At 72.4% G+C, this 46,198-nt stretch carries 5 protein-coding genes and 2 pseudogenes; 1 reads left to right on the top strand and 6 read right to left on the bottom strand.

What is annotated here, in order from left to right; translation table 11 throughout:
* Positions 1–216 (top strand): annotated as a pseudogene (locus ACWC21_RS10630) (3-beta hydroxysteroid dehydrogenase); the annotation flags it as partial.
* Between the two features lie 481 nt (positions 217–697).
* Here ACWC21_RS10630 and ACWC21_RS10625 read toward each other — a convergent pair.
* The 6 genes and pseudogenes from ACWC21_RS10625 to ACWC21_RS10600 form a co-directional block, all read right to left on the bottom strand.
* On the bottom strand, positions 698–40,030 hold the full coding sequence (locus ACWC21_RS10625; RefSeq protein WP_450880205.1) for a WXG100-like domain-containing protein: 39,333 nt from the start codon (positions 40,028–40,030) through the stop codon (positions 698–700).
* A gap of 132 nt (positions 40,031–40,162) precedes the next feature.
* The gene (locus tag ACWC21_RS10620) at positions 40,163–40,516 is read right to left on the bottom strand and encodes a WXG100 family type VII secretion target (protein WP_450880203.1); all 354 of its coding nucleotides are present in this window, start codon (positions 40,514–40,516) and stop codon (positions 40,163–40,165) included.
* Positions 40,509–40,952 (bottom strand): YbaB/EbfC family nucleoid-associated protein, encoded by a 444-nt coding sequence (locus ACWC21_RS10615; protein ID WP_450880201.1) that lies wholly within the window; start codon positions 40,950–40,952, stop codon positions 40,509–40,511. The genes ACWC21_RS10620 and ACWC21_RS10615 overlap by 8 nt, the downstream gene beginning before the upstream one ends.
* 185 nt (positions 40,953–41,137) lie before the next feature.
* Entirely contained in the window at positions 41,138–42,019 is an 882-nt protein-coding gene (locus tag ACWC21_RS10610; RefSeq protein WP_450880199.1) for a type VII secretion system-associated protein, read from the bottom strand.
* Between the two features lie 77 nt (positions 42,020–42,096).
* Entirely contained in the window at positions 42,097–45,801 is a 3,705-nt protein-coding gene (locus ACWC21_RS10605; RefSeq protein ID WP_450880197.1) for a hypothetical protein, read from the bottom strand.
* A 91-nt stretch (positions 45,802–45,892) separates the two neighbouring features.
* Positions 45,893–46,198, bottom strand: a pseudogene (locus tag ACWC21_RS10600) (hypothetical protein); the annotation flags it as partial.

Below are 46,198 nucleotides of genomic sequence, written 5' to 3'. Positions count from 1 at the left end.
GTGGCCGACGAGGGCGACAAGGTCCGCGACATCGCCACGGTCATCGGCCGAAGGCTGGGCCTGCCGGTCGAGTCGGTGCCGGCCGAGACCTTCGGTCCCCTCGGCCAGATCTTCGCGAGCGACCAGCCCTCGTCCAGCGTCCACACCCGGCAGGCGCTCGGCTGGGAGCCCAAGCACCCCGGCCTTCTGGAGGACCTGGAGAACATCCAGCCCTGACCGGCGACCGGGCCGTCCGTGCGGCCCCCCTGCCGCAACGCCGCCGCCCGCCGGGCAGGCCGTCGCTCACGGCGGCCTGCCCGGCGGGCGGCGCCACCAGCGTGGTGAGCGTCAGTGGCGCTGCCAGGGGGGCGTCGCCGTCGTCCTCGAAGGCTCCCGCGAAACCGGCGTTGACGGTCGAGTACAGGATGCTGTGGACCCTGTCGACGCGCCGCTCGGCGACGGACCGGTCCTGTCTGACGCCGGGCCGGCCGGTCTCGGGCCGGCCGGTCTCGGCGCCGATGAGGGTCAGCGCGATGGGGCCGCCCCCGGCCTCGCGGTTCCCGCGGTTCCCGCGGTTCTCGCGGTTCTCGCGGTGGTGCTCGGCGGCGAGCAGGGCCGGTTTCCCTGCGTACCCGTACAGGTTGCGAAGGCTCTGCGCGTTCGGCCTGGTCTCCCCGGCGCCGAAGGTGAGCACCAGCGGATCGAGGCTGTACGCCTCCTACAGCGCGCCGTCGTCCGCCCCGATCACCACCGTGTTCTGCGCGGGCGGGGTGCCCCTCCGGACAGGAGCCGGGACGGCAGACGCGGGACGCGTGGGCGCGGGAGGTGCCGGAGGCGCGGGAGGTGCCGGAGGCGCGGGGACTGCCAGGAGGCCGCCCAGCACGGTCTCCAGGCCGTCCGCCAGCTTGCCGGACCTGTCGACCGGCAGCATTCCGTAGAGGCCGCCGGGGACCGCCACGCGGACGGTTCCGTGCGGGCCCCTGATGACCGCCGTGACGTCGAACCGGTAGATCCGATACTTGCGCTGGCCCTCCTTGTTGCGCTCGTCGGTGCCGCCGATCGCCGCGGTCCGGCCCCTGTTGTCGAGCCAGCTCCTGAGCACCGCCGGCATGCGGTCGAAGACCTGGTGATCGTCCGCCTTGCCGCCCGTCTCGGGGCCCAGCACGAACGTCCAGCCGCTCTCCTCCTCGCTCTCGTGCTTGGGCTCCTCCTCGGCCTGCACATAGGTGCGCTGCTTGATGAGCGTCCCCTCGGGGGAGCCGAGGATCTCGGCGCGGTCGAGGTCGAGACCGACGACCGCGGTCTCGGAGCCGACCGGGAGCTGGTAGCTGTGCCGGAGCAGTTCCACGATGTGCGGCCGCAGCATGGTCGCGCCGGCGTAGTGGCTGTAGCGCAGGCCCGCCCGGGTGGTGAAGTCCAGGCCGTCGATGTACGGCGGCTGCTTCACGTCGAGCGTGGGCACGGTCCGCTGGCGTACCGCGGTCATGCCGGCCCAGCGCTCGATCGACGCGGCGGCGGGCACGGCCCACGGGTGGAGGTTCTCCAGCAGCGCCTTGGGCGGCGCGGTGGGGCGCGCGTACAGCGGCAGTTCGGGCTTTTCCTTTGGCTTCCTGGGCTCCTTCGGCGTGCCCGGAGGCGGCTTCCGCAGCCGGTTGCGCGGCGCCGGCGGCGGCGTCGCCCAGCTGACCTCGGTCTCGCGGTGCTTGGTGAGGTCGACGGGTTCCGGGCGCGCGTCGGTCTCGACCGTGAGGTGCCGGGGCACGAGCAGCCGTACGCTGCCGCCCTTCACCAGCGGGCTGTTCCTCTTCACGCCGTCCCCCGCGTCGTGCCAGGCGAAGACGCGCCGGCTGCGGACCGGCTTCCCGGTGAACAGGCGGACGATGCCGTGCGCGCCGCGCGCCGGGGCGCTGAGGACCTCGGGCAGCTCCGTGGTCGTCCCCATCTCGACCCGGAAGGTGATGCCGTGCTCGAACTCCTCAGAGGTGTCACGGGGGTTGGCGCGGTAGATCCTGACGGTCTTCTCGACCTCGCCGTCCTTCACCTTGCGGGAGGCCCGGTACTCGCCTCCGCCTTCCAGGCCGCCGTGCACCTCGTGGTTCCCGGCGCGGGCGCGGAGGTCGAGGCCGCCGCCGTACTCCGAGCCGGAGCCGGCGGTGTGGGAGTGCTCCTCCTGGTACTCCCCGCGCAGGGTGAGCTTGATGTCGTCGCGGGGACGCTGGCCGTGCGGCGCTGCCAGCTCGGCCGCCGTGACCTTCACCCACAGGTAACGCGTGGAACCGAACGGGGCGGACAGCGGAATCCAGCGTGAGACGCCCTGGTGGGTGAGCGCGTGCCACTCGGTCTGCAGCGCCCCTGAGGAGAAGGCGGAACGCAGTATCCGGGCCACGAGGTTGGGACGGCCGGCGGTGGCCCCGGCCTTCTCGGTGGTGATCACTCCGCGGGCGCGCAGCCGGTCGGTGATCGTCTGGAGGACCTGGTCGGCGCGCAGCACCTCGGGATGTCCGGCGCCCGAGATCAGATCGGGCGACAGGTACGTCCGGGTCGGCGGCTTGCCTGCTGCCTGCCCGGTCCTGCCCGCGGCCTGCCCGGACGCCTCGGCGGACTGCTCCGGCTGCTTCCCGGCCGGCACGGCCTTCTCGGCGGAGAGTTCCGTGCTGCCCGACCCGGCCGCGGCGGGCTCCTCCGGCGGAGGTGTGACCACGATCGCCGGGACCGGCGGCGGCATGATGTCGGAGAGCCGTCGTTCGGGGACGAGCAGGTCCAGGGCGTCGTCCGCGTTGAGGTACCGGGTCTGCTCGCTGAGCGACCCGTTGCGCCAGCGCAGGTACGTCACCTCGAAGACCGGGACGGTGCGCAGCGTGTGCACGTTCCCGCTGTACGTGGCACGGGTGATGTCGATCCGGCCGTTGCTGACGCTCTCCTCGCCGCCCCGGCTCCTGGCGGCCTCCGCGAACGCGAGCGCCGTCACCCGCCCGCCGGGCCCGGAGCCGTGCTCACCCGCCGCGTCCGAGCCGAGCCTGAACTGCGGGCCGAGGGTGCCGGCGAGACCGAGGCTCCATCCGTCGCTGTGCTCCCGTTCGTGGTTCGACACGGCCTGGAGGTAATGCTCGACCTCGACGTCGGGACTGGCTCCGAGGTCGGCGCGGAGGTAGGAGGTCAGCCGCACGCGCAGCGCCTGCTTGTGACGGCCGTCCTTCTCCAGTTCCGTCTCGAGGCCCAGGCTGTGCGTGAGCTCGTCGAAGTGGGAGGCGAGCCGGCCCGGGTGGGCGAGGTCGCGGATCTCTTCGGGCCACGACGCGGGATCGTCGAGCCAGGACTCGGGGAGGCCGTTCTCCTCGGCGTACATGTCCGCGGCCAGTCGGGCCAGTTCGGGCAGCATGTGGAAGGCGGGGTAGATGCCGTGCGTGCCGCTGCCGAAGTCCAGCGGTCCACTGCCCTGGTGCGTGGGCAGGACGGTCGACCGGTCGAAGCCGACGCGGACCGTGCCGTGCGCCTCGGCCTGCTTCAGGGTGACGGGCCGGGTGGGAACGTGCTCGTCGGGGACGGCGATCCGCGCCACGGCCTTCTGGCGACCGCTGAGGTAGGAGGGCTTCTTCGTATCGGGAGTGACCGTCCACCGCACGGTCAGCTCGTAGCGGTGCTCGTCGACCCTCGTGTTCGTCTCGGTGCGCCGGTAGCCCTTGGCGAGGCCGCTGAACTTGTCCTTCTTCCCCTTGGACCGGGTGATCAGCGCGCGGACCAGACCGAGCGAGAGCCGCACCGGCGGGGTCGTGATGTGCAGCGCGCCGAGGTCGAACTCGTGCTCCGGGATCGCGAGTCGGGCGGCGCCGCCGAAGGCGAAGCGGCGCCTGCTCCCCCTGCCGCGCTCACCGGCCTGAGCCGTGCCGGCGACGGCCCGGGCGTTGACCTTCATCGGGTAGTTCTCGCCGGTGGCCTCGGGGTCGTCGGCACCGGCCGGGTCCGCCATCGGGTTGGGGCCCTCGATACGGGCGCCCCACCGGGCCTGGGCCGAGACCTTGTAGCGGTGTCCGCCGACCTCGATGGTGCGGTGGATGCCGAGGAATGCCTGAACCGGGTCGGCCTCGAGGGCGGCGCGGCCGTAGAACATCGCCAGATCGCGGTCGGCCCCGGCCCAGTCGCTGCGCGCCGCCCCACGCTTGCCGACGGCCTTCGCATGGTGCTGCGCGATGGCGTCCCGCAGGTCCTGCTGGAGCGTCTCGGTGCCCGGGAGGGCGATCGGCATGGCGAAGCCCAGCCCGCGCCGCGAGGCCAGCGCGAGCGGCTCACGCGGGTGCGGCTGCGGCAGCTTCTCGCCCCGCTTCGGCAGGGCGAACCGGAACGGCGACCGGGTGGTCGGCGTCTTCTTCCGCCTCGGCGGGGCGGGCTGCGCGAAGACCATGTGCCGCGGCGCGGCGCTGCCGCCGGAGACGGGCCGCAGGTCGGCGGTCCAGCCGGAGCCGACGGTCCGGGCCGCGAAGTGTGCCGCCTCCCGCTTGGGCACGCTGACTTCGGACTCCGTGACGACGTCGACCGGCTGCACCTTGTGGGTGGAGGACTCGACGGTCGCCACGAGCCGCATGCCGGCCCGGTAACGGGACTGGTGGCCGAAGACGTTGAGCACCGTGTGGCTCATGTGGCCGCTCTGGAGGACGTGGCCGGCGGTGCGGTCGCTGATGAACATGGCGTTGGCGGCCGGCGCGAGGCCCTTCGCCTCGAACCCGTGCCCGTGGGAGCCGCCTTCGTGCGCGGAGCCTTCCCCGTCGCCCCCGCCGTGCGTGCCTCCGGCGGTGCTCCCGGGACTCAACGCGTCCACGCCGCCGCTGATGCCCGCGGTGTTGTATCCGGCGCCGAGGCCGGCCACCGACGCTCCAGTACCGGCCGCCGTGGTGGTGGTGCCCGCGCCGATGTCGTCGCGGGTGCCGACGTTCGTGTCGCCGACGTACTGCAGGCTGTCGAACGTGCGGTGCAGGCGCAGGTGGCCGCGGAACGTCCTGCCCAGCGGGCTGCTGACCTCGATGGGGTTCGAGCTGTCCCCGCCGGACCACCACAGATAGCGGTTGCGGGCGGTGGGCTCGGTCAGGAAGCCCTCCTTCCCGTCCATCTTGGCCCCGTCCATGATCTTCTTCACGGACGCCGGGGGCAGCCCGGCGGCGATCATGTTCTGGTGCAGTCCGGCGATGACCGGCGTCAGATCGACCGCGTTGAGCAGTTCCCGGGCCTCGGACGGCGCCTTGCGCGGCTTGCCCGGACGCGGGGCGGCGGGCGCCGCCAGGTCGGGACGGAGCTCGTCCGCGCCGGTGTACGGGGTGGGGATGTCGAGGTGGATGCGCTCGGGCACGGTCACCCGGCGGCTGGGCGGGGTGGCCTCCTCGCCGTTGACGAAGACGCGCATCTCCAGCCCCGACAGGAAACGCCTGAAGTCGTTGATGAAGGGTTTGCGGCCGGAGAGCACGACCCGCTGCCAGGCGTTTTCCCGGCTCTTCGACGACCCGACCACGAACTGCGGTGCCGCCACCGCCGCCGCGGACGCCGCGGCGCCCGCCCCCAGGCTGAGGGCGGTGAACAGGATGGTGTCCGCGCCGTACCGGGTCTCGTGGCCGCTCTTGCCCCCGGTCGCCGTCGACCCGAAGCCGACCGGGTACTCCTTCACGTCCTTCTCCGGCAGGGCCAGCGGCGTCAGGCCACTCGGCACCGGGCGCAGCCACACCAGCCGGCCCGCGACGACGACCATGCGCCCGGCCGCGAGCAGGTCGTCCCACTCCTTCGGCGTGCCGGCCAGCAGCAGGTCGCGGACCGCCCCGCGGATGCCCGCGCGCAGTTCGGCGTCCCGGCCGGTCGCGGGCAGGAGGAGACGCTGACTGACCCGGCCCGCCCACAGGGTGGCGTCCTGCGGTGTGAACTCCACCTCCGCGATCGAGTCCGGGACGACGGTCTGGCCCAGGGCGCCGTGTGCGACGTACCAGGGGAACTCGTCGGCAGGCGGCGGCTGTTCTCCCTCCGGAGGGGTGACGGTGATCTCGGGGACCGCCGGGGCTTGCGGTGGGGATGCCGACTGAACCGCCGCCGGCTCAGGCACCGCAGGAGTGGACACCAACGGCCGCGGCGCTCCGGAGACGCCGATCGCGTTCCGGTACTCCGGCGCGGGGTAGGCCGGCTGCCGTGCCGGCACCCCGGTGACGGGTGTCTGCTCCTGGGGCGAGCGACCCTCGGGCAGCGCGGAGACGAAGCCCGTGGGGCTGCCGTCGGGGCGCTCGTGGGTGTGCAGCCGGGCCGGCTCGTTCCGGGTGGCGGGGGTCACCGACACATCACCCGTGGGCAGGTGCGCCGCGAGGCCGGTGGCCTGCTCGATGCGGCGTGCCACCGCCCGCACTTCCTCCTCCGTCGCGCCGGCCTTGCACGACGTCACCAGGATGTCCGTGGCGTCCGCCGGGAGCCGGTCCCTCATGACGGCCAGCAGACCCTCGGTGGCGAAGTCGACGGTCCGGCCCTTCTCCGCGGCGCCCCGGAAGCCCTCACTGGTGCCGTGCGAGCCCCACACGGCCACCCTCGCGCCGGGTGGCAGGGGAAGCCTGCGCCGCGTTGTCACCAGCCGGCCGTCACCGTCCCGCCGCCATTGGACGTACTCCCGCATGCCGGGCACGTCGCGGTGTGCTTCCCGGCGCGCCGCGGCGTCGCCGCCGGTGAACGACGTCAGTCCCGCGTCCCGCCCGTCGCGGCCCTTGAGCTTCTCCACCTGCACCAGCGAACGCAGCAGATGCCGCTGCGGATCGGCGATGGCCCCGGCGGCCAGCATCCGCTCGGCGGACTCGCGGGTCATCCGGACCGGAACGGGGTGCGCGATCGGTACGTCCACCTCGGCTCGGGGGGCGTGGACCCCCATGGCGTGCGCGACGGTGTCGCGCTTGTGGCCGACCAGTCTCAGGTCGAGGGTGAACTGCACCAGGGCCGACGGCCCTTCGAAGAACAGAACGGCGTCGTTTCCGGCGGTCCGCTGACTGCTGTCGCCGGTCTCACCGCCGGCCGAGCGGTAGGGCGCGGGCTCGTAGTCGTGGTAGTGGTGCTCCCCGAAGTTCATCCAGGCCGGCAGCGGCGCACCCTGTCCGCCGGTGGTGTGGGCACCTCCCTGGGTGCTGGCCTCCCCACCCTGACTCTGCCGCATGGTGCCGCGGGCGCCGCCGGCCACCGCCTCGAACTCCGCCGCCTCACCCGCGCCGAGCACTTCGCCGCCGGTGAGGCGCGCGTGCACGGTGACGTCCAGGTCCTCGGTTCCGAGGAGCCTCTTGACGAACGCCTTCGGCAGCGGAAGCCCGGTGGCGGCCAGCACGGGCAGCGCCGACTCCAGCCACTCCGTCGAGACTCCCTCACGGCTGATGTGCGCACCCGCGGTGCCGGTGGTGCCGAAGTCCGGCGAGGCGCCCAGCTTCCGGGCCAGGTCGACGATGCCTGCCCGCACCAGCGGCGCTCCCTTGAGGCCGTTGGCCTGTGCCTCCCAGGGCAGCCGTGTTCCCGACGCCCGCCACCGCGCCAGCGGGACCGGCGGTGCGGTCCGGTTCCCCGGCGCGGGCAGGGCCCGCGGCGGGCGCAGCCCGGCGAGCGCCCGCAGGTCCGACTCGGGGATCCGGAACCGCAGGTAGCGGTCGTCCTCGGCCGGGGAGCCGTCTTCCGCGGCGGGGGGCGGCGTCAACTCCACCGAGACGATCGGCTCCGCGTCCTCCGGCGGCCCCCCGCGGTACAGTTCCAGCCGCGCGGACACCGGGATGTGGAGCCGGACCATCCCGGCCTTGCCGGGAATCCTGGTCGTCACGCCGGTCACGAGGGCCCGGCGCACCGTGTCGGCGAGGGACCGCCGGCCGGACGCCCCGACGAGGGGTAGTCCGGCCACGGTGCCGGAGTTCTCCGAGAGGGCGCCGACGACGACCAGCGGGATGTCGAGGCCCGGCCCCCGGTCCTCCGCCTCGGTGGACGAGTGGTCGAGCACGGCCGTGGTCGCGTAGCCGATCTGGCGCGCCCGCGTGGGACGGCTGTCGAAGGTGCCGTCCCGCCGGTCCAGCACCAGTTGTGCCCAGTAGGCGTCCCGGCCCTTGCTCTGCCGGAACAGCTCCACACCCGCACCGCCGTCGTCGAGTCCGGCCAGCAGTCCCGCGGCACCGTCGAGCAGTGTCGCGAGGCGCACGGTGTTGCGCCGCCTGTCGTCCAGCAGTCGTGCGGGCAGCAGGTCCTCGGTGGACTTCTCGCCGAGGGTTTCCAGCAGCTTGCCCCTCAGCGCGGGCAGCAGCCGCCCGAAGCCGGGCAGCTTCTCCACCACGCCGAGCCCCAGCGGCAGGCCGGCCGCCAGCACGAGCCCGGCGGCGGGGTCGGCCGGCACGGGCCCGGCGGCGGGCTCGGCCGGCACGAGCCCGGCGGCGAGGTCGGCCGGCACGAGCCCGGCGGCGAGGTCGGCCGGCACGAGCCCGGCGGCGAGGTCGGCCGGCACGGGCCCGGCGGCGGGGTCGGCCGGCACGGGCCCGGCCGGCGTGCTCTGCGCCGCGGTCGCGGCAAGGGCGTCGCTTTCCTTCACCGCCCCGGTCGGCACCGCGGTGGACGGCAGCGGAGCGGCCGTGCGCCCGGCCGTGTCCCCGGTCCTCGCCGCGGCGGTGGCCTCGGGTGCCGACGGAGCGACACCCCGCGCCCGCAGGCGCTCGTCGACCTGCGGGCCGAGGCCCAACTCCCGCGCGTGCTCCTCGGTCACCAGCGCGGCGACCGCCCGGGACAGCAACCGGCCATCGGTACGCAGCTGTCCGGGACCCATGCCCACCTTCGCCTCGGCGGCCACCAGGACCTCCAGGTCGCCCTGGACGAGCACCAGCCGCTCGTCGGCGTCTGTGAAGCCGATCCGGTCGACCGCCCCGAGCGAGGCGAGCGAGTCCTGCGAGGACTTACCGCGGCCGTAGCCGGGGACCAGGCCGCTCAGCACGAACGAGTCGTCGGAGGGGCTTCCGGCTCCGCCGCTCATCAGCGAGAGCATCATCGACCTGCTCGCGCCCCGGACGCCGACCGCCAGGTGTCCTCCGGTGATCCACCGCTCGGTGGGCGGCCCGTCGACCACTTCCACCACCGTGGGATTGAGCACATGGAAGCGGGTGCCGACGGCCCCGGTCAGCGTGCCCAGCCTGCGCTGGTAGCGCAGGTCGTCGACCACCCAGGCGCCGTTCGTCCCACGCGCCAGAGCTACCGGGAGCGAGTCCGGGCTGAAGTCCTCCTCGATCCACAGCGCGGGGTCCAGGGCCGGCACCGCGAACGCCTCGTCGCCGCCCGCGGCTTCGGCCAGCAACTGCTGCGCCAGCTCGCCGATCTCCACGCCGTCGCCCACGATCTCCAGGGCGAGCCACTCCTTCAGTGCCCGCTTGCCGGGAGCGGGGGCCGCCCACGCCGGGTCGTGCATCTGCGCGATACCGCTGAGCTCCGGCACCGGTGTCGCGACGGTCCGGGCGGCGATGTGCGGCAGGTGCCGCTGGGCCATGGAGAACGTGAGGGCGGTCGAGGTCGTCAGCCGTGCCGGAACCGGGTCCATGTGCAGCGGCCGCACGCCGTCCGCCGCGCCCGGGGTCGCGCCGGTACGGGCGATCGTCGTCACCGACGGTGTCTGCCTGCCCGGCCGGCCCGGCAGCAGCCGTCGCCGCCACGTCCTGGGGAGCCGGACGGAGGTGACCTCCACGTCGAAGGCCAGCGAGGTGTCGAACGCGCTCGTGGCGCCCGACCCGGTGGTCAGCCACTGGCCTCCCGTGTTCGCCCCCGCCTGGCCGGCGCGGACGCGGGACATGCCGAGCGCCGCGGCGAAGGTCAGGTACAGGTGCCCGGGGACGGGCTTGACCGACACCGTTCCCACCAGCGAGACACCGTCCTGGCCGCTGCCGCCGCTGTGCACGCTCTGCGCCGACCCGGCGGCCCTGCGGCTGTTGAAGTCCTCGATGTCTCCCCCGTACCGGGGTTCGGTGACCAGGCGGCCCCTGACACGCACCAGGACGTACTCGTTCACGTTCCAGTCCTTGCGGCGCAGCCGCACCGGGATGCCCCGGCCGAGGAAATGACCCTTGCGCGCGCTCAGGCTGGAGGGCGACAACGTGGTGGTCAGGGCCCGGTGGTTACCGCGTTGCCGGGCCAGGTCGAGCACGGAGTCCCAGCGGTCGGCGTGGTTGGCGTCGGCGAAGCCGGGCAGGATTCCGGCCAGCCGGGGGTCGCTCGCGAACAGCTCCTCGATCCGCTGGACCAGCTGGGCGGTGTCCACTTTGGACAGTGCCACGCTCGCGCTCATCGGCCCGAACGGCAGGAAACGCTCGTATCCCGGATCACGCAGGAAGGGCGGGACCGCCGAGAGGTCGCCGGGCACCTTCAGGCCCAGCGACAGCGCCTCGTCGGGACGCAGGCTCAGCCAGGCGGTCACGTCCTTGTACACCGGCCCGTCGCCACGCCCCGCCCGCATGGCGGTGGAGCGTGCGCCCGTGCCCTCCACCCGGATCCGCACCCGGGCCCGGTAGACGATCCGCTTGCCGGTGATCTGCTTGCTGTACGAGGAGGTGGCAGCGGACGCCGAGTAGATCGTCCGGTTCGCCACCGACGACGCTCCCGGCCGCAGGGCCAGTCGTACCCGGGGGCCGCCGGCCATGAGCCCCAGGCCGACGGCCGGACCGAGTCCGAGGTCGCCGCCGACGGCGCGGCTGGTGTCCACCGCCCGCTGCCTGCTGGACTGCCGGCCGGGACGGGACATCATGTCGTCGATGGGGAAGACGGGGGCCATCCTGACGATGTCCGCACGCGCCCGGTAGGCGCCCAGCACGCTGTGGTCGGCGCTGACCAGGTCCTCGGAGTCGGTCCAGCCGTCGAAATAGGCGGCCAGGTCCTCCTGCAGACGGTGCGCGGTGCCGGCGCCGAACGCGGGGGACCTGCCGCGGGCTCCGGGCGCGGTGACCGCGGGGTGCGTCACCGAACGGATGGCGTCGAAGAGTCCGCCACCGCCCTCGTACTGGCCGCCGACGTCGGTCACCGCGAGCACGTCCAGCGACTCCGCGAGCCGCACGGCGCGCGCGAGGTCGGCGGACAGCGGCTCCAGCGGGGCGTTCCAGGGCCGGACGGCGGCCGGGACGAGGTGCTTGACCGGCACCCGGGCGGTCACCGTGCCGCTGCTGTTCATGGTCCGGGGCGCGCCTGCCCCCGCTTTCTGCACCCGCAGCGTCAGGGTCACCTTGCGCGGGACGTCGACAGTGCCGCCCGTGCTGGCCCGTAGGTGCGTGTTCATCACCGTCTCCTCGACCGTGACCTGCCGCGACGTCTGGCCGAACGCCAGGTTCACCGCCGCGGTGCCGCCCGCGAGCAACCCCGGTACCGGTGTGGGCAGGAGGAGGGTGGCGGCCCCCTTCAGTCCCCAGCCGTCCGTCGACTTCTGCGAGCGCGAGGTGGCCGACACGGTGGCGTGCGCACCCGCCACTCCGGAGGTGTCCGCCTGGTCCTCCTCGGTCAGGACGATCAGCGGCCGGTTCTCGTCGTGGGCGCGGGCGAGGGAGACCGTCACGTCGTACCAGCCGTCCCCGCCGCGGACCTGGTACGGGACGCCCTCGCCGAGGTGGGCCTCGGTGCGTGCCTCCAGCTCATCCACGATCGGTTGGGGGTCACCGCCGTCGGTCAGCGACCTCACCCGGTCGGAGACCCACTCCAGCCTGGAGCTGTCCAGGCCGTACAGATGGACCTCCCCAGGGGCGTGCATCCGCTCCAGGTAGGGGGGCAGCCGGTAGTGGCCGGCCGGCCGGGTGACGGGCGCGGTGGTGGCGGTGTCCTGGGGCGTCTCGGTCCGCTGCTGCGGGTGCGTGTCCCGGGCGTCCGCCCGGTCACCGGGCGCCTGGCGGGCCGGGGCGGGACGCGCGACGGCCCGGTCACCGGTCACATCGAGAGCCGGGGAGGGAGGCGGTGTCTGCGTCGGCCCGCTCTCTTCGGCCTGCCTTTCGTGGACGTCGGTGCCGTTGCGGTAACGGGCGTCGGGATAGGCCGCCTCGGCGTCGGGGGCGGCCATCGCCTGACCGATCTGACCGGCCGGGACGGCCGCGGGGGTGGTCGTGGCATCGGCGGGTGGCATCTGGAAGTGCCACCCGGATTCCTGCGCTTCGGGCCGGCCGGCGCCCTGCCTGAGCACGGTGCTTGTCTGCTGGATCGTGTGGTCCCCGACCACATCCGGCGGACCCCCCGTCAGACCGGCTTCCCGTGCCACCGGCGCACCGGCGTAGCGCGTGTACCCGGTCCGGGCGGGCCAGGCGTCGTCTGCGTCCGGCCCGCCGATCCGCAGCCACGAGTCCGCGGGTATCGATGCCGTGAGTCCATCGTCATCGACCGTGCCGTCGCCGTGCCGGAACACCTCGGTGCCGACAAGCTGGGACGACGGCAGCTCGATCTCCCCGGGCAGGTACTCGTCGGTGACGGTGAGGTGAACCGGCTTGCCCAGGGCAGTGGTCACACCGTTGGCCCACTTGAACACGGCCGGAGGGATGTCCGCGCCGGGATACACGACCACGAGCGGTTTCTCCGGCGACCAGCCCAGGTGGGACATGAGCGCGGTGAACTCCGGAGCACGCAGGGGACTGCTGCCTTCGAGGCCGAAGACAGCCGGCACACCCCGGGCACCCGGCACAGCCTTGACGACGAAGGCGTCGTCACGCCCGAAGCGTTCGCGTACGCCCGCGGCGTCCCACTCCTGCACCGATCCGCCGGCCTCCTTGAGGAACGCCACGGCGTCCGGCTGCCGGGCCACGAAGATCCGCCCGAGCGACGCCAGCGGCTCCAGCTGCGGCACATCGTCCGGCACGGGCCAGCCGACGCTTCCATGGGCGCCCGGTTGCGCGCCCCGGCCACCGAACCAGGCCTTGACGGCGAAGGCGGCCAGGGCCTGCTCACGGTCGGCCCTCCGCCAGAAGATCGTGTCCAGCATCGCGCGCACGCGCGCCGTGTTCCTGGGCGTGTCCGGTTCGAACACGACGACGTCACCGGACTGCCGCACCCCGTCTGCGGGGTATCGCACCCGCTGCACCAACTCGGCGTGCGCGTCGATCGGGTCGTAGCTGGGCGGTTGCCAGGCGGGGTCGTCCGCCAGCCGCAGAGCGGCGTGCACCAGCCCGAGCGCGACCTTGACCCCGACCTGGATCTCGGCCTCGTCCAGTTGTCCGTCCTGCAGCCGGAACTCGACGTGGTCCGAGCCGACGCCCACGACGTTCTCGAAGTTGAGTGCGTCATAGTGCTCGGTGGGGAGCCAGTGGTCCGGAACTGCCCCGACGGGGGCGGTTCCCTCGGGCCCGTCAGACGCCTTCGGCGGCAGGGCCTGGGCGTAGGTCAGGCCACGGTGGGCCTGGGCACGCGGGTTCATCGCGAGCCTGCCCAACGCGCTCTGGTGGCCACGGAACAGATCGGTCAACGCGAGACGCTCTCGCGTACCCGTGCCGAACTGGCGCGTACTCACGTGGACATGCGCTCCCGCAGCCGGCGTGATGATCCCACCGTGGTCACGGATGATGCGCGTCGCGGTCGCCAGGTCCTCCCACGTCCGCCGGCTGTCGCGCAGCAACGGAGAGACCAGTTCGGCGCCGATCGATGCGTCGCCCTCCAGGACCCAGCCGTTCCTGGTCTCCTGATAGCCCCCTTCCTGGGTCTGCGCGGTGTGGTGACTCCCGAACTCCCGCTGCGTGGTGAGCCCGGCCGCACGGAGCCTGTCGGTGATCTCCTTGAGCGCCGAGAACCGCTGCCCGCGAGTGAAGTTCTCAGGGAAAGTGAATTCGATCTCGACACCGAACACCAGACCGCCGCGGTCCGGGTCGGCCAGACCGCCGGTGGCGTCCTCCAGCATGTACGGAACGGGCGACTCACCGCGCTCCAGCCGCGCCACCACCTGATCGGTCGCCTCGTCGACCAGCCCGGGACCCGACGCGGGCGCGGCCCCCGTCAGAGACCACCACTCCCGCGCGTGATCCCGCACAACGGATGCCGGAATCCAGACCGTCGAGGCGCCGTCGGCGCCGAGGGCCGGCAGGTGTGCGGGCAGGCGATGGCGCACAACGTCGTACAGCGTCGCGTCGGCTTCCACGAGGGAGGGGTGCCCATGTGGGTGCGGCGCGGCGGCGTTCAGCGAAGGGTCGAGCGGAATACGGATCGCCGGGGCATCGTCCTGCCCGTCCGGTACGAAATACATCCCCTCCCATCCCGCGACCAGCGTGTACGACGCGCTCGCGGCGCGCTGGAAAGCGGCAGTCCCCGTGTCCCTCTCGGCGACCCGGCCGATCCACCCGCTCCCCCCGTGCAGGAGCGCACCCGCCGGATGGACGAAGTGATCGTCGAACCGCACCCACCCCTTCGACGAGAGCGGCGACTTCCAACCGGGGGTCTTGATCCGGCCCCGGTCACTGACCTCGTACCTGAAGGGGACGCTACGGGACGATGACAGACGCACGTACGGGAACCACTGTTCCGGGGTGTCACCCGTACGTGTCGGCACGTCCTGCGCCGGAATCTCGACGAGACCACCGCGACGTAGGTCCGACACAGCCACCGTACGACCGAGCGGCCACCCCATCTCCAACGGGTCCGCACCCGTGTCCGGCGATCCATGTGTTCCGAAGTCCTTCGACTCCAGGGGCCCTGCCGCCGCACTCTGGTCATCGAACTCCGCCAGGCTCGGCGCTGGTTCCTCGCGATGAGCCTGGGGAGACTCCGGTGCGGCACCGGACGACGAGTACGGCCGCGGTTCCTCTGCCTCGGTCTCCGCAGAAGATGCCTTCGGTGCACTGTTCGCGGAGGATGAGACGACAGCCGTCCCGACGTCCGGCTTGGCTTCCGCAGCGGAGGTCACGGCCCGGACCGCGTCGAGCGCGTCCTGCGGCGGGGCCGTGGGCGCCTCGGTCGTCTCCAGCACCTCGTAGGGGTCGCCCTTGACGTCGGTTGCCGGCCGGTCCGACACGGGGACGAGGTCGGTCGGCGCGGCATACCTGACCTGCGGCCGGCTCGGGTCGTGGGCCAGCGGGGTGAGGTCCCTGGCCGAGGAGTTCGCCACCCGCACCACGACACGGCGCCACCCCGGCGCCACCTGCCCCAGCGCCTCCAGGGCCGCCTCCTCGTCGGGCCACACCTCCTGGAACCGGCGGGCCGCCAGCCCTGTCAGGTCCGCCGCGGCAACCTGGTCCGGGACCGGGACGGCGTAGTACCCGGGACGGTTCACGGCAGGCAGCAGCGTCAGAGCCTCTGCCGTCATACCCGCGTGTACGGGGATCTGGCCGCCCAGGAGCTCGACGACATCCGGAGCGAGGTCATGCATCTGCTCGCGGATCTCGGAGTACTCACTGCTCCCGGGCGCAACCCCCGTCGCATCATCCAGCAGTGCCGCCAGGTCCTCGTCCTGCGTCAGCAGTGGCGGAAGCACCGGCGTGCCGTCGGGTTCCATCGCCCGGTCGATCATTTCGCCGACCAGCCGCTTCAGTTGCTCGGTCCGCTTGTCCGGACGCAGGTCCTCCAGGCCGGAGCCCAGCAGCGGACGGTGGGAGTCCTCGCTGAACAGGTACAAGGCGTGGACATGCGCCTCGTCCAGACGGTCCAGCGGAAGACCCTGACCGGCACCGCCCCAGGCACGGGTCGCGGCGTGCCGGGCCGTCCACTCCGCCGCAGAGACCGCCGACCGCCACTCCGGCGGAACCGGCGGAAGCTGCTCGGCAGCCGCCAGCAGACGCACCGCCTTCGCCAGACCGTCCCGCACCTTGAGGCTGCCCGCCGGGTGTCCGGAGGACCACCCCGGGGGATCCTCGGCGTAGTACCGCCAATGGGGCGGACGCAGACGGTCCGCCAGGTCCCCCGCGGGCAGCCCCTCACGGGGTGCGAACACCGTGTCCGCCAGACCGTACAGGTGCACCCCACCACCGGCCAGCGCCGCACGCAGCGCGGCCTCGTTCCGGCTCATCCCCGACGCCCTCAGATCCGCCAGCAGGTTCACCAGCGGATACTCCTGGCTCAGGCCCCAGCCGACCACACCCTTCACATACGCCGGGAACTGGTCACTGGGCAGCTTCAGCGACCGGTACATCTCGTAGAACCCCCGCGTACTGCGGATCGGTTCATCGCTGGTATGGATCCCGCGCTCCGACCGGAGCTCCGCCGTTCCGGTCTCGTCCTCCGCCAGCGAGCTCCAGCTCTCCGGGTACCTCTCGTCCTCGGCGTGCTGGACGACCGCCAACAGGTCATCCAGCGACACCGTCGGGTCCTTGGGATCGAACGGCAGCTCGTAGCCTGGGTCCGCGGCCAGCGCGGTCACCACCTGATGCATCACCGTCCACACGGCCCTGCCCTGCAACAGCCGCTCACCCAGCGCCCGCTCGTACTCCTCCGCCATGTCGAACCAGAGCAGGTCGTCCCCGAAGCGGTAGCGCCCCGACTGACCGGCGAAGTACGGATCGGTCACGTTCCCGGGAGCCGGGAGCGCCGCGGCCCGCGGCCTGAACTCCACGAGTTTGGCCTCCGGCTCCGCACCCCAGCCCGGATAGAAAGCCAGGAAGTCGTTGTCCGTCGTGTTGCCGACGGCCATGTTCCCGGCGAAGGCGACACGCTGAGGGGGGTGCTGGTCGACGGACAGCTGAGCCACCGGCACCGCACCGGGGCGCTCAGCACCCACCGAGCACTCCCACTGCACCAACGGGGTGTCATCCGGTATCCCCGCCGCTGCCAGCCGCCGAGCCACCGCGCTGCCGAACTGTGAGCCGGGCACCGACTTTCCCCAGCCGAAACGGCCCACCACGAAGATGGCGTGCTTGGAGCCGTGCGCCGTGTCCATCACGAACCGGGCCGGGCCGCCCGTCTGTCCCGCCGAGGCCAGCGGCCAGGCCTGGAGTGGGCCGAACTGCTTGTTCACCGAGTCGTAGACCTTGAAGCCCTTGGCATCAGGGAAAGCCGTGAGGTGCTCCCTGCGGTCAGCGAGGTCCCGCAGACTGTGGCTCTCGAAACCGATCAGGACCCCCTGCTTGGTCCTGATCTGGCGGAACAGGATCTCGTTGTTCCAGGGGACCGGTGAGTGCGGACGCGGTTTCTCGGTCGCGATCACATGCGCGTACCACTGTCCTGTTCTCCCGGCCCTTCGGTAGCCGACGGGCTTGTCGACCGACAGGAGGAGCGCAGCAGGAGACTGGACCGAGCGTTTCCACGGAGCCAGCGAGAAGATCGCCGTCTTCCGCAGCGACAGGTGATTCCTCACCTCCACCAGCACCGGATGCGACCCGTCGGGCATCCGCTTGGCGAACTCGTGCAACTGCTCCTCGGCGACCGCGAGATCCGACGTCCCTCGCTCGAACGGCGGTTTGATCATCATCTGGCCCTTGCCCACGCCGGGCTTCGCTCCGGCGGACAGGGGAGCGGGCACGAGTGACCAGTAGTACATCGGACCGCTGCCGGCCTCTTCAGCGGGAAGCAGGTCCAACGCCTCCTCGGCCATCGACGCATGACCCCGCATCTCAAGCAGCAGTGCCGGGCCCGCGGCACTGGCGAAGGCTTCGACCGCCGCCTTCACCTCGTCCGGGGAAGCGGCCCGGTCGAGCACGTCCCGGATGTTGCTGTCCCGCAGCATGACCAGCGGCCACGTCGTACGGTCGGCGGGATCCGCCAGCTCACCCACCCTGCGAATGCTCTCCCGCAGCTGTTCGACGTTGAGCGAGGCGAAGAGCCGTGCATCGGGTCCGCTGGCGACCGTCAACGCCATGGAATGCGCCGGCTGCATCCGCTGGAGCGCCGACGGAACCGCCGGATTGCGCATCAGGTCCTGCCACGCCTCGCGGCGTTGCTGCCACAGCTCCTCCGCTTCGGAGCCGCTCGACGGCTGCTGGCCGAGCTTCTGTCCCAGGACTCCCATCGGGTCGGCCCACGTGCCCTTGCCCGCGACGTCCATGCCCAGCAGCGGCCGCGTCGCCTCCGCGTACATCTGCAGATGCGGCATGCGCAACAGCTCGAGGGCGAGTTTGTCGTCCTGCGCCGCCGTGCCCTTGTTCAACCGGTCCTGCGGATTCAGTACACCGTTGATCCATCCGTGGATGCGGGAGAGATCCGTCTGCCACGGATTGGGCTCCATCTGCTGGTCCCACACACCGGCCCGGTGCGAGGCGTCCAGGAACCACTCCCACGGCAGCATGGCACCATCACGCTGTACCAGCCATCCCGCCACCGCGTCCCGGAACAGCAGCGGATCACTACCCGGGTAACGCATATGCCGGTACACGTGCAGAAGCAGTTCCACGAAACGGAGCCGACCGATCTGCTGGGCCGTCAGCTCATCGAATCCACGGTAACCGCGATGCCGCACACCCGCGTCCCACGCGGGCCCCCGCGACTGGGGCCCGGTCGGCATCGGCAGCTGGTGGTCCACCGCGTACGGCAGAGCCAGCCGCTCCAACACCCCCATCGACTGGGCGAGCGGCCGGGGGTCGGTCCCCGTCAACCAACCCTGGATCTCCTTGTCGACGTCGATCCCTGCCAGCGACGGCTTGTCCAGCAGCAGTCGGGTGAAGGCCGCGAAGCGCGGAGTGTCGATGAACCGCCTGCGGGCGTCGAGGATCAGGCAGCGAACGGCGAAGTGCGCATGCCAGTGCATGTACGGGTCGGCGCCCAGTACCCGGGCGACCGCGTTGCCGTACGTGTCCGACAGGGCCAGCCAGCGGTCGCGGGCCCCGAGGAAGAAGGACGGGAACCTCAGGGGGAGGGCAGCCGACGTGTTCGGCGGGGCCTGCCCGGTGCCGGTCGCCGGGCCCGCGACCGCCTGGCCGGTCTGCGCCGGGATGGTCGCGGGGGCGGCCGTGGTACCGGCGGGTGGCGACTGGAGTTGCCACCCGGAGAGTCCGGTGACGAGGCCCCCGGCCGAGCCGTCGCGGATCGCGTCGTCCACGACGGAGGCGATCTTCGCGACCAACGACGCGTCGAGCGGCGGGACCGTACCGGCGGCCTCCTCGCCGTGCGGCACCGTCCGCGTGAGGTCGTGCCCGGACACGGTGGTCTCCTGCGGCGCCGCTTGGGTGGCAGGCGCCTGCTCGGGTCCGGCGGCGCGGCCGGATGCGAGGTCCGCAGGTGTCGCAGTGATCGCGGCCCCGTCGGGGTTGGCGGGGTTGGCGACAGCATTTGCCGTCTCCGGTGTCTGGGACGGTGCCGTGGCACCCATGGGGCTGCTCGCCGGAAGTGAGGCGTTACCCACCTCGAAGTTCGGCTCGGATTCGGCGGGATGAGCGGTCCCGATCGCGCCGAGTGCCTCTTCCATCGGGGCCACGGGCGTCTCGGTCGTCTCCAGTACCTCGTACGGATCACCGTTCGCGTCCGTGGCCGTCCTGAGCGGTCCGGGGATGGGGGCCTGGCCGAGGGAGACGCTGTGCGCGTCCTCCATCGACACGTCGGAGTCGTTCGCCTCCTCGGAGGAGGTCTCCATGGCGGAGTCGTCCGAATCCGACGCCATGTCGACGTCCGAAGCGCTGCCGGTGTCCGAGCTGTCCGTCACCGACGCGGAGTCGGAATCGGTCTCGTCCCCGGCGTAGGGAGCGGTATCGGTCGCCTCCTGGGACTCGTACGGTCGGCCCTCCGCGTCGTACAGCACTCCCCGGACCTTGATGTCGAGGTCCGTCCGGTCCGGGAACAACACCTGTCCCGGCCGCGGATCGGCCGCGCCGAACGCCGTGCGCCGGGCAGAGGAGCCGTCCACCTTCACCAGGACCCGGTGGTGGTGCGGCCCCGGGTTGTTCTCTTCCAGTTCGGCGAGCACCACGGACGGGTCCGTCGAACCCGGCTGGAACGCCGGCAGGGACATCTTGTGGAGTGCGCCCTGCGGAGCCGCGCCCGGCGCCCCTGAGGCCCAGTACCCGATGTATACGGGTCCGGTCGGGCCCACCGCCGGCAGCTTCGTCAGGGCCTCACCCAGCATGGCCAGATGCGACGGGAGGTTCGCCCGCACCGTTCCCGTCAGTCGCTCGCCCAGCGCCAGCAGTTCCGCACCGAGCTGCCCGAACCGCTCGTCCTGAGGGTCGGTGGCCCTCGCCTCGGCCGCCAGTTCCTGGAAGTCCGCATCGGCCTGAAGGAGGTACGGGAAGTCGAGCTCGCCCTGCATCGCGGCGTCGATCGAGTCGGCGATCGCCGCCCCCAGCGGGTCCGTCCCCACAGCCGGAGCGGTCATGAACCGCGGGTCCAGCAGCAGGCGGTCCGGGGTGTGGCCCGCCAGGAAGAGCGCGGTGGTGTGTGCCGGCAGCAACCGGTCCAGCGGCGAACCCGAGTGGTGCCGCGCCCACACGCGCAGAGCCGCGTGCCGGGCCTGCCAACTCCCCGCGCCGACGTGCTGGGACGCACCGTGGGGCACAGCCGGGACGCCGTGGGTTCCCGCCATGAGGTCGAGTGCCGAACGGAGCCCGTCGGGCACCGTGATGTCCCCGGTGATCCGGGACGGCAGACCCGGGTACAGCTGGTGGTGCGGCGGCAGCCATGCCAGGCCGTGTTCGGCGGTCAGATCCTGTGCATCGCCGTCGAACGGCCGCAGGACGGAATGCGCCCAGTCATAGACGTCCGGCGCGTCACCGAGCGCGGCGTCCCTCAGTCGGTCGACGTCCACCCCTCGACCGTCCGTGGCCAGACCGTTGTGAAGGTAGTCGGCAAGGACCTCCATGAGGGTGGCGCCGGTGGACAGCCGCCAGGCGACCACCGCCTTGAGGAGCGGGAGGTGCCCGTCGGGGAAGTCGATGGCGTCATGCGCCTGGAAGAGCGGCTTTATGCTCCGGTAACCGCCCACGCGCACGGGCAGTCCGCGCCGGGCGATGAACGCCGACCGCTCGCCGTCGTCCGCCGCGATCAGGGACAGCTCGGCCGGGTGAACCCGCCGGACCGCGTTGGCGATCGCGGCCATGAGGTCGGCCACCGAGGGCCGGCCACCGGGAATCCTGATCCGGTACTTACCGGAGGCCGCCAGGGCGTCGGCGAACTCCTTCGCGAACCTCCGGACCTCGCGCTGCGACGCCAGCGCGTCGGCGACGGCACGTTCGTGCAGGACCGCCGCCGACTGCCACGCCGGCTTCCGGAACAGGTCGCTCCACAATCCGGACCGGCTGGCGAACGGCAGCCGCGCCGCCTGATGTCGCGTCCCGGCGGCCTTCTCCGGCTGCCGGTCGAACGTCTCCCAACGGGCCTTCTCCCCCGCCCGCCGGTCCTTCGGCTCCTCGACCAGGAACACCCGCGTCTTCCGGTTCGGGGCCTTCGTCGTCACCGTTCCGCCGGACACGTTGAAAGCGACGGTCCTGACCTCGTGGACATGCCCGTCGGCGATCTGCTGAGCCGCGGGCACGACTCCCTCGGCACCACGCGCCGCGTAACAGGAGAACACAAGCTGGGTGGTGCCACGCCCGAGCCCCAGCCGTTCGATCAGCCGGGCTCCCCTCCTGGCGATCGGTGCTCCGCCGAGCTGCCTCACTCCTTGGGGGGTCAGAGCCGCGAACCCTCCCGTTTCGCCGTGCGAGGACCAGACGGTGAGGGCGGGCTTGCCGTCGGGCCGCAGACCGGGGGTGTAAGGAATCGGGAGGAGCTTGCGCGGTCGCCCTGCGAGTTCGTCCTTGTAGACCAAGGAGCCGTCACCCAGGTGGAGCAGGTCCCGCATCTCCTCCCACCGCCCTGACCAGTCGTACCGGCTGAAACTGGCCTCCCCGAACTCGGTCCCGCGACGGTCCCGGACCTCCCGCGTGATGATCGGTTCTTTCCACTTCCGCTCTCCGGCGGGCTGTTCGGCCTCTTCCACCGTGACGAGCCGGTACTCGAGGCCGGTCGCCAGGTCCCGGACGATCTCCTCGTCCGTGGTGGTGAACGTCGGGCGCCTGGGGTGGACCGCCTGGCCGTCGGGGTTTGCGGTGAACGGGCCGTGTTCACGGGCCTCGAGCGGGCGGGCGAGCCTGTACAGCACCGGATGCCCGGAGGCGCGTCGGAGTTTCGCCGCAAGGTCCCTGGTGGCCGCCGGGAGGCTGGACGTGGTCTGGAACAGCCGGGCCTTGGTGAAGGTGCGTCCCGGGGCCGCGTACGCGTGCGCCCCGTGCAGCGGGCCGGGCTCGATCTCGGGCCAGTACAGCGGGCCCTCGGCCTCGGGCAGCAGCTCCACGGTGCCGGCTGCCATGTTCGCGAGCTGGGCCAGCTCCGCCATGAGGTCGTCGGTCGCCAGCGACCGCGCCAACTGCCGCAGTGTGGTGGGCGTGCGTTCATCGGGGCGGTCGATCAGGCTGCGCACCGCCGGCTCACGTCGGAGGACGTGCGGGAGGGAGGACAGGGGCGCGCCTGCGGCCAGCGGCATCAGCCGGGACAGGATCCGTTCCTGAAGCAGCTGCCGGCCCGGCGCCGACTGCGTGGTGATCCGCTCGTCCAGGAACTCGGGTGCGTCGCCCAGGAGATAGAGCGCCGCCGCACCGCCGGGCGTGATACTCCCGTACTGGCGGCGGTGCTTGCGCAGCCAGGCGCGGAAGGCATCCCTGCGGGCATCCGACGAGACCGCGGCGGAGAGCACCCCGTCCGTGACAGCCTTGACGAGGTCGTCCGGGGTGGGGCCGCCGACGGTCTCCGGGGCCAGCAGGCCGGCGGCCAGCTCCGCGAACACGACCTCGTGCGGCAGCCGGCGCAGGGTTTCCCTGAGCGCCGTGTCTCCTGCCAGCGGACCGTAGGCGGTCCTGGACATGGGGTCGAAGAGAAGCGGCACCAGACCGTACAGCTGGGCGGCGTCGACCTCCACGGACGCCGCGGTCCGCACGTCCGGCTCCATCCACCGCGAGCCGTCGGTGTCGAACACTCCCGCCCGCTGGGCGGCTCCGAGGAGCTGCACCAGCGGCGGCGCACCGTCCTGCGACAGCATCCAGCCGAAAACGGCGTCCCGGAACTCCAGCGGGTCCGCTCGGGGAATGTTCAGCCTGCCGTGGACGCGCATCAGCGTTTCCGCCAGCCGGACCCGCTCGGCCTTCTCGGCCGCCCCTTCCCCGGTCACCGGATGGCCCAGCTCGGCCAGGCGGGACTCCAGGGCGGCGTCCCGGTCGACCGGTTCCACCCACTGGGGGTCGTCCGCCGCGAAGACCGGGGCCGCAAGGGCGAGGGCCTCCATCACCTCGGCCTGCGACGGCCCGCCCTTCTGGTTCTTGCTCAGCAGGCGGTCCATCGCCGCGGCGTAGTCGAACGTCTGCGGGTCCTGCGGCGCGAAGAAGTGGCGGAGGTGGTCGGTGTGCCTGGCGGCCAGTGCGTCGACGAGCGCGTCCAGCGCGGAACGCGGCGTCACCACGTCGACCGACATGGCACGGCCGAGGGCGCGTTCGAAACGCAGCGCCGTATCCAGCCACCGCGCCCGGTCCTTGGTGTACACGCCGGGCAGCGTCGGCCTGATGCCGGAGGCACCCGACGGCGCGGTGGCCGACAGGCCGGTGCCGGCCGCCGCCGTCCCCGGCGTGCCGGTGGCGGTGGTCCCCGACGGTCCGCTCTCCTCGACCCGCCAGTGGAGCACCGGGCCCTGCCCGTCGTCCACCGTCTCGCTGGACCGGACGGTGTAGCCGGTGTTCCGGGCGAACGCGGCGGGCCGCGCGTCCGACTCCGGACCGAGGAACGACAGGTCGTGTGCCGACGGGTTGACCACCTCCACCAGGAGACGGGGCTCCGACACGGAGTCCGGCGCGGCGAGCCCGGCCAGTGCGGTGGCCCCGTCCAGACCGGCGCGAGCGTACTTCGGAATCGTCAGACGGTCCGGGACCGACGGATACGCCAGGAACACCGGTCCCCGCACCCGGGGCAGCCGCTTCAGGCCGTCGTCCAGCATCATCAGGTGGTCGGGAAGCTGCGCGTACAGCGGCTCGGCCAGTCTCTCCGCCAGCTCGAGCAGCTCGTTCGCGAGCGGACGGAAGCGCGGGTCCGCCGGATCGGTACGGGCCAGGTCGTCGGCGAGTTCCTGGAACGGCGGCTCGGCCCTGAGCAGCCGCGGGAGGTCGGGCACCGCGCCGCCCAGGGCTTCGGTCACGACGTCACGGATCTCGGCGGTCAACAGGGCCAGACCCTCGGCATCGCTCGGCGCGCTGCGGAACGCCGGGTTGAGCAGCCGCATGTCCGCCGGGCTGGCCGCGAGCAGGTAGAGCGGGATGAGATGCGGGGGCGCCAGCCCGTCCAGCGGGGAGCCGCCGTGGCGGTCGGCCCAGTCACGCATCGCCGCGTAGCGTTCCGGGTCGGCGGAGCCGGGGCCGGTGCCGGACCGGGCGGCCAGCGCCGCCTCGAGGATGTCCTCCGGAACCTCGACACCTCCGGTGGCCTCGGCGGTGAAACCGGGGAAGTACACCTGCCACTGCGGAAGTTCCAGCGCCTCGCGCAGGTTCTCCGGGGCCACGGCGAGCCGCCCCTCCACCAGCGCCGTGCGCGCCCAGTCGTACAGGCGTGCCCCGCCGCCCGCCAGAAGGGTCTCGAACCCGGTGCCGTCGGGTGAGAACCCGGCGTCGTGGAAGTCCTTGAGCATCTCGGCGAGGCGGTACCGGCGGGTGGCCAGCCCCCAGCCGATCACCGCTTCCGCGAACGCCGGGACGCTGCCGTCGGGGATGTTCAGGGACTGGTAGGCCCTGAGCAGTCCGCTGACGCTCCGCAGCTCCCCGGAGCGGCCGAACAGGCCGAGTTCGTCGCGGTAGCGCTGGCGCAGGGCAGGGGTGTCGGCGAAGGTGAAGGTTCCGGGTTCGGGGTGCGCCGCGACCGCGGTGTCGAACGCTGACATGAGGTCGACCAGCGGCGGTGTGAAACCGCCGGGGTCGGCGGGCGTCGCCGCCACGGCGCCCGTCAGCGCCTCCTGGGCCTGCTGGACGACCTCGACAAGACGCGGGTCGTGGGCCAGCAGTGCGCCGAGCCCCTCCTCGAAGCGGAGGGCGGCCTCGCCCCACGCCTGTGTCGGGTAGTGGGCGGGCATGGCCTGGACGGCCCAGTCCGGGGTGGTTTCCGCGGCGTCCGAGGGTGTGTGCGTGGGCGGTTCGGTTTCCGCAGTCTGTTCCGTGGAGGGCATGCCGTCAGGGCCGACGGTGCCCTTCAGCGGGATCCTGACCGCCTTGGCGTCGTGTGCCAAAGCCGGCACGTCCGGCACCAGGTACATCGCCGAGTCGTCCACCACGAGCCGGTACCGCGCGGTTCCGGGAGCCGGGAAATCGGGGTGCTGCCGCAACGCACCCGGATCGGCGACACGGCCGAGCCAGCCGCTGTTCCCGTAGAGCAGCCCGTCGAGCCCGTCCGCCGACTCGTGCACGAAGAGCTTGCCGAACCTGACCCACCCCTGCGACGACAGAACCTTGCCGCCTGGGGCCAGTTCGACCTCACCCGCCGCACCGACCCGGTACGTGACCGGCCGCGACCCGTGCCCAGTCGTTCGCTCATGGACGAACGGCCACTGCGGGGCCTGCGCGGCCTTGCCCTTGCCACCAAGACCGGGCACCTCAGGCACCTCGCCCACGGGCACCTCGTCCAGGTCCCCGACGACACCCGGCCCCTCGACCGTCACCTCACGGCCGATCGGCCACCGCTCCGCGTACGGCTCCTTGCCGGAATCGGGCGATCCGCCGGGCAGACCACCGCCCCACTGCTGTGCGGCTCCGGCGGCGGGAGCGGCATCCGTAGCCGCGGGGACCAGCAGGTCGTCGGGAACGGTGCCCCACCGTGCCTGCCACAGCACGTTCTCCAGCGTGCTCGCGCTCACCGCGGGTTGCCAGTTCTGCTGCTTGGCGTAGCCGACCACGATCCGCTCCAGCGACGCCCAGGTCAGCGGCCCGGTGTCCGGGCTGCCCGGAGCGTTCATCCGCAGCGACTCCAGCGCCCCGAGGCCCCGGATCAGGTTCTGGAACTCGGCGACCCGTGCCGGGTCGGTGTCGATGCGCACGCCGTGGGTCTCGCGCAGTGCCCGCACCCACCGCAGCGCCCGCGTCGTACGGTCCCCCAGCCCGGCGGACAACCCGCCCATGTCGGCCAGCCCGGACAGCCTCCCGGAGCCCGGTTCAGGGGGGAACTCGAGCCACCGGTACACCGGATGGTCCGGATCGTCCATCTTGAACAACCGCGCCGGCAACTGCCCACTCGGGGGCTCCGCCCCGGTCTTCCCATCCGAGGTCCGTACTGTACGGCCGGTCTTGTTCGCCACTGTCTGTGCCCCGGGCGGGGACACCAGCCGGTCCCGTCCCGGCCTCAGCAACCCCACTTCACACCACAGCATGACCAGCGGCGCATCGGGATCCATCAGCTGCAGACTCTTGCGGCGGCGGTGTATCCGCCCGAGTTCGGCGAACGGCACCGTCTGGTTCTGACCCGTACTGCGTCTCGCCACCGCCGCGTGAACGGCATTCGCATGGCCCAAAGAGATGTACGAACCGACGAGAGGCCACGGCAACGGCTGCAACTCGCCCTGCCGGTTGGGGGCCACTCCCGGCAGACCCTCGTAAAAATCGATGTAGTGCTGCACCTGGGAGATCGTCTGCAGTTCAGGCTCACGCGCCGCGACGTCCGACGCGTTCTGGTAGATCCGCCCGGTCAGCTGCTGCCCGTCCGCCGTCACCAACGGATACGAATGCAAGTCCTGGTCCGTGAACCTCGACCCGTCCGACGCCGTTATCTCCGCCTGCGGTTCATCCGGCACCAGCCTGGGAGGCGTGGGAACCCAGGTGCCCACCGGAAGCGTTCCGGGACTGGGATTCGCAAGGGCCGGATAAACCCAGCTGCTGCCGGCAGCAGGCGGCTGGAACCGGAGGTCGCCGTAGGTGTACCACACCAGCGCACCGGCCCGGTCCGCCAGCCTGCGCGCCAACTGCTCACTGGCATCCTTGAGCAGCAGCACGATCGGAACGCCCGCGGGCCGTTCCGGATCGTGCGCCACCAGCTCGACGAACTCCTCCTCGTTCAGCTCCGTCCGGTACCCCGAGCCGTTGTCCAGACCGATCCGCCCCGCGGACACGAACTGCGCCACGACCGCGTGAACCGGACCGCTCCACGGCAGCGAACTCGGCTGGATGACACCCGCGCCGTCCTGCCTGCCGCCCCTGTCCAACAGCAGCTGCAGCTGTCGCCCCGTCAGGTTCTGTCCCTGGAAACTGCCGTCGGAAGTCCACAGCTGCGTCTGCCCGCCCAGCCCCTGCCCCTTGCGCTGCAACCCGTACGCCGAGATCGACGCGAGACTGTAAGCACGCCCGCGCCGGTAAGCGCTGCTCGCAGTACCCAAAGCCTCGCTGACGTGTTGCAAGTTCATCTGCAACGACGGATCCAGGTGCAGCACCTGCCTGGCGACACCCCACACGTCGATCGGCCCCGCACCCAAGTACGGATCGCTCCTGCGCGCAGCCTCCAGCATCGCGAGCGAACTCACCATCGCCGGGAACGTCGGCTGCGCGGCGGCATGCTGCCCGAAAACCGAGACGAGCGCAGCGGCCAGCTCGTGGTTCGACGGCGCACCAGGAGCACCACCCAGCAGACCCGCGACCACCGGCGCCGGTGCGGTGACCTCGTGGACACCAGCGGACACAGGGGCCGGGAGGGGCTCGGAGATCCCGGGCCGGTCGGCGTCAGTGGCGCCGAAAGCCGGCTCCACGGGTGAGTGCGGGTACGGGATGTACGCCGCGGGCCGTGCCCGCTCCGCGTCCGCCGGACTGGCACCGGGCACGAGATACAGACCCGACTCGCCCGACAGCAGCGTGTACGGCCAGGCCTTGGCGGCACGCACCTCCTCCGGGCCCATCGCATCCAGCCGGCGTTCCAGCCCGTCCCTGTCGGCGACCCGCCCCACCCAGCCGGTGTCACCGCGCAGGAACCAACCCGTCGTCCGGTGGACGAAATCGTGCCCGTGCCCGACCCATCCCTCGGCCGCCAGCACCTCACCGGAAGGCAACTCGATCCAGCCCGCCCGGCCCACGGTGTAGCCGTCGGAACCGCTGCCCACACGGACATCCCCACCAGCCGGCCGCACCTCACCCAACGGCACCTCGCCCGGACCCCGGCCCACCCGACGCGGCTCCTCCACCCGCACCGGAGCCCCGACGGGCAACCCCGCGGCGAACGGCTCGACGTCGATGCCCGGGTACTCGACCAGCCCGCCCGCCACCATCATCCATGCGATGCGCTCACCACGCGCCTTGGTGGTCTCCTTCCGCTGCCACACGCCGGGAAGCAGAGCATGCAGCCGTGTCACCGTGGCATCGTCCACGGGCCGGCGCACCCCCCACCGCGCCAACTGCCCCACAACCGCCGCACGGACGTCTTCGAACTCATCCGACGACAGACCACCACGCGACGGACCAGCCCGGTGCGCGGCGACCGGCAGGACGGGCCGCTCGGACGATACAGGCGTCGCGGAGGTCGCGGCCGGTTTCGTGGATGCCGTGCCGTCAGGGCCGATGGTGCCCTTCAGCGGGATCCTGACCGCCTTGGCATCGTGTGCCGGAGTCGGCGTGTCCGGCACCAGGTACATCGCCGAGTCGTCCGCCACGAGCCGGTACCGCGCGGTTCCGGGAGCCGGGAAGTCGGGGTGCTGCCGCAACGCATCCGGATCGGCGACACGCCCCAGCCAGCCACTGTTCCCGTAGAGCAGCCCGTCGAGCCCGTCCGCCGACTCATGCACGAAGAGCTTGCCGAACCTGACCCACCCGTTCGGCGACAGAACCTTTCCGCCGGGAGCCAGCTCGACGTCACCCGCCGCACCGACCCGGTACGTGACCGGCCGCGACCCCTGCCCGGTCGTACGCTCATAGACGAACGGCCCCTGCGAGGCCTGCGCGGCCTTGCCCTTGCCGCCAAGACCGGGCACCTCAGGCACCTCGCCCACGGGCACCTCGTCCAGGTCCCCGACGACACCCGGCCCCTCGACCATCACCGCACGGCCGATCGGCCACCGCTCCGCCAGCGGATCCTCACCCACACCCGGCGCACCACCCGGCAGACCACCCCGCCCAACGGACGGGCCACCGTCGAACTGGACCAACTGACCGCCATAATGCGCCGCGAGGTAGGCATTCGCATCCTGAACCGCCGCAATATCCTCAGGCGACGGATTCTGGAGCCGCCGCGCAAACGGAGTCAGGGAATTTACCTCAGCGACCAGCCGCTCATGCTGCTCTCGCATGGCCCCGGCACGCACATGCCGCTGACCATAGGAACGGACCTCCCAAACGTCCTTGCGAAGACTCCCCTCCGGGTCCGGCTCGATGAACACGTTGATGTTCGTCACGTCATCCAGCCCAGTTCGCCGGGAATATCCGGCTACCAGACCAGTGGCAAGGAAATCATAGATTCTATGTCCATCCCTCTGCGGATCCACCTGCAGTACGGGCATCGCCGAACCCTGAGGCCAGCCCACGGCTTCGCTGTAACGAACATCCAGATCCGGAATCCGCATCCGAATCCGCTGCTCGGCCATTTGCATGAAAGCAGCCCTATCGGCCCCCAGGAACTCAGACACACTCTCCGGAAGAGAAGCGAGCGAATCATCCGGCTCACGCCGCACCAACGCCGCCGCATGAGCCTTGTCCAGGCCTTCAACGAGCTCGGCGTTGACCAACATGGCGAACACGACATAAAGAGACACGGCATGGCCCCGCAGGCCTTGAACCGCAACATCCGGCATGTCCAGCAGCGAACGCACAGGACCAAGGTCGTCCGGAACATATCCGAGAGCACGCCAAGCGATGAAGCGGGCCGCGACATCATCGGCGAAGTCCAGCGCATCGGCCAAATGGTCACGCGTGAAGTAACCACGGCTCTGGTCTCGCCAAGTGCGCTGGACCACATGCCGGAGGAAAGGATGGGCCACAGACGGCGGCACACCGATGTTGTGGTGGATATGCGCACCCGGCCAGTCACCAACCGACCGCGGGCCAATCTTCCAGCCTTCCCCCTCCTCCGTGAGCTCCCAGCCAACCGGCAGAACATCCTCGATCGGTATGTATGGAGCACTACCCGGCTCACCCGGGATCCCCTCGAACGCACCCTCAATAGCCTCGTAAGCGGCATAGGCACTGTCGCGATCGGGACGACCCGCGTCCTCCGGCCCATCCGCCATGACCCCAGGAATCACCTCGGGAATCAACATGGTCACGGCCGTCGCGGGACCACCCGCCCTCAGCGCATCACCCTGCACGCGGTAGTACTTACCGCCCGGCCCGACGTAGAACTCCTTCGACTCAAAGACCACCATCGCGCCATGGGGCCCCATCGCCAGCGCCGAACCCTCCACCTCAGAGGGATCGATGCCCTCGTCGTGTGCCATGGGGTAGGTGAACTCCCCCTCCACACTCGAACCCCCACCACGAAGCCGGCCACCGCGGAGCCACTGCAACGCGATAGTGCTCGCACGCTTCATCGTGTGGTCACTCTTCAACCAGTCGGACTCCGCGTTCAATCGCTCCACAGTCCCGACATCCAGCGGATCAGGCCACCCATGCTTCCGGAGCTGCCGGTTCACCTCCATCCAAAGGAACTGGACATCAGCCCCCGGGTCCACACCCGGGACCGGCGCACCCGCAACACCCTCCCGCCCGGCAGTACCAACACCCTCCCGCACGGCGGGTGGGGCCATTGCGGGGGCGGCCTCCTCGCCGGTCGACGGCCGCACTGCGGTGACGTTCTGCGGTCCGGCCAGCGCCAGGCCGCCGCTCTCGGCGCTCTGGGTCTGCCCGGTGCCGTTCTCGGTGCCCGCGCTGTTGAAGGCGTCGCCGTTCGCGGCTTCGTGGGCGCTCCAGAAGTCGGACGGCGGCTTCGGTGCCCACCGGCGGTGGAGGGCGTCGATGACGTCCTGCCGGAATTCGTTCCTGATGTTCTCGCGCCGGCCCTCGTCGATACGGTGGCCGTCGGCGAGGTGGTCGAAGGATCCGGCGGCGGCGGACAGCATCCGGGTGGCCTCGGCCTCGAAGGCGAAGTGCTCCGGCAGCCGGCGGACCTCGTCGGCCAGGCGGGCGTCCCAGTCCCACATGCGGCCCGTCACCGCGGCAGGGCTGGTGGCGGGCATGCCGAAGACGGTGTCGAACGTGTTCAGGACCCGCTGGTGCCACTCGGACCTGGCCCGGGCCGCGTCGGCCTCGGACAGCTCCTGGCCGGGGTGGTCGCTCTGCCATGCGGCCAGTTGCTCGTCGAACACCGCGCCGGCCGACCGCACCGCGCTCCGGCGCGCGTGGTTCCGCAGGATCGACGCGTGGATCCGGTCCTGCCCGGTCACCCGGCCGCGGGCTTTCTCCCAGGCCTCCAGCCGGGTCCGGAGCGGGCCCTCTCCGGCCACGACGGTCCGCTCGAACTCGTCGCTGATCCGGGCGGCGACGTCCTGCTGGAGCGCGCGCAGCAGGGGCGGGGGTACGTCCCGCGGGATGTCGAAGCGGCGCTGGAAGGCCTCGCCGGCCGGCGGAGCGGTCGTCCACGACTCCGTGGCCGCCTCGACGTCACGCAGGGCGTTGCGCAACGCGGTCTCCCGCGCGGCCTGCACCGCCAGCTTCGCCGGCAGGTCCGCCACCACCCGGTCGTACCGCTCACGCCACCGCGGCAGCAGCTCCTGGGGCGCTGCGGGCAGGCGCCCGATGGAGTCCATCGACCCGAACACCCCGCTGAACGCGGCGTCCAGGTCCTGGCGGGCGGAGTCCAGTACCAGTCCCAGCCCGGGCCCCGAGACCTCCGTGTCCCAGGCGTTGAAGGCGGTGAGCAGGGTACGGCCGTCGTCGTCGAGGGCGTCCCGGTAGGAACCGCCGGCCAGCGCGGCGAGCTCGGACGCCAGACGGGCATGATCCCAGAGCTGTCCAGCGCGCAGGTCGAAGGCGTCCCACAGCGGGCCGGTGAGGGAGTTCAGCTCGCTCTGCGCCTCGCGGACCCGCTCGTCCAGGGTTTCGGGGGTGTAGGAGCCGGCCGGGAACGTCTTGGCGACCGCATGGCCCAACTGCTGCTCGAAGTGGGCCGCCGCGTGGTCGTGCACCGCTGCGGCGATCTCCGGGGTCACCTGGAACGGCGCCGCCGGCTGCGGGGTGCTCCAGCGGTCCAGCCAGGCCCGGAACCGGTCTTCGAACGCCGCCCGGCCCCGGGCCATCGCCACCTGGCGAACCGCTTCCCGGGCGGAGGTGCCACCGGTCGCGGCGGCGGCACTGCCTGCCTGGCTCTGGTCCTCCTTCGTCTGCTCCTGGGCCTGGTGCGGCTGCTGCTCGTCGAGCTCGTGGGCGCCGGACTCCGCCCGCGTGTCGAAGTCGTCGTCGAACTCCGTTCGCGCGGCGGCCTGCTGCTCCTCCCGCCGGGTCGCTGCCTCGGCCTGCTCGAGCCACTGTTTGTACCTGCTGTGCAGTTGCTCCTGGTCCGCCTGCCACGCCGGACGGCGCCAGTCGTCCTCCGCGGCGTAGGAAGGGGCGTCGACGAACCGGCCGGGCGCTTCCTGCCCGTGGGCGGCCTCGCGCGCCTGGACGTAGGCGTTGCGCGCCGCGTCGATCCGGTCGGCGGTCCACCGGGCCATCTCGGGCGACGTCAGCTGGACCTGCTGCGGCGGCCGGCCGGCCAGAAGTCCGCGGAACTCCTCGGACATGCCGTGCCGGGCCTGGGCGGTCCGTGTCAGGGCGGCGGCACGCTCGTCGTACTCCCGCTGCGCTTCCTGGAGCGCCCACGGCCCCTGCTCGGTCAGCCGCTGCCGCAACGGCTGGGTGATCGCCGCCTTCTCGCCCTCGTACCAGGACGTCAGCTGCGGGTCCCAGCGGCCGTCCTTCTGCCACGGGCTTGCCTCTTGATGCTCCTCGAACGCACGCAGCGCGTCGACCGTCCGCGCCGCCCGCGCCTGAAGCCCCTCGGCCGCCTGCCGCAGTTGCTCCGCCAGCCGGTGCTGCTCGGCCGTCCGGTCCTCCGCCGACTCCAGCGCCGCCCGGTCGGCGGCGTAGCGGTCCCGCAGCTCTTCCAGCCGGTTCCGGTACCACTCGTGGGTCCGGGTGTCCCAGGTCGCGCGGCCCCTGACCAGGTCCTGCGGACCCGACGGTCCCCTCGTCTGCAACGCCTGGTGGAACGAGGACTCGGCGGCCACCCAGTCGGTGCGGGCCCGGGCGAACTCCTGCCGGAACCGCTCCACCACGTCGGACGGCGCCTGGAGCGCTCCCTCGAGGTCACCGGCCGAGGCCGTGACGGCCGGGTCCGCCGCAGCCATCACGGCGTCGTGGAAGTCGTTCCTCAGCTGGGTGACCCGGGGGGTGGTGCTGAACTTGTCGGGCCGCAGAAGGGGCGGCAGGGACGACTCGACCTGCTCGTGGAAAAGCCTTCGGGTGGTCCGGTGCGCGGCCAGGTCCGCGTCCGCCTGGCCCAGCCGCTCCTCGAGCTGCTCGTGCAACTGCTCCTGCACCTGCTCGTCCGGCGGGGCCTGCCGGCCGTCGGCCGACGGCGCGGTCCGGGCGTCCGCGTACCACTCGCGGAGGGCGCCGACGTGCTGCGCCGCGTCGGCGTTCCCGAGGCGCGGGAAGGCCTCAAGATGCGTCTGGAACTCGTGGTAGGCCTTGTCACGGGTTTCCAGCCCGTCCCGCAGCGCGTCCAGCTCCGCCGCCGCCCGCTCGTCGGCCGCCGCCCGGGCCGGCGAGACGTGCGGGGCGGTCTGCTGCGGTTCGGACGTGGCGGACTGCTGCGGTTCGGACGTGGCGGACTGCTGCGGTTCGTGCGTGGCGGACTGCTGCGGTTCGGACGTGGCGGGCCGCTGCGGTTCGGACGTGGCGGGCCGCTGCGGCTGTTCCCGCACCGTCTCGTGGGCTGCGGTCTGCCCGGGGTGCTGCGCGGGCAGTTGCGCCATCTCCTGCTGCCCACCGGGGGCGGCGGCGGTCTCCTCGGGCGTGTGCTCGCCGGAGGTCGGAACGGTCTCGTTCGCGGTGTGCTCGTCGGCCGGCGAGAAACGGAACGGGTCCCGGTTGATGTCGAGCTGCGGGTAGCGCAGGGTCCAGGTCGGACGGCTCCGCCAGTCCTGGTACGTCGCCTCCTGGGCCTGTGCGTCGTCGCGTAGGGCCTGCCACCGGCCGCGGGTCTGCTCGACCAGTCCCGCCCGGATCTGTGCGGTCTCCTCCGGCGTACCTTCCTGCCGTGCCTCGTTCCAGGCCTGGGTGAAGTCGCTCCGCAGCTCGGCCACGCCACGCTCGTAGGACTCCCTGGCCTGCGCCGAGTCGAACCTGTGCGGATCGAGCCCGACCGTCTGCTGGAGATCCTCCAGCACGGACTGCCTGCTCTCCCGGTCACCGAAGGTGTCCCGCAACTGCGCACGCCACGCCGCGGCCTCCGCGGCCGTCCGCTGCTGTACGCGCTGCGCGTGCGGCGACTGCTGTTCGAACTCCTCCCACCGCTCGCGCAGCCCGTTGCCGAACGCGTCGCCGCCGGCCTTCTCCGACTCCAGCCACGTGTCCAGGTCGCGACGGGCCGGACCGAAGTGCTCGTGGTATTGCTTTCCGGTTTCGCTCCGGTAGTCGTCGGCCAGCTCGTCGAACGTCTCGTCCTTCATGGCGAAACGCCTGGCGGCCCGGTCGGTGAGCTCGTGCACCCCGGACGACATGTCGTGCAGCCGCCCGGCGGCGTTCCGCAGGGCCTGCTCGGCACCTTGCTCGAACGCCACCCGGTGCGGCGCCGACTCCAGCGCCGGTTCGTACACCAGCCGCCTGAACTGGTCCTGACGCACCGCCAGCTCGTGTTCCGACCAGACGCCCTCGTCCGGCCAGCCGACCACCTCGCGGTAACCGTCGGTGAGTTCCTCCCGCACGCCGTCGCGCGCCCGGTTCGCCGCCGCGTCGTCCCCGGGCAGGTCCTGCAGCCGGGCATCGGCTCGCCGCAGCCACCCCTGCAGACCGGCCTGGTGCTCGAACCGCGCCCGCAGCTGGCCCTGCATCGCGGCGTCGGCCTCGCGCAGCCTTTCGGTGTACGCCACCCACTGCTCGCTGGAGGTGTGCTTCGGCGCGAGCCCCTCGAGTTCACCGCGGGCGCGGTCCCGCACGGCGTCCCGGTACTGGTCCAGCACCTTCGTGTCGTCGACACGGTCGAATTCGTCCGGGTGCGCAGTCCGCTGCCGCCACTGCGGCTTGAACGCGTTGACGACCCGCTCGGCCTGCGTGCGGACGCTCGCCTCCGCGGTCTCGGCCCGCAGCCGCCCGTGCCAGCGGTCGAGCACGTCGTCCGCCAGCCGCTCGAACCGCGGGCGGTTGGCACGCCACTCGGCCTCCGGCAGGCGGCGCACCTCCGGCCCGTCGGGTCCCGGCAGCCGCTGCGTGGACTCCTCGAAGTCCCGGGCGAACTCGTCGCGCAGCTCCTCCAGCCGCTCCCGGCTGGTGCCGGTGAGCCGTCCGGCGAAGTCGAAGCCGTTCGCGGCGTGCTCCTCCGCCTCCAGCCGCGCCCGCAACCCATCGGTCAGCTCGTCGATCCCCTGCCCGGCCCGCTGATGGATCCCGTCCCAGTCGGACGGCACGATCCTGCCGTCGTCGGTCCGCGGGACCCCTTCGGCCGCCTTGTAGACCTCGTTCGCGGCCGCCTCGGCGAAATCCGACCGCACCCTGGCCTGGTCGGCCGGTGACAGCCCCGACGGCCGGTCGGGCGCCGTGTCGAAGGCGTGCTCCGCCGACATCCGGGCGCTGTCCGCCGCCGCCGCGAGTTCGAACTCGTCGGGCAGGCCGCCCACCAGAGCATCGAACCGCTGCGTGAATTCCGCTGGTGCGATGTCGCCGCGCTGCAACTCCTCCAGGTCCGCCTGCCACCGCTGGTTGAACCGGGTCTCCACCCGCTCCCGCCACGTCGGACCACCCCGGCCGGCCCGCGCCTGCGCGTGCACCAGTCCGTTCGCGAGGGTGTCCACCGACAGGTCGTGCTCGACACCGTCCAGCCGGGACGACAGGTGCTCCCTGACCCGGTCCACGCCGGGGAGTGCCGCGGTGACCCCTTCGGGTTCCCCGTCGGCACCGCGCGGCCGGCTCTCGTGCAACGCCGTCCGGTAGGCGTCCGTCACCGTGCCCACCAGCTCGTCCGGCACGCCCAGCCCCCGCGCCCACCCCTCCGGGCCGGCGTCCTGTTCCTGGCGGATCATTCCCCGCGCCACTTGGTCCAGGGACAGGTTGTGGTCGAGGCCGTCGAGGTGGTCCGAGAGCTGCTCGATCAGGTGCTGCTCGTGCGGGATTCCGCCGTTGCCGGCCGCCGGCCGCCCGTCGGCGTCGCCCGCCCGGTCCGGTCCGGTGCCGCGCGCCGCGGCCCGATAAGCGTCCGCCACCGGCGCGACGAGTTCCTCGGGCACGAGCTGCCGTGCCCAGCTCTGCGGATCCGGCCGCCCCGCGCCCGGCACGCCGTGGAGGTTCTCGCCCCGGACGTAGTCCACCTGGGCGGCGTTGAGGGCCTCATCGGCCTTCTGCTGCTGCCAGAACTTCTGGTCCTCCCGCGACAGCCGGCCCTCGAGGGTGTGTGTGGTCTTCTCGTGCGCCGCCTTGAACCCGTCGACGCGCGTCTGGTCGTCCGGCGAGAAGACGTACGCCCGGTCCCGCGGCCCGGGCCCGACCGGCGGCGGCGGCATCTCGCCGCCCGCCGCATCATGGGGGGTCTGCTCGTGGGCGGCTCCGTCGTGTGCGGCCTGGTGATGGGGGGCCTGCGCGCCGTCCTCGGGGCCGGTGTGTTCGGGGCGGGGGTGTTCGGGGACGGGGTGTTCGGCGTTCGCCGTGGATCCAGTGTCGCGAGGCTGTTCGGCCACGGGCTCCGGGGAACGCGCCGGCGGCCGGGCTGACGGAGCGGGTGCTGCGGGCGCCCCCTCCGCGGCCGTGGCCGTGGCTCCCTCGGCCGCCTCGGTGCGCTGCTGCTGGGCCGGGAGCCAGCTCTCGGTCGTCGGGCGCGACTGTGCCGCGGAGTGCTGCTGGACCGCGGGCCGTTGCGGCGTCGTGGACTCGGCGGTGGTTCGCGGCGGGGTTCCGGCGACGGCGGTCTGCTCCGTCCCTCCGCCCGGCACGGTGTTCCGGCCTTCGGAGCGGGGCGGGCCTCCGGCCGTCATCGGGGTGGGGCCGCTCTCGGTGGTCGGCCGTGGTGTCGCCGTCGGCTCACTTGCCAGGGCCTGGACGACCGGCCTGGCCGACTGCCGCTGCGCCGGCCCGGGGCCGAGGGGCGCCTGCTCACGCGGGGGCTGCGACGCGTGCGTCGGCTCCGCGACGGGCGGCTCGGCGCTCCGCATGCCACCGGTGGCCGGCTCGGCCACGCCCCGGCCCGTCGGGGCGGCCCCGGTGTACGGAGCGACCACGGGCTGCTGGGCGGTCGGTTCCTCGGTGCCGGTCCGGTCGGCACCGGTACGGGGTTCCGTCGCGTCACCGGAGACATGTCCGGGCGCCGGTGCAGCGGTTGCCTGTTCCGGCCCGGACTGCGGTGCTTGCACACCGTGTTCGGGCTCGGGCACCGGACCAGGCACAGACTCCTGTCCCGCGGGCGCGGAGGCGTCCTGACGACCCTGCGGCCCCTCGCCCCGCCCGGTCGGCCCAGCCGGAGCCGGCTCATGCCCGGCCACCGACCCCACCGGAGCCTGTTGCCCGGCCTCGGGCTGCGACCGCTCCGGCACCACCCCGTGGGCCGGACCACCGGCCGCCTGCTCATGTGCCGGCATGGGCGCGGCCGGCGCCGACGACTGCTCCGGACCGCTCCGGACCTCGACCGGCTGCCCGGACACCGACCCCACCGGAGCCGACTCATGCCCGGCCTCGGGCTGCGACCGCTCCGGCACCACCTCGTGGGCCGGACCACCGGCCGCCTGCTCATGTGCCGGCGCGGGCGCGGCCGGCGCCGACGACTGCTCCGGGCCGCTCCGGACCTCGACCGGCTGCCCGGACACCGACCCCACCGGAGCCGACTCATGCCCGGCCTCGGGCTGCGACCGCTCCGGCACCACCTCGTGGGCCGGACCACCGGCCGCCTGCTCATGTGCCGGCGCGGGCGCGGCCGGCGCCGACGACTGCTCCGGACCGCTCCGGACCTCGGCCGGCTGCCCGGACACCGACCCCACCGGAGCCGACTCATGCCCGGCCTCGGGCTGCGACCGCTCCGGCACCACCTCGTGGGCCGGACCACCGGCCGCCTGCTCATGTGCCGGCGCGGGCGCGGCCGGCGCCGACGACTGCTCCGGACCGCTCCGGACCTCGGCCGGCTGCCCGGACACAGGGACCTCCCCGGCACCGTGCGGGGCGGCTCCGGTGGCCTGCGGGGCGGCGGGAGCCTCGGCCAGGGGGAGTTCCTGGCCGTGGCCGAGCGGCTCCGTGACAACGGTCCGGGGCGCCTCGGGGGCGTCCACCGGATGTGCCAGGTCCTCCGTGCCCGTCTGCGTGGGAGTGGTCTGCGACCGGTCCACCTCCGCCACCCAGTCGTCGACCGAACGACCGGGGGAGGCAACGGTGAGGTCGTGTTCACGCAACGCGTTCTCGGTGAGGCCGCTGCCCGCTTCACTCGGCGGCCCGGGACGCTCGGTCGACACCTGTCCCGGGACGTCCGGAGCGCCGTGGCCCGACGTACCGCCCTGCTCGGACGGGTCCGCGACACCGAAGGGCTCGGTCCTCCCCTGCGTCTCGAAGCCCGGCAGCTCCCGTGCGGTCGCGGGCGGTGCCTCGAAGCCCGGCAGTTCTTGCGGCCGGGCCGTGGGGCCCGTTGAGCCGGCGCTCCCTCGCGGAGCGACGGCACCGCCCCGCGCGCCGGGAAGCTCCTGTCCGTCCCGGCCCGCGCCGGCCCCGGCCCGCTGCTCCCAGGCGCCCGGCGCTATCAGCGTCCCGTCCTCCGCCCCGATGCCCGAGACCGAGCGGTCGTCGTTGAACGACGACCCGTCCAGATCGGACACGTCGTCATACCCGGAGCGTTCTTCGCCACTCCCGGTGCCCCGGCCCAGCCCGCCACCGGCGCCCTCTTCGCCCGGGTGGGAGAAGGTGAGCGGAGTACCGCCCTCGCCCGCGAACCCGGTGAGGTCCGTGTGACCACCACGGCCCTGGTCGACGGCTCCCCCCGTCGACCCGACCGGGGACTGCGGTGCCCCGCGCCCCGCCTGGACGCCGTCCTCGGACAGTGGCAGGCCGTTGTACTGACGTCCGCCGGTGAACGCCGACGGCTCGTCACCCCCCTCCCGTGCCACACCGCCGTAGCCGTCGGCGCCCTTGCCGGGACGCGCGCCCGCCCCGGTGCCGGCACCCCCCGCCACTTCACCGTTCAGGTCCGGCGCTTTGTCGCCCAGCCCCGGAACCTCGATGTCACCGTCGCCCCGCCCCCCGGCACCGCCCTTACCGCCACGCAGCGTGCCGATGTGGCCGATCGCACCACCCACGGCCCCGGCCAGCGCGCCGAGCCCCGGGTCGCCGTCGATCCCGTACGCCAGGTCGGTGAGCTCCATGCCCAGCGCGCCGGCCGCCGCCCCGACGCCCATCTTGCCCGCCAGGGAGGCCAGCAGCGCCGGCGCCATCGCACCGGCGCCCGTGAACATCGCCCCGGCCACAGCACCGTTGATGGCGCCCGCGCCCAACGCCATCTTGGTGGCGTCGAAGTCCCAGTTGGTCCGGTGCGCCTCACCGGCCTGGCCCATCTGGATCAGCTGGGCGATCGCGTCCATCAACCCGGCCATGGCCACGTTGATCGCCACCGCTGCCAGCAGCCGCGTCAGGATCATCCTGATCGCCGCGGTACCCGCCGCCACGATGCCCGGCACCGCCTCCGGCGCCCACCAGGCCAGGAAAGCGATCTGCGCCGCCATCCAGGCCAGCATCTCCAAGATCATGATCTTGGAGTACTGGACCTGGAGCCCCATGTTCTTGGCCAGGTTCGCGAGTTGGTCACCCGCGTCGGCGAGCGTCGGCAGATCCTTCTTCAGCTTCGTCAGGTACGCCTCGAACGCGTCCGCCGCCGGCCCCGAAAGTCCCGCCCGCACCTGCTCGACGGCCGGATCGAGGTCGGCCGCGAGCTCCCGTATCGCCTTCGCGAAGTCCTTGTGTGCCGTGTCCAGTTCCCACAGCTTGTCCTCGTCGCCCTGCGGCCACCCGCCTCCGGCGAGTTTGGCGACCCACTGCAGCCCGGAAGGCAGATTGATGCTCATGAGTCGGCAACCACCACAAACAGGACTAGGCAGGGGAAGGAGGAAGACGGGGGAAGTTCAGCGGCGACCAGGCGATGGCGGCGCGGCACGGTGCCGCGCCGGCGAGCGGTGTGCGCGGTCGTTGCCGCAGCCTCAGGCGCCCATGCCGGTCCCCAGGTTCGTCGCGGTGTCGGTCGCGTTCTGCTCGACCTGCTCGTAGGCGCTCACCATGTCCTGCACCTGTTCCGTGGCGTCCTTGAGCACTTTCGCGCCCTGCACCGCGGCGTCGATGGCGTTCTCGTGCGGGTCCCAGTACTTCTCGTGGAACTTCTTGCCGGACTTGTCGTCGCCCCAGCAGTCACCCAACTCGTTGGAGCGGTCGACCAGGTCACGTCCCGCCTGGTCCAGCCTGCGCCAGATGCCCTCGAGGGTCCCGATGGCTTGCCTGATCTGCTCCGTGTCGACCCGGACGACGTCACCCGAGGACGGCTGCTGCTGCTCACTCACCGCGACTGTCCCCCTGCGTCCCTCGGTACCCGTGGTCCACGTAGTCCTTCACTGCCTCGGGCATGGGGAGTTCCTCCGGCAGGAACGCGCGGGGGTCGAACTTGCCCTCCAACAGGTCGGCGAGGGGAATCCCTCCGGGCATCGCCGCGGTCACCGTCTCGGTCACCTTCTTGAGCGCCTGGGCACGGGCCTTGTCGACGGTGGCCTGGATGACCCTGGCCAGATCCTTGGGTGCCATGTTCCGGTAGGCCCCGGTGGGGAAGTCCAGTTCCGTGATCTGCCCCTGGGCCCCCACCGTGACCCGCACCACCTGCCGGGGTGCCGTCGCCGTCGCCGTCACCGCGTTGATCTGCTGACGTGACTCGAACGCCTGATCGCGCTGCTTGCGGTAGTCCGCCAGCAGCTCCTCGATCTGCTGATCGTACGGAGACGACATCCCGGCCCTCCCGGACAACACGTGGATTCGAATGCTTCGGAAGGTCAAGTGAACCTGCTGACGGGCGCACCACCATGGTCACGGGCGGATGATGGACCTCCTGTACAGCGGGTTCTGCCTTCGTATCCGCATCCGCCGGGTGCCGGTGTCCGCTGCACCGCCGGGCGGGGTCCGCCGGTCCGGCGCTACAGCAGACCGCCCGGGTCCACCGGCATCGTCCCGTCGGCCGTCCCCTGGGGCGTCTCCAGCGGTTCGCGAGTGCCGGGGCCGCCAGGTGCCTCCGGGGCCGCGGAGGCACCCGTCGCACCGTTCAGCATGCCGTCCACGGAGCCGTACCAGCTGTTCTCCCCCTCCATCCGGGCCGCTGCCTCGACCGCCTCGCGCAGCGCACCGGACTCGACCGTCATGCTGACCGGCCCCGAGGCGTTCAGATAGATCAGATGCCCTTCGGGAAGCTGGTCGAGGAGCTCGGGGACCTTCATCGGCTTGAAGGACAGGCGTCCCGCCGCGTGGAGATGGTCGGGCGAGGTGAACACCGGGACGATGGGCGTCTCGTCGTCCGGTGCGACCGCGGACAGCAGTCCCCCGCCCGGCGCGAGGAACACCGCCACCTCCGCGGTGGCCAGGGTGTGGGTCACCGTCTCCGCCAGGCCGTAGCCGGTGGCGGCGAGCTGCACCGCGTCGTCGACCGGGTCGGTCGGGTCGGGCCAGCCCATGGCCTTCGGCGAGGGCTGGTACTCCTCGTTGTCCTGCCATTCGACGATCTCGCCGTCGAGGTCCGACCGCCACTGGCCGACGAGGGCCCAGTTCGGCGGCGTTCCCTCACCCGACCAGGTCGGATCGACCAGGCCGAGCCAGTGGTCGGGGGCCTGCCGGGCCGCCTCGCGGATGTGGTCCGGGACCGGCGGGATGTCGTTCCCCTCGTCCTCCGGCTGCTGCGCCTGCGGGACGGCCTGCCCGGCGTCGGCTCCGCCGGGCGCCGTGGCCTGCTGCGACACCGGTACGGTGGGGATGACCGGCTCGGGCTGACCGCCCGCCGCGTCCTTCCCGTTCGACGTGCTGCTCATCTTTTACGTCTCTTTCGTCTCTCGTTGCTTTCACGGTGCGCCTGAACCGCCCGCGCGTCCGGCCCGGTCGCCGGGCGTCAGCCGAACACGCTCGAGCCTTGTCCGGCGCCGCCCCAGACGTCTTCCTCCTGGCGCAGCAGATCGGCGACGCTCGTCTTGCCGTCCTGGTCCCGCTTCTTGCCCTTGCGCCTGCCCGCGTCCTCGTCCTCGTCGTCTTCGTCGGCGGCGGAGCTCCGGCGGCGGGTGGTTTCGGCAGGCGGTTCCTCGGGCTCGTCGATCGCGCACGACAGCTCCACCGGAACGCCGCCACCGCCCGACGCCTTCGGCCGCCAGGCCGGCCGCGCGGGCTCGGCGAGAGCCTGGTCGGCGGTGACTGCCCGGGCGATGGCGTACGCACCGGCCATGACGGAGGTGGCGGCGGCCGCCTCCTGCCGGGCCGCCTCGGTGCCCGCGCCGCTGCCGGTGTCCGTCTCCTGCCCGTGCCCCCCGAGCAGGGGGAACAGTGACCCGGTCGAGACGTCCCAGGTCGTCGGGTCGTCCGCCGCGGGCGCCTCGGTGGCCGAGACGTGGGGGACGGGCTCCTGGTGGACGGGCTCCTGGTGGGCAGTTTGCTGTTCGCCTTGCGCCTGCGGCTCCCCGGCCGGAGCGGCCGGTGTCCGGTAGGCGGTCGCGGCCTGGTGCGCGGGCGCCGCGACCTCGGTGTGCACGGGGAGCTGCGCCCCGGGTGCCGGAGGAGCCTCCTCGGCAGCGGGGTGGACGCCCGCCGGGTCGGCGGCAACAGGCGGCTCTGTGGCGGCCGCTGGGGGTGCCGACGGCTGTGTGACGGCCGCTGCGTGCGGCGTGTCCCACGCCGACTGCGAAAGGCCCTGGGACGGCTCGGCGCCCGGCGCGCCGGGCTGCCCGGCCGGCCACTCGGCATCGCCCCACAGGGCCGCCGGGGCGCCTTCGGCCTGCTCGGTCCGTTCACCGCGCTCGCCCCGGCTGCGGCCGCTGCTGGTTCCGGTACCGCCCGCGGACGCCCCAGGCCCCAGGAACGGCATCACCGCCGGGAATCCCGCGGCGGACTGCTCGGCCTGCGCTGCGTACGGCTGCTCCTGAGCCGGCTCCTCCGCCGCCGACGGCGGCCATGCCGCGGTGGCCGCGGGGTGGCCGGCTCCGACGCCGTCGCCGAGGCTCAGGTACGCGTCACCGGGCGCCGCACCGTTCGGCGACCCGACGGCCGGACCGTCCGCCGCCGGGGTGCCCGCCCATGGCTCGCCCGTGGTGAACAGCAGTCCGGACGCGTCGGAACGCTGCTGCTCGCGTTCGCCGCCCGCCGCTCCGGCGCCCATCCCACCCATCGGCATCATGGGCATCACCGGCGTACCGGCGGCGCTGCCGGCGCTTTCCGCGCCGTCCGCACTGGCCGCACTGTTGGCGCCGTCCGCCATGCCGGCGCCGTCGGCGGTCTGCGGCGACGGTCCTCCGGCCACCAGGTGTTCTGCACCGTCACCCGGCAGGTTCAGCCCAGGCCCACCGGCCCGGGCACCGCCGACGACGTCGCCCGTGGGATCCGCGGCATCCGCCGTGTGAGCCCAGGGACCGGTATCGCCGCCCAGCAGACCGGACGCGTCGGACCGCGCGCCCTCCTGCCCGCCGGCACCGCCACCGGCACCCATGCCCCCCATACCGCCCATCGGCATCATCGGCATCATCGGGGTACCGGCGCCACCTCCCGGGGCCGTGCTGCCCGGATACGCGTCGGCACCGTCGCCGGAAAGCCCGGCGGCATCGGTCGGCATGTCGGACAGGCCCGGAACCCCGTCTCCCAGATCGGTCGACGGGAAACCGGCGACATCCGCCGATCCAGCCGATCCACCGGGCAGCCCGGGCGCCGCCAGGTCTTCCCGACCCGGCAGGTGCAACCCGGGCCCACCGGCACCGACACCGCCGGTCACCTCACCGGGCGTGTCACCGCCCAGGTCGGACGAGCCGGTCCACGGAGTGACATCGCCGCCCAGCAGACCGGACGCGTCGGACGGCGCGCCCTCCTGTCCGCCGGCACCGCCACCCATGCCCCCCATACCGCCCATCGGCATCATGGGCATCATCGGCGTGCGACCGGCACCGTCGAGGGCCGTGCTGCCCGGGAACGCATTGACACCGGCGCCAGGAACCCCGGCAGCATCGGTCGGCATGTCGGACAGGCCCGGAACCCCGTCTCCCACACCGGTCGACGGGAAACCGGCGACATCCGCCGTTCCGCCCGGCAACCCGGGCGCGTCGGTGGACAGGCCGGCCGACGGGAAACCGGAGACGTCGGGGACCGAACCCACACCGGTGCCCGGGGCCGCGATGCCGTCGGTGTTCACATCGGGCAGGCTCGTGTCCGGGAACCCGGCGATGTCGGCGGTACCCGGTGCGGTGGACGAGCCCTGACCGGTCGCTCCCGGACTGTCCAGGCCCAGGTCTCCGGGAAACTTGGAAGGCGCGTCCAGCGTGCGGGCCTTGGGGCCGGTGCTGCCGGTTCCGGGCGAGGTCAGGCCCGCGCCCAGCGGGAAGGGGGCGACCTCGGGCATCGGAGCGCCGGTGCCCTGGCCGTTGGGGTTGAGCGCCGCGTCCATGGCCGGGTCCAGCTGCCCCGTGGAGGGCATGTTCGCCGGGTCGCCACCAAGTGACGTATCACCGGTGAACGCGTTCGGGCTCAGCCCCGGCCCGTTGTCCAGGGGCGCGCCCGAGCCGAGATCGGATGCGTCGAAGGGCGCCGGGGACACGGTCGCGTCTTTGATGCCGGGGCCGTCCGCGGTCGAGCCCGGGGCTCCCAGGTCCGTCGCGTTCGGTGCGAAGGAGCCCGGGTCCGTGGGGTCCAGCGTCCCGGTGCCGGGCGTCAGACCGGTGTTCGGGTAGTCGGTCGGGGCGGCGACGTCCTGGGGCGAGTTCCCGCCGTAGTTCGGTATGCCACCTCCGTTGTACGGCATTCCGTCGCCGGTGTACGGCGCTCCGTCACCGTAGTTCGGTACGCCACCGCCGGTATACGGCATCCCGTCGCCGGTATAAGGCATTCCATCGCCGGTGTACGGCATTCCGTCACCCGTATAGGGCATGTTGTCGGACGGGGAGTTCGCCGGGTTGGTGGGGGAGGTCGGCTGGCTGACGGAGTCCTTGGTGACCTTGTAGTGCTGGGACAGGGCAACGAGCACACTCCGCATGTCGTTGCCCATCATCTCGACGATCTTCTTGTTGGCACTGACCCGGACCAGGCCGTTGCTCATCAGAAGGTGCGGATTGATCGCCAGCGCCTGTTGGGCGTACCACGCGTTGATGTCGTTGATCTTCGCCTTGGCCTCGCGCAGATGCTGGGCGTTGTCCGCCAGTTGCTGCGGGACGTTGTAGTCGCCGGTGACGCCGCCCGACAGCGTGTCGGACATGTGCTGCACCTGCGTCGAGAGCCCGGCCATGGCTGTTCTCAGGGTTGACGCCGCTTCACCCTGCCACGGTCCGTTCTCGCCCGTCAGTTGGTCGGTCTGGTCCTTCAGGACCTGAGCGACCTCCTCCAACACCTGCTGCGTGTAGTAGAAGGTGTTGGCCGCCTCCTGGACGGTCTCCGGATCGGAGAACTGCTTGGCCTGCTCCTGATTGTGACTGTCGGCGACATAGGCGGCGCCGCCGTTGATGGCCGCCATGATGTGCTTCCAGTCCCAGCTGCTGTAGTCACCGCTGGTGTCTCCGTCTTTGGTGGCCCAGACACCGTCCTCGCCCTCGGAGAAGCCAGGGACGTCACTGCTCTTGTTACCGCCGGCCATGGCCCCGCGTTTCCCTCCACCCGACGCTCGCGTCGATCCCAGGTCTACTGCATTCGCTGGCCCGGCCGGTCACGAGGCGGGCGCCAGCCGTCTAGAAGCCGGGCAGTACCGCCGGCTCCGGCTCCGCCGGACTGTCCGGAGCGACCCCGGACTGCTCCGGCCCTTTGGACACCGACATCGACCATCCCACCAGCGTGGGCTGCGGCGGATCGGGCAGGGCCCCGGACGGTGCCGGCCCGCTGGTCACCGACTCCGACACCCCCACCAGCGTGGGCTGCGGCGGTGACGCCACCCCAGGCTGCTGCTCCCCCGACGTCACCGCCGGCTGACGGTCATACGCAACCCCGGCCTGCTGCTCCTCCGGCGTCAACGCCGGCTGCCGGTCATACAGAACCCC

It is taken from the genome of Streptomyces sp. NPDC001348 (assembly GCF_053597535.1).
This window is presented reverse-complemented; position numbering and strand designations above follow the sequence as displayed.

Bases quoted from the DNA above. Each gene is read 5' to 3' on its own strand.
- ACWC21_RS10615 (WP_450880201.1), bottom strand. From the start codon at position 40,952: ATGTCGTCTCCGTACGATCAGCAGATCGAGGAGCTGCTGGCGGACTAC.
- ACWC21_RS10610 (WP_450880199.1), bottom strand. From the start codon at position 42,019: ATGAGCAGCACGTCGAACGGGAAGGACGCGGCGGGCGGTCAGCCCGAG.
- ACWC21_RS10625 (WP_450880205.1), bottom strand. From the start codon at position 40,030: ATGAGCATCAATCTGCCTTCCGGGCTGCAGTGGGTCGCCAAACTCGCC.
- ACWC21_RS10605 (WP_450880197.1), bottom strand. From the start codon at position 45,801: ATGGCCGGCGGTAACAAGAGCAGTGACGTCCCTGGCTTCTCCGAGGGC.